Source organism: Tistlia consotensis USBA 355 (genome assembly GCF_900177295.1).
In the GTDB taxonomy this organism is placed as follows: Bacteria; Pseudomonadota; Alphaproteobacteria; order Kiloniellales; family DSM-21159; genus Tistlia; species Tistlia consotensis.
The window spans coordinates 740365-792952 of record NZ_FWZX01000001.1 but is presented as its reverse complement, the minus strand read 5'-3'; the positions used below and the strand labels follow the sequence as shown (position 1 = coordinate 792952).

Annotated in this window: 44 protein-coding genes and 2 riboswitches (1 of these 46 cut by a window edge); of the genes, 29 read left to right on the top strand and 15 right to left on the bottom strand. The window is 72.4% G+C overall.

Going from position 1 to position 52588, the window contains the following annotated elements; translation table 11 throughout:
* From B9O00_RS03610 to B9O00_RS03600, 3 genes are all read right to left on the bottom strand, one after another.
* Positions 1-274 (bottom strand): transposase (locus tag B9O00_RS03610; RefSeq protein ID WP_143596134.1); only part of this gene is annotated, 274 nt, incomplete at its 3' end.
* A 63-nt stretch (positions 275-337) separates the two neighbouring features.
* Positions 338-1129, bottom strand: coding sequence for an anti-sigma factor (locus B9O00_RS03605; protein WP_159460081.1), 792 nt, complete (start codon positions 1127-1129; stop codon positions 338-340).
* A complete protein-coding gene (locus tag B9O00_RS03600) occupies positions 1126-1740 on the bottom strand; it encodes a sigma-70 family RNA polymerase sigma factor (protein WP_085121036.1) in 615 nt (204 codons plus the stop codon). The genes B9O00_RS03605 and B9O00_RS03600 overlap by 4 nt, the downstream gene beginning before the upstream one ends.
* A gap of 150 nt (positions 1741-1890) precedes the next feature.
* On the opposite strand from B9O00_RS03600, the gene B9O00_RS03595 reads away from it, so the two are divergent.
* On the top strand, positions 1891-4173 hold the full coding sequence (locus B9O00_RS03595; RefSeq protein ID WP_085121035.1) for an NADP-dependent malic enzyme: 2283 nt from the start codon (positions 1891-1893) through the stop codon (positions 4171-4173).
* Positions 4174-4180: 7 nt separating this feature from the next.
* Here the strand turns inward: B9O00_RS03595 and B9O00_RS03590 are convergent, their stop codons facing one another.
* Positions 4181-7552: a P-loop NTPase fold protein gene (locus B9O00_RS03590; protein ID WP_159460080.1), complete on the bottom strand. Its 3372-nt coding sequence runs from the start codon at positions 7550-7552 to the stop codon at positions 4181-4183.
* 219 nt (positions 7553-7771) lie between these two features.
* Here B9O00_RS03590 and B9O00_RS03585 point away from each other — a divergent pair, with 219 nt between their 5' ends.
* The 3 genes from B9O00_RS03585 (at position 7772) to phoB (ending at position 11098) form a co-directional block, all read left to right on the top strand.
* Positions 7772-9226 (top strand): ATP-binding protein, encoded by a 1455-nt coding sequence (locus B9O00_RS03585; RefSeq protein ID WP_085121033.1) that lies wholly within the window; start codon positions 7772-7774, stop codon positions 9224-9226.
* A 412-nt stretch (positions 9227-9638) separates the two neighbouring features.
* Positions 9639-10403: a phosphate signaling complex protein PhoU gene (phoU, locus tag B9O00_RS03580; RefSeq protein ID WP_085121032.1), complete on the top strand. Its 765-nt coding sequence runs from the start codon at positions 9639-9641 to the stop codon at positions 10401-10403.
* On the top strand, positions 10400-11098 hold the full coding sequence (gene phoB / locus B9O00_RS03575; protein ID WP_085121031.1) for a phosphate regulon transcriptional regulator PhoB: 699 nt from the start codon (positions 10400-10402) through the stop codon (positions 11096-11098). The genes phoU and phoB overlap by 4 nt, the downstream gene beginning before the upstream one ends.
* Before the next feature lie 99 nt (positions 11099-11197).
* Here phoB and B9O00_RS03570 read toward each other — a convergent pair whose 3' ends face one another.
* Positions 11198-12202, bottom strand: coding sequence for an ornithine cyclodeaminase family protein (locus B9O00_RS03570; RefSeq protein WP_085121030.1), 1005 nt, complete (start codon positions 12200-12202; stop codon positions 11198-11200).
* Positions 12203-12333: 131 nt separating this feature from the next.
* Here B9O00_RS03570 and B9O00_RS03565 point away from each other — a divergent pair, with 131 nt between their 5' ends.
* The gene (locus B9O00_RS03565) at positions 12334-13836 is read left to right on the top strand and encodes an aromatic amino acid ammonia-lyase (RefSeq protein ID WP_085121029.1); all 1503 of its coding nucleotides are present in this window, start codon (positions 12334-12336) and stop codon (positions 13834-13836) included.
* Positions 13837-13863: 27 nt separating this feature from the next.
* On the opposite strand, the gene B9O00_RS03560 is transcribed toward B9O00_RS03565, so the two are convergent.
* Together B9O00_RS03560 and B9O00_RS03555 are read right to left on the bottom strand one after the other, a co-directional pair.
* Positions 13864-16578 (bottom strand): bifunctional acetate--CoA ligase family protein/GNAT family N-acetyltransferase, encoded by a 2715-nt coding sequence (locus B9O00_RS03560; protein ID WP_085121028.1) that lies wholly within the window; start codon positions 16576-16578, stop codon positions 13864-13866.
* An 82-nt stretch (positions 16579-16660) separates the two neighbouring features.
* Positions 16661-17173 carry an O-acetyl-ADP-ribose deacetylase gene (locus B9O00_RS03555; protein ID WP_085121027.1) on the bottom strand — a complete coding sequence of 171 codons (513 nt, stop codon included), beginning with the start codon at positions 17171-17173 and terminating at the stop codon, positions 16661-16663.
* Between the two features lie 48 nt (positions 17174-17221).
* Here B9O00_RS03555 and B9O00_RS03550 point away from each other — a divergent pair, with 48 nt between their 5' ends.
* On the top strand, positions 17222-18283 hold the full coding sequence (locus B9O00_RS03550; protein ID WP_085121026.1) for a glycosyltransferase family 9 protein: 1062 nt from the start codon (positions 17222-17224) through the stop codon (positions 18281-18283).
* On the opposite strand, the gene B9O00_RS03545 is transcribed toward B9O00_RS03550, so the two are convergent.
* Complete coding sequence (locus tag B9O00_RS03545) at positions 18241-19566, bottom strand: AmpG family muropeptide MFS transporter (RefSeq protein WP_085121025.1); 1326 nt, start codon at positions 19564-19566, stop codon at positions 18241-18243. The genes B9O00_RS03550 and B9O00_RS03545 overlap by 43 nt on opposite strands.
* A 297-nt stretch (positions 19567-19863) precedes the next feature.
* Here B9O00_RS03545 and B9O00_RS03540 point away from each other — a divergent pair, with 297 nt between their 5' ends.
* Complete coding sequence (locus tag B9O00_RS03540; RefSeq protein WP_085121024.1) at positions 19864-20259, top strand: RidA family protein; 396 nt, start codon at positions 19864-19866, stop codon at positions 20257-20259.
* Between the two features lie 184 nt (positions 20260-20443).
* On the opposite strand, the gene tldD is transcribed toward B9O00_RS03540, so the two are convergent.
* Positions 20444-21877 (bottom strand): metalloprotease TldD, encoded by a 1434-nt coding sequence (gene tldD, locus B9O00_RS03535; RefSeq protein WP_085121023.1) that lies wholly within the window; start codon positions 21875-21877, stop codon positions 20444-20446.
* 250 nt (positions 21878-22127) lie between these two features.
* Between tldD and B9O00_RS03530 the strand changes: the two genes are divergently transcribed.
* The 10 genes from B9O00_RS03530 (at position 22128) to B9O00_RS03485 (ending at position 30517) form a co-directional block, all read left to right on the top strand.
* On the top strand, positions 22128-22412 hold the full coding sequence (locus B9O00_RS03530; protein WP_085121022.1) for a hypothetical protein: 285 nt from the start codon (positions 22128-22130) through the stop codon (positions 22410-22412).
* Between the two features lie 112 nt (positions 22413-22524).
* Complete coding sequence (locus B9O00_RS03525) at positions 22525-23859, top strand: DUF3422 family protein (RefSeq protein WP_085121021.1); 1335 nt, start codon at positions 22525-22527, stop codon at positions 23857-23859.
* A gap of 161 nt (positions 23860-24020) precedes the next feature.
* Entirely contained in the window at positions 24021-24860 is an 840-nt protein-coding gene (coxB, locus tag B9O00_RS03520; RefSeq protein ID WP_089229557.1) for a cytochrome c oxidase subunit II, read from the top strand.
* 25 nt (positions 24861-24885) lie between these two features.
* A complete protein-coding gene (gene ctaD, locus B9O00_RS03515) occupies positions 24886-26502 on the top strand; it encodes a cytochrome c oxidase subunit I (RefSeq protein ID WP_085121019.1) in 1617 nt (538 codons plus the stop codon).
* Positions 26503-26637: 135 nt separating this feature from the next.
* Positions 26638-27588 (top strand): heme o synthase, encoded by a 951-nt coding sequence (locus B9O00_RS03510; RefSeq protein WP_235017036.1) that lies wholly within the window; start codon positions 26638-26640, stop codon positions 27586-27588.
* A gap of 5 nt (positions 27589-27593) precedes the next feature.
* Positions 27594-27785 carry a cytochrome c oxidase system small membrane protein gene (locus tag B9O00_RS03505; protein WP_085121017.1) on the top strand — a complete coding sequence of 64 codons (192 nt, stop codon included), beginning with the start codon at positions 27594-27596 and terminating at the stop codon, positions 27783-27785.
* 7 nt (positions 27786-27792) lie between these two features.
* Positions 27793-28461 (top strand): cytochrome c oxidase assembly protein, encoded by a 669-nt coding sequence (locus B9O00_RS03500; protein WP_085121016.1) that lies wholly within the window; start codon positions 27793-27795, stop codon positions 28459-28461.
* 59 nt (positions 28462-28520) lie between these two features.
* The gene (locus B9O00_RS03495; RefSeq protein ID WP_085121015.1) at positions 28521-29354 is read left to right on the top strand and encodes a cytochrome c oxidase subunit 3; all 834 of its coding nucleotides are present in this window, start codon (positions 28521-28523) and stop codon (positions 29352-29354) included.
* 22 nt (positions 29355-29376) lie between these two features.
* Entirely contained in the window at positions 29377-29760 is a 384-nt protein-coding gene (locus B9O00_RS03490; protein WP_085121014.1) for a DUF983 domain-containing protein, read from the top strand.
* A gap of 13 nt (positions 29761-29773) precedes the next feature.
* Positions 29774-30517 (top strand): SURF1 family protein, encoded by a 744-nt coding sequence (locus tag B9O00_RS03485; RefSeq protein ID WP_085121013.1) that lies wholly within the window; start codon positions 29774-29776, stop codon positions 30515-30517.
* On the opposite strand, the gene B9O00_RS03480 is transcribed toward B9O00_RS03485, so the two are convergent.
* Positions 30514-31020, bottom strand: coding sequence for a hypothetical protein (locus B9O00_RS03480; protein WP_085121012.1), 507 nt, complete (start codon positions 31018-31020; stop codon positions 30514-30516). The genes B9O00_RS03485 and B9O00_RS03480 overlap by 4 nt on opposite strands.
* Before the next feature lie 97 nt (positions 31021-31117).
* Between B9O00_RS03480 and B9O00_RS03475 the strand changes: the two genes are divergently transcribed.
* The 4 genes from B9O00_RS03475 to B9O00_RS03460 all read left to right on the top strand — a co-directional run bounded on the left by B9O00_RS03475 (position 31118) and on the right by B9O00_RS03460 (position 36057).
* Positions 31118-32617 (top strand): carboxypeptidase M32, encoded by a 1500-nt coding sequence (locus B9O00_RS03475; protein WP_085121011.1) that lies wholly within the window; start codon positions 31118-31120, stop codon positions 32615-32617.
* A gap of 88 nt (positions 32618-32705) precedes the next feature.
* Entirely contained in the window at positions 32706-34127 is a 1422-nt protein-coding gene (gene thrC, locus B9O00_RS03470) for a threonine synthase (protein WP_085121010.1), read from the top strand.
* Complete coding sequence (locus B9O00_RS03465; RefSeq protein ID WP_085121009.1) at positions 34124-35416, top strand: M16 family metallopeptidase; 1293 nt, start codon at positions 34124-34126, stop codon at positions 35414-35416. Before thrC ends, B9O00_RS03465 begins: the two co-directional genes overlap by 4 nt.
* Positions 35413-36057 carry a GNAT family N-acetyltransferase gene (locus tag B9O00_RS03460; protein WP_085121008.1) on the top strand — a complete coding sequence of 215 codons (645 nt, stop codon included), beginning with the start codon at positions 35413-35415 and terminating at the stop codon, positions 36055-36057. The genes B9O00_RS03465 and B9O00_RS03460 overlap by 4 nt, the downstream gene beginning before the upstream one ends.
* Before the next feature lie 36 nt (positions 36058-36093).
* On the opposite strand, the gene B9O00_RS03455 is transcribed toward B9O00_RS03460, so the two are convergent.
* Positions 36094-36672 (bottom strand): YqgE/AlgH family protein, encoded by a 579-nt coding sequence (locus tag B9O00_RS03455; RefSeq protein ID WP_218822772.1) that lies wholly within the window; start codon positions 36670-36672, stop codon positions 36094-36096.
* Positions 36673-36819: 147 nt separating this feature from the next.
* On the opposite strand from B9O00_RS03455, the gene B9O00_RS03450 reads away from it, so the two are divergent.
* The 3 genes from B9O00_RS03450 to B9O00_RS03440 all read left to right on the top strand — a co-directional run bounded on the left by B9O00_RS03450 (position 36820) and on the right by B9O00_RS03440 (position 41475).
* A complete protein-coding gene (locus B9O00_RS03450; protein ID WP_085121006.1) occupies positions 36820-38973 on the top strand; it encodes a protein-disulfide reductase DsbD family protein in 2154 nt (717 codons plus the stop codon).
* Between the two features lie 151 nt (positions 38974-39124).
* The gene (locus B9O00_RS03445; RefSeq protein WP_085121005.1) at positions 39125-39607 is read left to right on the top strand and encodes a peroxiredoxin; all 483 of its coding nucleotides are present in this window, start codon (positions 39125-39127) and stop codon (positions 39605-39607) included.
* Between the two features lie 239 nt (positions 39608-39846).
* Positions 39847-41475, top strand: coding sequence for an aq_1923 C-terminal domain (locus tag B9O00_RS03440; RefSeq protein WP_085121004.1), 1629 nt, complete (start codon positions 39847-39849; stop codon positions 41473-41475).
* Between the two features lie 21 nt (positions 41476-41496).
* Here B9O00_RS03440 and rnhA read toward each other — a convergent pair whose 3' ends face one another.
* The 3 genes from rnhA to ispH all read right to left on the bottom strand — a co-directional run bounded on the left by rnhA (position 41497) and on the right by ispH (position 44015).
* The gene (gene rnhA, locus B9O00_RS03435; RefSeq protein ID WP_085121003.1) at positions 41497-41928 is read right to left on the bottom strand and encodes a ribonuclease HI; all 432 of its coding nucleotides are present in this window, start codon (positions 41926-41928) and stop codon (positions 41497-41499) included.
* A gap of 10 nt (positions 41929-41938) precedes the next feature.
* Positions 41939-42901 carry a homoserine kinase gene (locus B9O00_RS03430; protein WP_085121002.1) on the bottom strand — a complete coding sequence of 321 codons (963 nt, stop codon included), beginning with the start codon at positions 42899-42901 and terminating at the stop codon, positions 41939-41941.
* A 154-nt stretch (positions 42902-43055) separates the two neighbouring features.
* Positions 43056-44015: a 4-hydroxy-3-methylbut-2-enyl diphosphate reductase gene (gene ispH / locus B9O00_RS03425; protein WP_085121001.1), complete on the bottom strand. Its 960-nt coding sequence runs from the start codon at positions 44013-44015 to the stop codon at positions 43056-43058.
* A 162-nt stretch (positions 44016-44177) separates the two neighbouring features.
* On the opposite strand from ispH, the gene B9O00_RS03420 reads away from it, so the two are divergent.
* A complete protein-coding gene (locus B9O00_RS03420; RefSeq protein ID WP_143596133.1) occupies positions 44178-44810 on the top strand; it encodes a hypothetical protein in 633 nt (210 codons plus the stop codon).
* Positions 44811-44848: 38 nt separating this feature from the next.
* Here the strand turns inward: B9O00_RS03420 and recQ are convergent, their stop codons facing one another.
* Positions 44849-46744 (bottom strand): DNA helicase RecQ, encoded by a 1896-nt coding sequence (gene recQ / locus B9O00_RS03415; protein ID WP_085120999.1) that lies wholly within the window; start codon positions 46742-46744, stop codon positions 44849-44851.
* Positions 46745-46905: 161 nt separating this feature from the next.
* Positions 46906-47006, top strand: a riboswitch (glycine riboswitch).
* Positions 47007-47170: riboswitch (glycine riboswitch) on the top strand.
* A gap of 57 nt (positions 47171-47227) precedes the next feature.
* On the opposite strand from recQ, the gene gcvT reads away from it, so the two are divergent.
* From gcvT to B9O00_RS03395, 4 genes are all read left to right on the top strand, one after another.
* On the top strand, positions 47228-48343 hold the full coding sequence (gene gcvT, locus B9O00_RS03410; protein WP_085120998.1) for a glycine cleavage system aminomethyltransferase GcvT: 1116 nt from the start codon (positions 47228-47230) through the stop codon (positions 48341-48343).
* A gap of 38 nt (positions 48344-48381) precedes the next feature.
* Positions 48382-48759 carry a glycine cleavage system protein GcvH gene (gene gcvH / locus B9O00_RS03405; protein ID WP_085120997.1) on the top strand — a complete coding sequence of 126 codons (378 nt, stop codon included), beginning with the start codon at positions 48382-48384 and terminating at the stop codon, positions 48757-48759.
* A gap of 65 nt (positions 48760-48824) precedes the next feature.
* The gene (gene gcvP / locus B9O00_RS03400) at positions 48825-51740 is read left to right on the top strand and encodes an aminomethyl-transferring glycine dehydrogenase (RefSeq protein ID WP_085120996.1); all 2916 of its coding nucleotides are present in this window, start codon (positions 48825-48827) and stop codon (positions 51738-51740) included.
* Positions 51741-52254: 514 nt separating this feature from the next.
* Positions 52255-52588, top strand: the 5' portion of a protein-coding gene (locus tag B9O00_RS03395) for a DUF1062 domain-containing protein (RefSeq protein ID WP_085120995.1). The gene runs 299 nt beyond the window's last position; 334 of the gene's 633 nt are visible here — the first part of the coding sequence; the start codon lies at positions 52255-52257; the stop codon falls past the right edge of the window.

The window sequence follows — 52588 nt, the reverse complement described above, 5'->3', positions numbered from 1 at the left end:
CCAGGCGCTCCTCGCAGGCCCGCGCGATCTGCCGCGAGGAGTAGACGCCGCGGCTGTAGGCGTAGAGCAGCAGCGCTACCATCATCGCAGGATGATAGGGCGGATAGCCCCGCAGCTCCCGCTCGTACGGCCCCAGCACCGCCGACAGGTCCAGCTCGCCGCGCACGATCTCCCGCACCAGGGGCGCCGGATGGTCCGCGGCAACGAAGTCGTGCACCGACGCCGGCAACAGCCACCGCTGGTCCACCTCCCAAGCCCGATAGGTCTTGCCCATGAACCGTAGTGAATCACGACCACTGCCGAGCGTCGAGACAAAGGCGCTTACTCGGACAGGCTCCTAGTCCGGCAGCGGGATCAGGCGGCCGCGGAACACGACGGGACCGGTCGGCTGGCCGCTCGGCGAGCCGCCGGCCGGCTCCAGGCTGACCGCCAGCAGCGCGCCGGGCCCGGCCTTGCCGAGCTGGGGGATCGAGAGCGGCAGGCGGCCGCTCTTCTCGCCGTGCGGCAGCAGGCCGAGCGAGCGCGGCTTGCCCTGGTCGACCAGCCACAGCTCGTAGTCGCCGCCCACCGCCGGCGGCGTCGGGGCGACCGGGCGGGCGACGATCTCGCCTCTTGCGAGGTCGACCTCGACCAGGAAGCCGGGCTGGTCGGGATCCTGGCGCAGCAGCGAGACGAAGCGCTGCGGCGCCGCGGCCGGCCGTTCGGCGCCCGGAGGCGGCGGCGGCTCCGGCAGCAGCAGGCCCAGGCCGGAGGGACCGAGCAGGAGCAGCAGGGCGAGGCCGGCGGCCAGGGCGCCGAAGCCGGCGGTCGCCCAGCGCTGGCGCCTCAGGGCCCGGCGCAGCGAGACCAGCGTGCCGGCGCCGGCCGCGGGGCCGTCGCCCTCGGCCGGTCCGGAGCCGCCCGCCGGCGGCAGGGCCGCGGCGATGCGCCGCCAGAGCTCGGGCGGCGGCTCGACCGGGGGCGTCGCCGCGTCGAGCGCGGCCAGCCGCTGCTGCCAGGCCGCGATCAGCCGGGCCAGGGCGGCGTCCTCGACGGCCAGGCGCTCGACGGCGGCGCGCTCCGCGGCCGGCAGCGTGCCCAGCACGTAGTCGGCGGCGAGCTGCTCGCGCTTGCTCCAGGCCTCGCTCACGGCGTCGCTTCCCTCGACTCCAGGCAGCTCTTCAGCTGGATCAGGCCGCGCCGGATCCAGCTCTTGACGGTCCCCAGCGCGGCGGCCTCGCGCTCGGCCAGCTCGCTGTGGGTGTAGCCCTCGCAGTAGGCGCGCAGGATGCAGCGCCGGGCCCGCGCGTCGAGCTGCCCGAGGCAGGTGACGAGGCGCGTGCCGGAGCCCTCGCCGGCCGCGGCGACGCGCGCCAGCGCCTGCGGATCGTCGGGCTCCAGGCCGGCCTCGGTCAGCTCGTCGAGCGAGCGCTCGCCGCGGTCGCGGCGCAGCCGGTCGAGCGCGCGGTTGCGCACGATGGCGATCATCCAGGTCATCGGCGTGCCGCGCTCGGCCCGATAGTCGCCGGCGCGCCGCCAGATCGTGAGATAGGCGTCCTGTACCACGTCCCTGGCCCAGTCATCGCGGCGCAAGATACGCAGCGCGACGCCGAACAGTTTCGCACTGCTCGCCTGGTAGAGGGTGGCGAAGGCGGCCCGGTCGCCGGCGGCGCAGGCCGCGAGCAGCGGCGCCAGGACCCGGGTCGAGGAGTCCGGCGCGCCGCCGGCCGGGCTTTCGGCTTGTCGTGGCTCGGCCGTCACCTCGGCCCGTCCCTCCCCCGGGGGCACCGCGAATCGCGGGCGGCAGGCCTGCGATCGCGGCGCTTTGACCCCAAACTAGGGCGGCCCTAGGATGAGGAAAGGCCGCCGTCAGAGCGGCCCTTCCTTTCCAGAGGGGAGCGTCCCGAGACGATGGCAACCGATCCCATGAAGGCCCGTACCCTGGCGGCCGATGCCCTGGAGTTCCATCAGCGGGGCCGCCCCGGCAAGCTGGAGATCGCGCCGACCAAGCCGCTGACCACCCAGCGCGACCTGTCGCTGGCCTATTCGCCTGGCGTCGCCGAGCCCTGCCTGAGGATCGCCGAGGAGCCGGCGCTGGCCTACGACTACACGGCCAAGGGCAACCTCGTCGCGGTGGTCTCCAACGGCACCGCCGTGCTCGGCCTCGGCAACCTCGGCGCGCTCGCCTCGAAGCCGGTCATGGAAGGCAAGGCGGTGCTGTTCAAGCGCTTCGCCGACGTCGACGGCATCGACCTCTGCATCGACACCGAGGACGTCGACGCCTTCGTCAACTGCGTGCGCTACCTCGGCCCCTCCTTCGGCGGCATCAACCTCGAGGACATCAAGGCGCCGGAGTGCTTCATCATCGAGCAGCAGCTGAAGGAGCTGCTCGACATCCCGGTGTTCCACGACGACCAGCACGGCACCGCGATCATCTCGGCGGCCGGCGTCATCAACGCCTGCCACCTCACCGGGCGCGACCTGGGCGAGGTCCGGATGGTGATCAACGGCGCCGGCTCGGCCGGCATCGCCTGCGCCGAGCTGCTCAAGGCCATGGGCCTCAAGCACGACAACGTGCTGATCTGCGATACCAAGGGCGTCATCTACCAGGGCCGCAGCGAGGGCATGAACCAGTGGAAGTCGGCCCACGCGGTCAAGACCGAGCGGCGGACCCTGACCGAGGCGCTGGAGGGCGCGGACCTGTTCTTCGGCCTCTCCGCCAAGGGGGCGGTGACCCAGGAGATGGTCAAGGCGATGGCGCCGAAGCCGATCATCTTCGCCATGGCCAACCCCGATCCGGAGATCACCCCGGAGGAGGTCAGGGAGGTCCGCTCCGACGCCATCGTCGCGACCGGCCGCTCGGACTACCCGAACCAGGTCAACAACGTCCTGGGCTTCCCCTACATCTTCCGCGGCGCGCTCGACGTGCGCGCCAGCACCATCAACATGGAGATGAAGATCGCCGCGGCCCAGGCGCTGGCGGCGCTCGCCCGCGAGGACGTGCCGGACGAGGTCGACCGCGCCTACGCCGGGCGGCGCCTGCGCTACGGGCCGGAGTACATCATCCCCGCGCCCTTCGATCCGCGCCTGATCGTCGCCATCCCCAAGGCGGTCGCCCAGACGGCCATGGAGACCGGCGTCGCGCGCAAGCCGATCGAGGACATGGAGGGCTACGAGCAGCAGCTCTCCGGGCGCCTCGACCCGACCGCGGCCAGCCTGCAGCGGATCTTCGACAAGGTGCGCCAGCATCCGCAGCGCGTCGTCTTCGCCGAGGGCGAGGAGGAGAAGACGATCCGCGCCGCCCAGGCCTTCTTCAACGCCGGCTACGGCCGGCCGGTGCTGATCGGCCGCGAGAACCGGGTGCGCGACGCCATGAAGTCGATCGGCTGCACCGGCGACTTCTGCGAGATCGTCAACGCCTCGATCGGCAATCACCGGGAGCGCTACACCGAGTTCCTCTACAACCGGGCCAAGCGCAAGGGCATGCTGTTCCGCGACTGCCAGCGCGCGGTCAACCAGAACCGCAACGTCTTCGCCGCCTGCATGCTGGCCTGTGGCGAGGCCGATGCCCTGGTCACCGGCCTGACCCGCGCCTTCAACGTCGCCTTCGAGGACCTGACCCGCTGCCTCGACCCGAAGCCGGGCCACGTGCCCTTCTGCCTCAACATCCTGGTGCACCGCGGCCGCTCGGTCTTCATCGCCGACACCCAGGTCAACGAGCTGCCGAGCGCCGAGGAGCTGGCCGACATCGCCATGCAGAGCGCCGAGGCGGCCCGCGTGCTCGGCCACGAGCCGCGCGTCGCCCTGCTGTCCTTCTCGAACTTCGGCAACCCGCCGCGCGAGCGGGCGATGCGGGTGCGCGACGCCATCGAGGTGCTCGACCGGCGCCAGCCGGACTTCGAGTACGACGGCGAGATGCAGGCCAACGTCGCGCTCGACTACGAGCTGATGCGCGAGCTCTATCCCTTCTCGCGCCTCTCCGGCCCGGCCAACGTGCTGGTCATGCCGGCGCTGCACGCCGCCAACATCTCGGCCAAGCTGGTCCAGCAGCTCGGCTCGGCCAACGTCATCGGGCCGATCCTGCTCGGCCTCAACAAGCCGGCCCAGATCGTCCCCCTCGGCTCGACGGTCAACGACCTGGTCATTGCCGGCGCCCTGGCGGCGCACGCCGCGGTCTCCGCCAAGGTCGGGTGACCGGCGGTCATGTCTGTGCTTCGGCGCCCGTCCCGGCGCGCCGGAACAGGTCCAGGTAGGCCGGGTCGCGGGCGACCGCGGCGCTGAAGGAGAAGCGCCGGACGGTCGGCAGCCAGTGCTGCAGCGCGGCCGCGGTCAGCTCGCTGCCCAGGTGCGTGCGGGTCACGCGCGCGATCTCTCGATAGAGAGCCTGCGAGACGCCGGCCTCCTTCAGCGCACCCGGCCGCTTGTCCATGGCCCCTTCTTCCGGCTGCGGGAAGAGATCGCCGACCGGCGTGGCGGGGTTTGCCGACTGCACCAGGTCGAGGATCGCTTCGGCGCCGTGCGGGTGGCCGACGACCAGGGCCAGCAGCAGCAGGCCGCCGCAGCTCTCCTCGCGGCGCAGCGGCGCCAGGGCCCGGCCGATCGACTCGCGGCTCTTGAGGATCCGCCAGATGTTGACGAAGGCCTTGGCGGTGCGCGGCGAGCGGCCGACCACGGCCGAGAGGTCGCGCATGCAGTCGCGCTCGAAGGGCTCGATGAAGATCGTCTCGGCCTCGGCCTCGACCTCGTCCTCCAGCCCGACCGCGCGGCCGCCGAGCGCGGCGCCGGACGCCGGTCCCGGCGTGACCGTTCCCTCCGTGCCGGGCGCGGCGTCGTCGGTCCGGTCCTCGCCCGCCACCGGCGGCAAGTCGCCGGCGACCAGCTCGTCGACCAGCCGGCCGAAGGCGTTCTTGTCGATCGGCCTGAGCCAGAAGGGGATCTGGAAGATCTTCTCCAGGAAGTCCGCCGGGTCGGCGGTGTCGGCGGTCTCGACGCCGAGCGACTGCAGCAGCTTCAGGCGCTCGGTGCCGGATCCGGCCAGCAGGCCGGCGCGGGCCATCGCCAGGGCGCGCGACAGCCAGCGCTCGTCGACTCCGACGACGACCACGAAGAGGTCGAAGGCGAGCAGCAGGTGGATCGCCTGCAGCACCTCGAAGACCCGCTCCGGCGGGCAGCGGTCCAGGTCGTCGATGTAGAGCACGATCCGGTCGATGCGGCCGGGGTCGGCCAGCGGCAGCGCCGGCTCGTCCGCCTCGCCGCGCGCCCGGCGCAGCCGCCGCGACAGCTCCTCGAAGTCGTTGCGGATCAGCGCCAGCAGGCCGAGCTGGCCGCGGTAGTCGCCGCTGCCGGCGCGCTCCTCGATGAAGTGGGCGACCGAGCTGGTGGTGCGGAACTCGCGCAGCGCCGCCTCGGCGCGCTCGACCCGCCCGGCCGCCTGGCGGCTCTGCACCTCGGCATTGGCCAGCTCGACCTCCAGGTCGGCGAGCTCTCGGCGCAGGGCCGCCGCCTGCCGCTCTTCCGGCCGTGCGGCGACGACCCGTTCCAGCCTGAGCTGGCTGCGTTCGAGCAGGCTCAGGGCCCGGTCGGCCATGCCCTGGACCCGCTGCCACCAGGCCAGGCCGGTCGCGAGCAGCGCGAGGCCGCCGGCCAGGACCGGCTGCCAGTCGACGCTCCGCAGCAGCCAGGCGAGGCCGAGCCCGGCGCCGAGCACGGCGAGGGCCAGGACTGCCAGCAGCAGGCGCGAGCGACCGTCAAGCTGCCCGGTGGCGCGCAGCAGCGCCGCCGCCCGGCCGGCGAGGGTCCGCGAGCGCTCGACTTCCTCCCGCAACTGCCGCTCGATCGCGGCCAGCGCCGCGCCGTCGCCCTGCTCGGCCCGGCGTCGCAGCTCGGGCTCGATCCGCTCGCCGACGGCCTCCCAGGGCACGGCGCGCAGCAGGTCGAGCAGCGACAGCCGGACCCGCGTCTCGTCGACCTCGCGGCGCTTGATCTGCAGCTTCCACTGCGCCGCTGCCAGCTGGTCGCGGGCGGCGCGCTCCTCGTCGTGGGCCTCGCGCTCGATCTCGGCGGCGACGTTCAGCTGGCGCAGCAGGGTCTCGTGGCGCAGCGTCCGCTCGGCCTCGGCCTTCTCCTCGATGCGCGCCAGGCTGTTGAAGAGGTGGGCGACCAGGCTGGCCCAGAGGTTCGATTCGACGTAGTGCCAGGCGTTGAACTCGATCTGCACGACCTTCGGCCAGAAGGGCGAGTCGGGATTCTCCTCCAGTCCCGCCGGATCGCTCGCCGCCGGCCGCGTCGCCGAGGCCGCCAGCGCCTCGATCTGGCCGCGCAGGCGGTTCATGAAGAAGGACTTGCCCGAGCCCCAGTTGCCGAACAGGCCGATCGAGAGCGGCGGCTTCACGGCGCGCGCCGCGATGACGCTGGCGAAGGCCTTGACGTCCGGCTCGATCTCCAGCGCGTCCTCGCCCTCCGGCCGGTCGGCCGAGAAGTTGGCCAGCGCCTGCCCGGCGCCGGGCAGGCGGGTGAAGCGCCGCCAGCGCGCCGCGGCGCCTGCGCCGAAGACCCGCTCGACCTGGGCCAGGAAGGCTTCGCGCAGCGCGGCCAGCGACAGCCGTTCCGCGGCCAGCAGCGCCCGCACCCCGCGCAGGTCGCCGAACAGGAGCGCGGCGACCAGGGCATAGTCGAAGGCCGGCCGCTGCTCGGGCGGCGGCAGCGACTGACCATCGGTCAAAACTTCGGTGGCGGACTGGATCTGCGCCGCCCTCTCGACCACGGCCGCCGCCTCGGCGGAGAAGCTCTCGCCCAGGCGCTCGATCGCCCGGCCCGCCGTCTCGCCGTCGACGCCGGCGTCGTAGAGGTCTTCCCGCGCGGGCAGGCTCTCCAGGATCGACAGCGCCGGGCCCGCCGTCGCCTCCGGACCGCCGGACGACAGCTGCGGCGCCAGGGCGCGACGCAGCCAGACGACCGCCGGCTCCTCGTCCGCCGCCGCCGCTGTCGTCGTCTGCCCCTCGGCGAAGAGCGCCGCCAGCAGGTCGACGCACTGCACCAGCGCCCCGAGCATCAGCGGGCGGGTCCGGGCGCGGCCCAGCAGATCCAGCAGCGGCGTCGACGAGCTCGCGGAGACGAAGGCGCCGCGCTCCAGCGTGCCCGGCGGCTCGGGCGCCTGCAGGTCCCGTGCCGCCGCGATCCGGGTCAGGGCGGCGGCCTGGGACGGCGTCAGCGCGAAGTTGGTGCCCTGCGGGGCGCGCAGGATCTGCAGCCCGGCCAGATCGGGCTCGCCGCGGATCGCCTCCAGGGGCAGCGGCTCCCCGAAGCGCGCCTCGCACTGCAGCTGGACCCAGAAACGGCCGTCGTCCGGATCGCGCAGGGCCGGGCTGACCAGCCGGCCCCAGCCGTGGATCGCGCGCTCGCCGGACTGCCACAGCCAGACCACGTCGCCAGGGCGCATGCGGGTCGCGTAGCGGCTGGCCAGCCAGCCCTCGGTCCCGCCCGGCTTCAGCTCGCTGGCGAGGTCGTACTTCTCGTGGTTGGCCTGGAAGATCCAGTGGCTCGGCGCGTCCGGGTCGAAGTCTGGCGCGTCCATGGCTGCCCACCCCCGTCCATGGTCCGTTTCCTCCATGGCCTGCCGGCGGCCCGAGCAACAGTAGCATCGCCTTGTGATTGCAGCACAGCCTTCACACAAGCGTGCTATAGGCTGCGGTCTTCTCGCGCGACGCGGCGGACATCTATACCATTGCCGGTCGGCTCCGGCGCTCCGCAGCGACCCCCGGCGGCCGGGAAGAGGAAGGCGAAAGCGACCGCGATGGCGGCGAAATCGACCCTGGGCCGGCGCCTGCCGGTCGCCCTGTTCGTGATGACCCTGCCAAGCCTCGCGGCGCTGGGCGGCCTCTGGCTGCTCGGCCGGCTGGACGGCGCCTGGGCGCTCGGGGCGCTCGCCGTGGTCGTCGCCGGCCTGCTGCTGCTGCTCTATCCGCACTTCCACCACATCGAGGCGCTGCGCCGCTACGTCGCCAGCCTGCCGCGCGCCAGCGAGGCCGGCGGCAGCCTGCCGAAGCCGCCGGCGTCGGGCTCGCAGCTGCTCGCCCCGGAGCTCGACCAGGCGATCATCGAGACGGCGCGCGAGCGCGAGCGCCGGCGCCGCGAGCTCGAGGCCGCGATGGCCGGCAACGAGTCGATCCTCTCGACCCTGCCCGACCCGCTGATCATGCTCGACCGCAACCGCCGGATCGTGCGCGCCAACCCGGCGGCCGAGACGCTGTTCGGCGACGGCACGGCGGGGCGCAACCTGACCGGCGTGCTGCGCAACCCGCAGCTGCTGGCCGCCGCCGACGCCGCGGTCTCGGGCGAGGGCGGCCGGGTCGTCGAGTTCACCTTGACCGGCGAGGTCGAGCAGTACTTCTCGGCGCGCGTCGTGCCGCTGACCACGCCGGCGCTCGACGGCACGGTCGCGATCGTCTCGCTGCACAACCTGACCAGCGTGCGCCGGGCCGAGCGGATGCGCGCCGACTTCGTCGCCAACGCCAGCCACGAGCTGCGCACGCCGCTCAGCAGCCTGCTCGGCTTCATCGAGACGCTGCTCGGCCCGGCGCGCGACGACGGCGAGGCGCGCGAGCGCTTCCTGGCGATCATGCACGAGCAGGCGCTGCGCATGGCCCGGCTGGTCGAGGACCTGCTCAGCCTGTCGCGCATCGAGATGCGCGAGCACACGCCGCCCGACCAGGCGGTCGATCCCCAGGCGCTGCTCGACAGCGTGGTCGGCGCGCTGGAGCTGCGCGCCCGCGCCAAGGACATGCGCCTCGAGGTGCGGATCCTCGACCACCTGCCGGTCGTCGGCGACAAGGACGAGCTGGCCCAGGTCTTCCAGAACCTGATCGACAACGCCATCAAGTACGGCCGCGCCGGCACCGCCGTCCGGGTCGTCGCACGCCGCGCCGAGCCGGCCGGCGACGCCGCGGCCCGGCGGGTCGGCCGGCCGGTGCTGGCGATCGCCGTCAGCGACGAGGGCGAGGGCATCGCCCGCGAGCACCTGCCGCGGCTGACCGAGCGCTTCTACCGGGTCGACACCGCGCGCTCGCGCGAGCTCGGCGGCACCGGCCTGGGCCTCGCCATCGTCAAGCACATCGTCAACCGCCACCGCGGCCACCTGACCATCGACAGCAAGGTCGGCAAGGGCACGACCTTCACGGTCTTCCTGCCGCTCGCCGAGTCCGCCGCGCAGCGTCCGCCGCAGCCCGCCGCGGTGCGCCGCGCCGGCTGACCGGGCCGTCCCGCCGCGGCGGCTTTCGCCGGCCGTCCCCCCGGCCGGTCGAAAAACCGTCATCTCTGTCATCGAAGCGTCACGGAACGGTAGTATTTCGGCAGCGGCGCCCGGCTAGGGTCCGCTCGGCCGCCGTCCCGCGGCGGCCGAGTCGCCGCCACCCGCCCGAGCGGACGGGCCAGGTCTTCCGGCCGTTCCGGCCGATCCCCGAGCCGCCCCCGCATCGGCCAGTCGAAGTCGCGATGGACGAGACCCTGATCGAACTGCCGGCCACCCCGTCCGCGACTCGTCGCGCCGGCCGCATCACCGGCCGAGGGCCGTCTCGCGGCTTGGCGACCCGGCCGGCAGAGGCGAGACTAGACCGCCCGGCACCTTTCGACGGCTTCCACCAGAAGGACGGACCAGCAGAGCCATGACAGATCCACGGGGCGAGCACATCGTGCGGGCCTTCGACGCCGAGCTGCAGGAGCTCGAGCACACCATCGTGCGCATGGGCGGCATGGCGGAGGCGGCGCTGGAGACCGCCGTCGAGGCGCTGGCCCGGCGCAACTCGACGGTCGCCGCCGAGGTCGTCCAGGGCGACCGCGAGATCGACCTGCTGGAGCAGCAGATCTCCGAACGCTCGATCCACACCCTGGCGCTGCGCCAGCCGATGGCCAGCGACCTGCGCGAGGTCGTGGCGGCGCTCCGCATCTCCGGCGAGCTGGAGCGGATCGGCGACTACGCCGCCAACATCGCCAAGCGCGCCATGGCGCTCAACCAGCTGCCGCCGATGCGCCCGGCGCACTCGATCCCGCGCATGGCCCGGCTGGTCCAGAGCAACATCAAGCGGGTGCTCGACGCCTATGTCGCGCGCGACGCCGAGCTGGCGGCCCACGTCTGGGAGAGCGACGAGGAGATCGACGAGACCTACACCAGCCTGTTCCGCGAGACCCTGACCTACATGATGGAGGATCCGCGCAACATCACGCCCTGCACCCACCTGCTGTTCATCGCCAAGAACATCGAGCGGATCGGCGACCACGCGACCAACGTCGCCGAGCTGGTCTACTACCTGGTCAAGGGGCAGCGGCTGGAAGGCGGCCGGCCGAAGGGCGACACCTCCAGCTACACCGTCGTCGAGCCGCCCGAAGGCGGTCGCGGCCGGGCCGCGACGGAGGAGAGCCCGAAGCCATGACTCCCTTGATCCTGCTGGTCGAGGACGAGGCCGCCCTGGTCACCCTGCTGCGCTACAACCTGGAGCGCGAGGGCTTCAAGCTGATCGAGGCGCGCGACGGCGAGGAGGCCCTGGTCCTGGCCAAGGAGGAGAAGCCGGACCTGATCCTGCTCGACTGGATGCTGCCGCTGATGAGCGGCCTCGAGGTCTGCCGGCAGCTGCGCCGGGCGCCCGAGAACCGGGACGTGCCGATCATCATCCTGACCGCCCGCGGCGAGGAGACCGACAAGATCCGCGGCCTCGACTCGGGCGCCGACGACTACATTACCAAGCCCTTCTCGCCCGCCGAGCTGATCGCCCGGATCCGCGCCGTGATGCGCCGCGCCCAGCCGGCCCTGTCCAGCGAGACCCTGGAGTTCGGCGACCTGATCATGGACCTGGCCGCGCACCGCGTGCGGCGCGGCGGCCGCCACGTCCACCTGGGCCCGACCGAGTTCCGCCTGCTGCGCTACCTGCTGCAGCACCCGGGCCGGGTGTTCAGCCGCGAGCAGCTGCTCGATGCGGTCTGGGGCCGCGACGTCTACGTCGAGCCGCGCACCGTCGACGTCCACATCCGGCGCCTGCGCAAGGCGCTCAACGACGGCGACGAGGCCGACCTGATCCGCACCGTCCGCTCCGCCGGCTACGCCCTGGATAACGGACAGCTGGTGGAATAGGCGCCGGGAGCAGGCTTCCCCCTCACCCTCCCGCTGCGCGGGTCCCTCCCTCTCCCCTGAGGGGAGAGGGGCGGGGTGAGGGGGCCACACGCCCCGGCCTCACGCGTACCTGAGCCGCTGCCCGATCCCCATCCGTTCCGCCTTCTGCAGCAGGGCGACGCCGAGCGCGACGTCGCTGGTGCTGAGGCCGCGGTGCCACAGCAGCAGCGTCTCCGCGTCCCGCTCGCGGCCGGGCTTCAGGCCGGCGACGATCTGGCCGAGCTCGGCGTGCAGCGTCGCCTCGCTGAGCTTGCCGGCATTGACGTGGGCCCGCAGCGAGCCGAAGGGGCCGCCCTTGCACTGGCCCCAGTCGTCGACCACCAGCTTGTCCATGATGTCGGTGAGGCTGAGCTCGACCGCGCTCATCGTGCCGTAGGGCACGACGAAGGCCGAGGGCTTGATCCACTCGGTCCTGAGCAGCGGCGTCGGCTCCGAGAGGCGCGAGGCCTCGACCACGATGTCGGCGCCCTCGACGGTCGAGCGCCAGTCCTCGGTCACCGTCACCGGCTTGCCGAGGTCGGCCGAGAGCTTCGCGGCGAAGGCCTCGCGGCTTTCCGGCCGGCGCGAATGCACGCGGATCTCCTCGAAGTCGAAGAGGTGGTCGAGCAGCCGGACGTTCCAGTAGGCCGTGCCGCGCGCGCCGATGTGGCCCAGGACCTTCGAATCCTTGCGCGCCAGGTACTTGGCGCCGACCGCCGTGACCGCGCCGGTGCGCATCTCGGTGATGCCGGTGGCGTCGACCAGGGCCGTCGGCGTGCCGGTCTCGGGGTCGAAGAGGTTGAGCACGCCGAACTCCGAGGGCAGGCCCTTCTTGTAGTTGTCGACGTAGTCGCCGACGATCTTCACCCCGGCCGCCTTGAGCGGCCGGATGTAGCCGCGCAGCACGTTGAAGTGGCCCTCGACCCGGCCCGGCTCGGGGATCAGGTGGACGCGCGGCTCGATCACCGTCTCGCCGCGGCCCTGGGCCGCCAGGCTGTCCTCGATCGCCGCCAGGATCTCCGCGTCGGTGAGCGCCAGGCGCTCGATGTCGGGGCCGTTCAGGTAGGTGATGTGGATCTCGGGCATGGCGGTCGGGGCTCCTGCGGGGACGGGGCGGGCGGGCCCGGCACCCTGGCAGAGCCCGGCATGATCGGGAACCCGCAGTTTCGCCAAAGCTGCTCTTCCGTCCGGGCCGCGGAGCGGGCAGTCTGCGGGCCATGGAAGCATTGGAACTCGACGGCGAGGGCCTGACCTGCCGGGCGCTCGCCGAGGCTGCCGCGGCGGTCCGGCCGGAGGTGCGCCTGGGCGACTCGGCACGGGCGCGTCTGGTCGCGGCGCGCGCGGTCGTCACCCGGGCCCTCGAGTCCGGCGAGGCGGTCTACGGGCTGACCACCGGGCTCGGCGCACGCGCCACCGAGCGCCTGTCGGAGGCCGAGCTCTCCGCCTTCTCGCTGCAGACCCTGCGCGGCCGGGCCCTGTCGCTCGGCCGGCCGCTGCCGGCCGCGGTCGTGCGCGCCGCCATGATCGTGCGGCTCAACGGCCTCGGCCGCGGCGCCGCCGGTTGCGACCCGGCGGTCGCCGACTTCCTGGTCGCCTGCCTCGCGCGCGGCCTGACGCCGCTGGTCCGCGAAAGCGGCTCGATCGGCGCCTCCGACCTGCTGCTCGGCGCGACGATGGGGCTGGCGCTGGCCGGCGAGGGCGAGCTGGTCGACGCCGAGGGGCGGGTCGGGCCGAGCACGGCGCTGCTGCGCGCCGCCGGCCTCGCCCCGCTGCCGCTCGGCCCGCGCGACGGCCTGGCGCTGGCCAACCACTCCAGCTTCTCGGGCGCCCTCGCCGCGCTCCTCGCCGCGCGGGCCGCGACGGCGCTCGCGGCCGTGCAGCGCAGCGCGGCCCTGTCGATGGAGGGCTTCCGCGCCAATCTCTCGCCGCTCGACCCGGCGGCCCTGGCGCTGCGCCCGCAGCCGGGCCAGGACGAGGCGGCGGCCGAGCTGCGCGAGCTGCTCGCGGGCAGCGGCCTCGAGGCACCGGGCGCGGCCCGGCGCCTGCAGGACCCGCTGTCCTTCCGCACCCTGCCGCAGACCCACGGCGCCGCCCATGCCGCCCTGGCGGCCGCGCGCGCGGCGGCGGAGGCCGAGATCAACGGCGCCAGCGACAACCCGGCGGTGCTGCTCGAGGACGACCGCGTGGTCTCCAACGGCGCCTTCCAGACGCCCTGGCTGACCCTGGCGGTCGAGACCCTGAACCGCGCCCTGGCGCAGGTCGCGGTGCTGCTGGTCGGGCGCTGCGCCAAGCTGCTGGCCGAGCGCTTCACCGGCCTGCCGCTGTTCCTGGCGCGTCCCGGCGCCGACAGCAACGGCTTCGCCCCGGTCATGAAGCTGGCCGAGGCGCTGCTCGGCGAGGTCCAGCAGGCGGCCCAGCCGGTCGCGGTCTGGCCGAGCGTCAACGCGGAGGGCGTCGAGGACTCGCTGACCAATGCGCCGCTCGCCGCGCGCTGCGGCCTCGGCCTGCTCGACGCCTTCGAGCGGCTGGTCGCGATCGAGGCCCTGGTCGCCGCCCAGGCGGTCGAGCTGCGCGGGCTCGCCGGGGCGCTGACGCCGCCGATGGCGGCGGTGCTGGCCGCCGTGCGCCGCCGCTCGCCGCCGCTCGCCGAGGACCGGCCGCTGGCGGCCGAGATCGAGGCCCTGGCCGGCGACCTGAGGGCCGGCGCCTTCGGGGAATAGCAGGCTGCGGGCTCCGCGCCCGGCCCGCTACTCGAAGGTCTTGACGACCTTGACGACCTGGCTGTCCTGCGGGTCGAGGCGGCGCTCGAAGCCGAGCTCGCCGCAGATCTGAAGCATCCGGCGGTTCTCGGTCAGGACGTCGCCGTGGACCTCCTTGATGCCGCGGCGCTGGGCGTAGTCGAGGATCCGGCGCATCAGCAGGAAGCCCAGGCCGCGCCCCTTGATCGCCGAGCGCACGGCGACGGCATACTCGGCGGTGCGGCCGTCGGGGTCGGCGGCGATCCGGGCCAGGCCGAAGATCTGGCCCGGCTCGTCGGGGAAGAGGCCGACCAGGGCCATCTCGCGGTCGTAGTCGATCTGGGTCATGCGCGCCGCCGACTCGTGGCCGATCTCGGCCTTCGGCGCGAAGAAGCGCAGGCGCATGTCCTCCGGCGTCAGGTGGCGATAGAGCTCCTGGACCGCCGGCTCGTCCTCCGGCTTGACCGGGCGGATCTTGACCGTCGTGCCGTCGAGCAGCGTGCCCTCCTGCTCCAGCGCCTTGGGGTAGGGCCGGATCGCCAGGCGCGCGGCCGGCGAGACCGTCGGGTCCACGGCCTCCTTCGGCTTGACCTTGACCCGCGCGTCGAGGGCGATGACGCCCTTGCTGTCGGCGAGCAGGGGGTTGATGTCGACCTCCGCCACCTCGGCCAGCTCGGCGGCCAGCTCCGAGAGGCGCACCAGCGCGAGGGCGATGGCCTCCAGGTCGGCCGGCGGCGTGTCGCGGTAGCCGCTGAGCAGGCGGTAGATCCGGGTCTCGGCCATCAGCGAGCGGGCGAGGCGCAGGTTCAGCGGCGGCAGGCCGATCGCCTTGTCCTTGACCACCTCGACCGCCGTGCCGCCCTGGCCGAACAGGACCGCCGGGCCGAACTGGTGGTCCTCGACCAGGCCGAGGATCAGCTCGATGGCGCCGGGCCGGCGGCACATCTCCTGCACCGAGAAGCCGTCGATGCGGGCGTCCGGCTTGGCCTCGCGGGCGCGGCGCAGGATCGCCTCGCCGTGGGTGCGCAGGTCGGCCTCGCTCTCCAGGTCGAGGGCGACGCCGCCGATGTCCGACTTGTGGGTGATGTCCGGCGACAGGATCTTGAGCGCGACCGGATAGCCGAGCTCGCCGGCGACCTGGACGGCCTCGTCGACCGTCGCCGCGGTGCGCGTGCGCACCGTCGGGATGCCGTAGCACTCCAGTATCCGCTTGGCCTCGGGCTCGGTCAGCCAGGTCCGCTGCTCGTCCTGGGCGCGGCGCAGGATCTCGCGCGCACCCTGGGTGTCGGGCTGGTGGCCCTCGGGGATCGAGGGCACGGTCTCGAGCAGCTCCTCCTGGCCGCGGCGGTAGCGCACCAGGTGCATGACCGCGCGGATCGCCCGCTCCGGCGTGTCGTAGGTCGGCAGGCGGTTGGCGGCGAACAGCCGGCGCGAGGCCTGCGCCGCCGGGTCGCCGAGCCAGTTGGTGAAGACCGGCCGGCGGATCTCGCGGGCGCGGGCGGCCTGCACCGTCTCGATCACCGCGCCGGCCGCCTCGCCGGGATCGGCGACCGCCGTCGGGCAGTTCATCACCAGCACGGCGTCGACGCCGGGATCGGCGAGCAGCGCCTCGAGGGCTGCCGAATAGCGGCTGCCCGGCGCGTCGCCGATGATGTCGACCGGGTTGCCGCGGCTCCAGGTCGCCGGCAGGGCGGCGTCGAGCGTCGCGATGGTCTCGGGCGCCAGCTCGGCCAGGCGGCCGCCCTGGTCGATCAAGGCGTCGGTCGCCAGCACGCCGGGGCCGCCGCCGTTGGTCAGGATCGCCAGGCGGTCGGCCGCGCCGCGTCGCGCCGGGCTGGCGGTCGCCAGGGTCTCGGCGGCGTCGAACAGCTCCTCCAGGGTCTGCACGCGCAGGGCGCCGGCGCGCCGGAAGGCGGCCTCGTAGACCGCGTCGGAGCCGGCCAGCGCGCCGGTGTGCGACGAGGCCGCCTTGGCGCCCTCGGCGTGGCGGCCGCCCTTGATGACGATGACCGGCTTGGCGCGCGAGGCGGCTCGGCAGGCCGACATGAACTTGCGCGCGTTGGTCACGCCCTCGACGTAGAGCAGGATCGCCCGGGTGCCCGGATCGACCGCCAGGTAGTCGAGCAGGTCGCCGAAGTCGACGTCGGTCATGTCGCCGAGCGAGACGACCTGGGAGAAGCCGATGCCGCGTGGCGCCGCCCAGTCGAGCATCGCCGTGACCATGGCGCCGGACTGGGTCAGGAAGGCGAGGTCGCCGGGCGCGGCGGCGATGTGGCTGAAGCTGGCGTCGATGCCGAGCCGCGGCAGCAGCACGCCGACGCAGTTCGGCCCGACGATGCGCAGGGTGTGCGGCCGGGCGGCGTCGAGCAGGCGCTGGCGCCGCGCGGCGCCGGCCTCGTTGCCGCCCTCGCCGAAGCCGGCGGTGATCACCACCGCGGCTCGCGTGCCGCGTGCGCCGAGCTCGGCGACCAGCTCCGGCACGCTGTCCGGCGGCGTGCAGATCACCGCCAGGTCGGGCGCGATCGGCAGGTCGGCGACCGAGGGGTAGGCGAGGGTGCCCTCGATCGCCGGATGCTTCGGGTGGACCGGCATGATCGGCCCGTCGAAGCCGCCGTTGAACAGGTTGCGGGCGACCACGCGGCCGACCGAGTCGGGCCGCTTGCTGGCGCCGATCAGCGCGAGGGAGGTCGGCTTGAACAGCCGGTCGAGGTTGCGCACGCTCATGGTCGTCTAGTCGCCTGCCAGAGTTTTGTTGCAGTGCAACATAGTGTCTCCGGACCGGCTCTTCAGCCTCTTTCTGATGACATCAGGAAGACAGTCTGTCGCGGTAGATCGTCTCGGCCTCGGGACCGAAGACGCAGAACACGACCCGCTCCAGGCCCGGATGGGCGGCGGTCCAGTCGCGGACCGTGGCGATGGCGATGTCGGCGGCGCGCTCCGGCGGGAAGCCGTAGACGCCGGTCGAGATCGCCGGGAAGGCGATGCTGGCGAGGCCGTGCTGCAGCGCCAGCGCCAGGCTGCTGCGGTAGGCCGAGGCCAGCAGCGCGTCCTCGCCGCTGCCGCCGCCGTGCCAGACCGGGCCGACCGTGTGGATGACGTAGCGCGCCGGCAGGCGGAAGCCGGGGGTGATCCGCGCCTCGCCGGTCGGGCAGCCGCCGTGCGCTGCCATCGCCCGGGCCAGCTCCGGCCCGGCCGCGCGGTTGATCGCGCCGTCGACCCCGCCGCCGGGGATCAGCCGGCCGTTGGCGGCGTTGACGATGGCGTCGACGGCGAGCCGGGTGATGTCCCCGGCGTGCAGCTCCAGGCGCGTCGCGGTCATGGCGCCAGTCTAGACCGCGTGGCCCGGCGCTGCCATAAGCGGCGCGCCATGCCGTCTCCCCGCCCCGATCCCGAGCCCGCCCCCGATCCCGGCCCCGATCCGGAGAGCGTCCTGATCTACGTCGGCCTCGACCTGCTCGGCGACGGCCTGATGAAGCTGCCGTTCCTGCGCGCCGTGCGCCGGGCCTGGCCGGCGGCGCGGGTCACCTGGCTGGCCGGCAAGGGGCGGACCGTCTTCGCCCACGAGCTGGCGCCGGCGGTCGCGGGCCTGCTCGACGAGGTGCTGGAGGACCAGGGCATCGGCCTGCGGGCCGGCGAGCTGCTGCGCCGGCCGCTGCCGGGCCGCCGCTTCGACCTGATCCTCGACACCCAGCGGCGCGGCCTGACCACCCTGATCCTGCGCCGCATCCGCCACCGCCGCTTCGTCTCGGCGACCGGCGGCTGGTTGCTCTCGGACCGGCGCGGGCCGCGGCGCCGGCCGCCGCGCATGGTCGACCAGCTGCTCGAGCTCGCCTCGGTGGCGCGCTGGGGTGCGGCCGGCGGTCCGCTCGATCCTTCCGGCAGCGTAGCGGTGCCGCGGGCCCTGGCCGAGGCCGCCGCGGCGGCGCTGCCCGGGGGACCGCGGCGCCTGCTGCTCTGCCCCGGGGCCGGCGGCAAGCTGAAGTGCTGGCCGCTGGAGAGCTACCTGGCGCTCGCCGCCGAGGCGGCCGCCGGCGGCTGGGCGCCGGCCTTCCTGCTCGGTCCCCAGGAGCAGGGCTGGCGCGAGCGGATCGCGGCGATCCTGCCGGACGCCGACTTCCCGCTGGAGCGCATGCCGGAGGCCTCGCCGCTGGCCTCCCTGGCGCTGGCCGCGCGCTGCCGGGTCGCGGTCGCCAACGACGCCGGGCCGGGCCACCTCTGCGCCGCCGCCGGCGTGCCGCTGGTCTCGCTGTTCGGCCCGACCGCGCCGGCCAAGTTCGCGCCCTGGACCGGCCAGGGCAGGGGGCGGGGCCGGATCCTGCGGGCCCAGGATTTCGGGGGCGCGGGGTCGGAGGGGCAGATGGCCGCGATCCCGCTCGCGGCGGTGCGTCAGGCGGTCGAGGAGCTCTCGGCGGCCGGCTTCGGCGGATAGACCCGGATCAGCAGCAGCAGGAGCAGCAGGCCGGGGATCGCCAGGGCCAGGGTCGAGACGTAGAAGCCGGCCCAGCCGAGCTCGGCGGCGAGCCAGCCGCTGGAGGTCGCGAAGAGGGTCCGGCCGAAGGCCATCAGCGAGGTCAGCAGCGCGTACTGCGTGCCGGTGAAGGCGACGTTGCAGAGGCTCGAGAGGTAGGCGACAAAGGCGGCCGAGCCGAGGCCGCCCGTGAAGTTGTCGGCCCCGACCACGACCGCCAGAGTCGCCACGCCGTCCAGATGCATCGCGGCCTGGGCCGCGAACAGCAGGTTGGTGGCGGCCTGGAGAACGCCGCCGACGAAGAGGGCCGGCAGGATCCCCAGGCGCGCCACCAGGGCGCCACCGGCGAAGACTCCGGCCAGCGTGGCAAGGACGCCGAAGACTTTGGTGACACCCGCAATCTCGACGCCGCTGTAGCCGAGGTCGTGAAAGAAGGGGTTCTGCATCGCGCCGGCGACGGCGTCGCCGTACTTGTAGAGCAGCACGAACAGCAGGATCACCAGCCAGCCGCGCCGGCCCATGAAGTCGAGGAAGGGGTCGAGGACGGCGTAGCGCAGCCGCGCCAGCACCAGGGCCTCGCCCTGCTTGCGGGCGAATTCCGCCGGCCGCGGCGGCCGGGCCGGCTCCGGGCCGATCGCGCTGCCGAGCAGGCCGAGCAGCATCATCCCGGCCATGATCAGGTAGACCAGGTCCCAGGACAGGAAGTCGGACAGGCCGATCGCGCCGGCGCCGGCGACGATCATGCCGATCCGGTAGCCGGCCTGGGTGGTCGCCGCGCCGGCGCCCTGCTCCGCCTCGTCCAGCACCTCGATGCGGTAGGCGTCGACGACGATGTCCTGGGTCGCCGAGAGGGTCGCCATCAGCAGGGCCGCCAGGAAGGTCGTGAGCGGCGCCGCGACCGGGTTGGTCTGGCCGACCAGGGCGATCGCGCCGGCCAGCGCCAGCTGGATCGCGATCAGCCAGCCGCGGCGGTGGCCGAAGCGGCGCGTGAAGAAGGGCAGCGGCAGGTGGTCGAGCGCCGGCGCCCAGAGGAACTTGAAGGCGTAGGGCGTGCCGATCGAGAGGGTCAGGCCGATCGTCGTCAGGTCGACCCCGGCCTTGGCCATCCAGTAGCTGAGCGTCGAGAAGCCGAGCAGCAGCGGCAGGCCGCTGGCGTAGCCCATCAGCAGCACGGCCAGCATGCGCCGGGTGCCGTAGACGGCCATCGCCTGCCGCCAGTCGCGCCGCGCCCTGGGCGCGCTCATCGCCGGATCCGGAAGCTCGTCATCGCGGGCACGCTTATACGCTGCCGCCGGGAGTCGCAGGCAAGCGAAGAAACGGGGGCGGGGCCCGGAACCGGGCCCGCCGGCAGGCGGCGGCGGAGGCCACAAACGGTAGAGCCGCGGTTGGGGGCCGCGGCTCTGCCTGGGGTTTGGAGGGAAGCAGTAGCGTTTGGGGGACGGCTACCGTAATCAGGAGCATAGGCGCGAGTTATTAAGCGATGGTTAACGCGCAACGGAAAATTGCGGTCGCGCCGGAAATTTCTCGACCGGAGGGGGAGCATGGCCGAGACGATCCACCGACACGGCGATCCGCAGGGGGCGCCGCGCCCGGCCTCTCGCTACAGCCAGCTGGTCAGCGTCGAGCCGCACCGGCGCTGGGTCTGGTTCTCCGGGCAGGTCGGCGTGGCGCCGGACGGCACCCTGGCCGAGGACGCGGCCGGCCAGATCCGCCAGGCCTGGGCCAACCTGCTGGCGCTGCTGCACGCCGAGGGCCTCGGCCCCGAGAACCTGGTGCGGACCAACGCCTACCTGACCCGCCAGGACCTGCTGCCGGCCTACCGCGCGGCGCGCGACGCGGCACTGGCCGGCGCCGCGCCGGCCTCGACCCTGCTGGTCGTCGCCGGCCTGGCCGATCCCGCCTGGGTCGTCGAGATCGAGGCCGTGGCCGCGAGCTGAGCGGGCATCCGCGCTCGCTTCCTGCGCTTTCGCGGCTCCCGATTCGCTTCACCCTGAGCCTGTCTGAACAGCCTGTCGAAGGGCGAAGCGAAGACGGCACGGACGGAGCCGAATGGCTTCACCCTTCGACAGGCTCAGGATGAAGCCATTTGGCAATGGTCGTGGACAGCCGGCCTGATCGGCTTCACGCCGCCGTGCCGCCGACGGTGATCGAGGAGATCAGCAGCGAGGGCTGGCCGACGCCGACCGGCACGCCCTGGCCCTCCTTGCCGCAGGTGCCGATGCCGGGGTCGAGGGCCATGTCGTTGCCGATCGCCGCGACCCTGGTCATGACGTCGGGGCCGTTGCCGATCAGCGTCGCGCCCTTGACCGCCGGCCCGACCTTGCCGTCCTCGATCAGGTAGGCCTCGGTGCAGGAGAAGGTGAACTTGCCGCTGGTGATGTCGACCTGGCCGCCGCCGAAGTTGACGGCGTAGAGGCCCTTCTTGACGCCGGCCAGCAGCTCGGCCGGCTCGCGGTCGCCGCCCAGCATGATGGTGTTGGTCATGCGCGGCATCGGGATGTGGGCGAAGGACTGGCGCCGGCCGTTGCCGGTCGGCTTCATGCCCATCAGGCGGGCGTTCTGGCGGTCCTGCATGTAGCCGACCAGCCTGCCGTCCTCGATCAGCACCGTGCGCTCCGAGGGCGTGCCCTCGTCGTCGACGGTCAGGGAGCCGCGCCGGTCGGGGATGGTGCCGTCGTCGACCACCGTGACACCGGGCGCGGCGACCCGCTCGCCGAGCAGGCCGGCGAAGGCCGAGGTCTTCTTGCGGTTGAAGTCGCCCTCCAGGCCGTGGCCGACCGCCTCGTGCAGCAGGATGCCGGGCCAGCCCGAGGCCAGCACGACCGGCATCTCGCCAGCCGGCGCGTCGATCGAGGAGAGGTTGACGACCGCCTGGCGGATCGCCTCGTCGACGCCGGCCCTCCACTCGGCCGGGTCGATCAGCTTGTCGTAGGAAAAGCGGCCGCCGAAGCCGTGGCTGCCGGTCTCCATGCGGCCGTCCTGCTCCATCACCACGGCGACGTTGAGCCGGACCAGCGGCCGCACGTCGGCCAGGCGCTCGCCGCCGGCGCGCAGGATCTGCACGGCCTGCCAGCTGCCGGAGACCCCCGCCGAGACCTGGCGGACCCGGGGGTCCCTGGCGCGGGCGTAGGCGTCGATCTCGCCGAGCAGCTTGACCTTGGTCTCGAAGGCCAGGGCGTTGAGCGGGTTGTCGTCGCTGTAGAGCCGCTGGTTGGTACCGGCCGGGCCGGCGGCCATGACGCCGCCGTGGCCGCGCTGCACTGCCTTGACCGTCTCGCCGGCACGCCGGACCGCGTCCTCGCTGAGCTCGCTGGCATGGGCGTAGCCCGCCGCCTCGCCGGCGACCGAGCGCAGGCCGAAGCCCTGGGCGGTGTCGAAGGAGGCGCTCTTCAGCCGGCCGTCGTCCCAGCCCAGCGCCTCGGACTGGCGGTACTCCAGGAACAGTTCGCCGTCGTCGGCGCCGCCCAGGGCATCGTCGACCAGGGCCTGCAGGCGGTCGCGGTCGAGGCCGGCCCGCTCGTAGAACAGCGCGTCGGTGGTGGCGAGATGGGACATGGCGGGGACCTCGGCTGGCTCGGGGGTGTCGGGGGCGAAAGGGCGATCGGCCATCATATGGCGGCAAGCGGCCGTCGTTGCACCCCCTCGCGGCAGGGGGGCAGGGGCGGGGCCGGGGCGGCGACGCATGCGCTTCCCGCATAGGTCGAGCTTCGCCCCCGGCTTGAAACGCATGGCTGGTTCGCCGACCTCCCTGGCGTCGACGGTCAATCGGGACCGTCCCCTCGGGTCGAAAAGGACTCATCCCCCCATGGTCATCCGTCTCGCCGCGTTCGCCCTGGCGTTCGCCGCCGCCACCCCTGCGCTCGCCATCGGCAACAGCGCCCGGGACCTCGCCATGCCGAGCCACGGCATCAGCTGCGAGCGGGGCATCAAGGACATGGAGAGCGAAGCGAAGGCCGCCGCGATCGGCGAGAAGCAGATGCAGCAGGCGCTGCAGGGCCTCGAGACGGCGCGCCAGGCCTGCCAGACCGGCGACCGCGCCGCCGCCGAGCAGGCGCTCCAGGGCGTCCGCCAGCTGTTCGCCGGCGAATAGCCGGCGCCGGGTCGCGGACGCGAGGCGCGGCGGCCGGCCGGCTGCCGCGCCTTTTTCTTGCGCCGCCCCGCCCGCATGCGACAAATGACCTGTCGTCGGGCAGGGGGCCACCATGACTCTCGGGATGAAGGAGCATCCGCTGCGCCGGGCCGTTTCGGCCGAGGTCCACGCGCGGCCCTTCATGCACCTGCAGCCGAGCGAGCGGGCGACCCATCTGGCGATGCTCTCGGGCGAGGAGGGGCGGACCGCGGACCGCGCCCACGTCGCGCGGCTCTGCCAGCACTACGGCGCGCCGCCGCCGGCCGACGGCGCCGACTTCCACCTCGTCGACCTCGGCCCCTTCCGGCTGCGCTGGGAGCGGCACACCGAGTTCTCCAGCTACTCCTTCCTGGCGCGCGAGGCGGCGCCGCTGCGCGACGACGGCCGGATCGGCCGCTTCGAGCATCCGGTCATCGAGCGGGTGCCGCGCGACTGGCTGGCCCAGCTGCCCGGCAGCCTGCTGGTCGGCGTGCATCTCGAGCTCGAGGCCGCCGACCTGCCCGAGGTCGCGCTCGAGGAGCTGCCGCAGCTGCTCGGCATCGAGAACTTCGCCGGCACCGCCGTCTCGGGCGGCGCGGCCACCGCCTATTTCAACTTCTCGATCAACGAGGACGGCTTCGGCCGGATCCTGGTGCGCGACCACAGCCTGCGGCCGCGCCAGGCCGGCCGGCTGGTCCAGCGGCTGTTCGAGATCGAGACCTACCGCACGATGGCGCTGCTCGCCTTTCCGACGGCGCGCCGCCACGTCGGCGACCTGTCGCGGCTCGGCGACGAGCTGACCGCCGTGACCCAGGCGCTGTCCGAGGCCGCCGGCGCCGTCGACGAGCAGGCCCTGCTCGACCGCCTGACGGCGGTCTCGGCCGAGATCGAGAAGCTGTCGGCCGAGACCTCCTACCGCTTCGGCGCGGCGCGCGCCTACAACGCCCTGGTCCTGAAGCGCGTCGCCGAGCTGCGCGAGGGCCGGATCGAGGGCCTGCAGACGATCGGCGAGTTCATGGACCGCCGGCTGACCCCGGCGATGCGCACCTGCGAGGCCGTCGCCGAGCGGCTCGACAGCCTGGCCAACCGGGTCGCCCGGACCAGCCAGCTGCTGCGCACCCGGGTCGACATCCACCTGGAGGCGCAGAACCGCGACCTGCTGCGCTCGATGGACCGCCGGGCCCGGCTGCAGCTGATGCTGCAGGAGACCGTCGAGGGGCTGTCCGTGGCGGCGATCACCTACTATGGTGTCGGTCTGGTACATTACTTGGCCGAGGGCCTGGAGGCCGGCGGGCTGCACCTGCCGACCAGCCTGGTCACCGGCATCGCGGTGCCGGTCGTCGCCGGTCTCTGCTGGATCGGGTTGCGCCGCGTGCGTCGCCAGCTCGCCGAGCGGGCCGGCTCGCCCGCGGATCGGCACGGGGAGTAGGAAAAGAGCGAGGCGAACGGCGAAAAAGCCTTGTTTTCGGACGCAATATGCCGCACGCGTCTCGGCTTGAGGGGCGTCGGCAAGTTGGCTAGTTTGCGCCCGATCGACAAAGGGACGGCGGCAAGAGGCGGCCGGCCCGGGACAAAAGGGGAAGGATGTCGATGCGCTGGTTGGTTCTGGCCGCCCTGGTGTGCGGTCTTTCTGCCGTCGGCGGCCATGCGTTCGCAGAGCAGCCGCAGGACTGGGCTCTCGGGCTGCAGCCGGCGGCCACGCACATCCGCGAGATGATCGGCTCGTTCCATCACGAACTGCTGATCATCATCACGGTGATCACCCTGTTCGTGACGGTGCTGCTGCTCTACGTGATCGTGCGCTTCCGCAAGGCGGCGAATCCGACGCCCTCCAAGCGCACCCACAACACGCTCATCGAGATCGTCTGGACCGTCGTGCCGGTCCTGATCCTGATGTTCATCGCCATCGACTCCTTCAAGCTCCTCTACGCCGAGGACGTCGTGCCCGACGCCGACCTGACGATCCGGGTCACCGGCCACCAGTGGAACTGGAGCTACGGCTACGACTCGCCGAAGGGCAAGTTCGAGTTCACCTCGCTGCCCCTGAGCGACGACGAGGACAAGGCCAAGGGGCTGCCGCGCCTGCTCGGCACCGACACCCAGCTGGTGCTGCCGGTGAACACGACCGTGCGCTTCATCGTGACCTCGACCGACGTCATCCACGACTTCACCGTGCCGGCCTTCGGCTTCAAGATCGACGCCGTGCCGGGCCGCGCCAACGAGACCTGGACCAAGGTCGAGAAGGAAGGCACCTACTACGGGCAGTGTTCGGAGCTGTGCGGCAGCGGCCACTACTTCATGCCGATCATGGTCAAGGTGGTGTCCAAGGAAGAGTTCAAGAAGTGGCTCGACAAGGCCCACGACGAGTATGCCGCGCTGCCGACGCCGAGCGGGGCCACCCAGCTCGCCGATGCCGGCCTGACGCGCTGAGACGAAACGAGAGGACCTGAAGCGAATGGCAACCGAGCACGCGGCCGCGCACGACACCCACGGGCATCACGACCACAAGCCCGGCTTCTTCGTCCGCTGGTTCTGTTCGACGAACCACAAGGACATCGGCACCCTCTACCTGATCTTCTCCTGCGTCGCCGGCCTGATCGGCGGCGCCTTCTCGGTCGTCATGCGCGCCGAGCTCGAGCACCCCGGCATCCAGATCATGAACCAGCTGTCCAGCGATCCCGGGCAGATGTGGAACGTGCTGATCACGGCGCACGGCCTGATCATGGTGTTCTTCGTGGTCATGCCGGCGCTGATCGGCGGCTTCGGCAACTGGTTCATCCCGCTCATGATCGGCTCGCCCGACATGGCCTTCCCGCGGATGAACAACATCTCGTTCTGGCTGATCGTGCCGGCCTTCCTGCTGCTGCTCGGCTCGGCCTTCGTCGGCCCCGGCGCCGGCACCGGCTGGACGATCTACCCGCCGCTGTCCTCGGCGCTCGGCCATCCCGGGCCATCGGTCGACATGGCGATCTTCGCCCTGCATTTGGCCGGCGCCAGCTCGATCCTGGGCGCGATCAACTTCATCACGACGATCTTCAACATGCGCGCGCCCGGCATGACGCTGCACAAGATGCCGCTGTTCATCTGGGCGATGCTGGTCACGGCCTTCCTGCTGCTGCTGGCCGTGCCGGTGCTCGGCGGCGCGATCACCATGCTGCTGACCGACCGCAACTTCGGCACCTCGTTCTTCAATCCCGAGCTCGGCGGCGACCCGATCCTGTTCCAGCACCTGTTCTGGTTCTTCGGCCACCCCGAGGTCTACATCATGATCCTGCCGGCCTTCGGGATCATCAGCCACGTCGTCTCGACCTTCTCGAAGAAGCCGGTGTTCGGCTACCTCGGCATGGCCTACGCCATGGTCGCGATCGGCGCGATCGGCTTCATCGTCTGGGCGCACCACATGTACGTCGTCGGCCTGGACGTCGACACCAAGGCCTACTTCACCGCCGCGACGATGATCATCGCGGTACCGACCGGCGTGAAGATCTTCAGCTGGATCGCCACGATGTGGGGCGGCTCGATCGAGTTCAAGACGCCGATGCTCTGGGCGGTCGGTTTCATCTTCCTGTTCACGATCGGCGGCGTGACCGGCGTCGTGCTGGCCAACGCCGGCATGGACACCGCCCTGCACGACACCTACTACGTGGTCGCGCACTTCCACTACGTGCTCAGCCTCGGCGCCGTCTTCGGCATCTTCGCCGGCATCTACTACTGGATCGGCAAGATGAGCGGGCGGACCTACCCCGAGTGGGCCGGCAAGCTGCACTTCTGGACGACCTTCATCGGCGTCAACCTGATCTTCTTCCCGCAGCACTTCCTCGGCCTGCAGGGCATGCCGCGGCGCTACGTCGACTATCCCGACGCCTTCGCCGGCTGGAACTACGTGTCCTCGATCGGCGCCTACATCTCCTTCGCCTCGACGATCTTCTTCGTCGGCGTGATGATCTACACGCTGACCGCCGGGCGCCGGGTGAGCGCCAACTACTGGGGCGAGGGCGCGACGACCCTGGAGTGGACCGTGGCGTCGCCGCCGCCGTTCCACACCTTCGAGGAACTGCCGCAGATCAAGTAATCCGGCAGTTCGAGGACAGGCGGCCCGGGTCGGGCCGGCCGCGGCCCGCTCGGCCCCGGCCGGCCTCCGGCGCCGTCTGCGGTTCAGCGTCAAGCGGATGGGATCACGGTGAGCGACAGCACGGCTGACATCGGACTGGGCCGGCCGGCCACGGCCCCCGGCGCCGCGCGGGCGGCGGGCGGCGAGGCGACGGTCGGCGACTACCTCGCGCTGCTCAAGCCGCGGGTCATGAGCCTCGTCGTGTTCACCGGTCTGGCCGGCCTGGTGGTGGCGCCGGGCCAGCTGCACCCGCTGCTCGCCGGCGTCGCGATCCTGTGCATCGCGATCGGCGCCGGCGCGGCCGGTGCCATCAACATGTGGTACGACCGCGACATCGACGCTGTGATGAGCCGGACCTGCAGCCGGCCGATCCCCAGGGGCCGGGTCGAGCCGGCCGAGGCGCTCGGCTTCGGCGTCGTGCTCTCGCTCTTCTCGGTCATGCTGATGGGCCTGGCGGTCAACTGGACCGCGGCGGCGCTGCTGGCGCTGGCCAACGGCTTCTACGTCTTCGTCTACACCATCTGGCTGAAGCGCCGGACGCCGCAGAACATCGTGATCGGCGGCGCCGCCGGCGCCTTTCCGCCGATGATCGGCTGGGCCGCCGTGACCGGCGGGCTCGACGTCGCGCCGCTGGTGCTGTTCGCCATCATCTTCCTCTGGACGCCGCCGCACTTCTGGGCGCTCGCGCTCTACCGGGCCGGCGACTACGCGCGCGCCGGCGTGCCGATGCTGCCGGTCGTCGCCGGCCCCGAGGCGACGCGACGCCAGATGCTGCTCTACACGCTGGTGCTGCTGCCGCTGGCGCCGCTGCCGAGCCTGCTCGGCATCGCCGGGCCGCTCTATGCCGGCCTCGCGATCCTGCTCGGCCTGCTGTTCATCGCCTGCGCGCTCGACGTGCTGCGCGACCGCGATCCGCGCGCGCCGAAGCGGATGTTCGGCTTCTCGATCCTCTATCTCTTCCTGCTGTTCGCGGCGCTGATCGTCGACCGCGGGCCGGGGCACCTCTCCAGCCTGCTGCCGGGCTTCGCCGGCGGCGTCCTGGGGTGAGCGCGATGGCCGCGAGCCAGGGCGGCAAGCCCAACGGCGGCCCGGCCGCCTCGCCGCGGCGCGATCCCGCCGACGAGGAGGCGCAGCGCCGGGCCTTCTACCGCGCCAAGCGCGGCAAGAACCTCGCGGTGCTGGCGGCGCTGGTCGGCTTCGCGCTGCTGGTCTACCTGGTCTCGATCGTGCGGATGAGCGGCTGAGGCGGCCATGGACCGGCACAGCGACTCCCCCCGGCCGGCGCCCCGGCGCGATGCCGCCCGCGGCAACCGGCGCGTCGCGGTCGTGCTGGCCGTGGTGGTCTGCGCGATGGTCGGCTTCGCCTTCGCGATGGTGCCGCTCTACCGGCTGTTCTGCCAAGTCACCGGCACCGGCGGCACGACCCGCACGGCGACGGTCGTGCCCGACCGGACCCTGGACCGCGTCGTCAAGATCCGCTTCGAGGGCTTCGTCAACCCGGGCCTGCCCTGGCGCTTCGAGCCGGAGCAGCGCGAGATGACCCTGAAGGTCGGCGAGCAGGGGCTCGCCTTCTTCAAGGCGACCAACCTGTCGGACCGGCCGACCGCCGGCGTCGCGACCTTCAACGTGACGCCCGGCAAGATCGGCCAGTTCTTCAACAAGGTGCACTGCTTCTGCTTCGACGCGCAGACGCTGCAGCCGAGGCAGTCGGTCGACATGGGGGTGTCGTTCTTCATCGACCCCTCGATCGCCGACGACCCGAACGTCGCCGAGGTCAAGACCATCACCCTGGCCTACACCTTCTTCCCCGACCCCGACGCGCTGGGCAAGGGCAAGGCGGGAGGCGCCGGCGAGCAGGACACCAGTGCGATCCAGAAGGTCGCGCCGGCCGAGCGGCAGACTGCCGCCCTTCCGAAGTGAGCGCGATTGAGCTATAGCCTGCCGCGAGACGCGGGGCAGTTCGAAGGGGAAAGAGGACCATGAGCGAGGCGCACGGCCAGCACCACCCTTACCATCTCGTCGACCCGAGCCCCTGGCCGCTGATCGGCGCATTTTCCGGCGGCGTGCTGGCGACCGGCATGGTGCTGTTCATGCACGAGATCACGCCCTGGCTGCTGCCGGTCGGCATCCTGCTGGTGCTGACCACGATGTTCGGCTGGTGGAGCCAGGTGGTCCACGAGGCCAGGGTCGGGCTGCACACGCCGATCGTGCGCATCGGCCTGCGCTACGGCATGCTGCTGTTCATCGCCTCGGAGGTGATGTTCTTCGTGGCCTTCTTCTGGGCCTACTTCGACGCCAGCCTGTTCCCGGACGAGGTCAAGCAGTTCCTGCGCACCCAGATCACCGGCGGCGTCTGGCCGCCGACCTCGATCCACACCTTCGATCCCTTCGCGCTGCCGTTCCTCAACACGCTGATCCTGCTGCTCTCGGGCTGCACCGTGACCTGGGCGCACCACGCCCTGCGCGAGGGCGACCGGCGCGGCATGATCCAGGGCCTGGGCCTGACGATCATCCTCGGCCTGATGTTCACCAGCTTCCAGGCCTTCGAGTACAGCCACGCCGCCTTCAGCTTCCGCGAGAACATCTATTCCTCGACCTTCTTCATGGCGACCGGCTTCCACGGCTTCCATGTGATCGTCGGCACGATCTTCCTGACGGTCTGCTTCTTCCGGGCGCTGCGCGGCGACTTCACGCCGGAAAGGCACGTCGGCTTCGAGGCGGCGGCCTGGTACTGGCACTTCGTCGACGTCGTCTGGCTGTTCCTCTTCACCTGCGTCTACTGGTACGGCGCGGGCGTACCGGCGGTCGAATGACCGCCGCCGCCCCGGTCCGGCCGTGAACGCCGGCTGGTCGGTCTCGCCGCTCCAGGCCGCGCTGCATTGCCGCTGCCCGCGCTGCGGCAAGGGCCGCCTCTACGGCGGCTATCTCGAGGTCGCGGACCGCTGCGAATCCTGCGGCCTCGACCTCAAGAAGGCCGACAGCGGCGACGGCCCGGCGGTCTTCCTGATCCTCGGCCTGGGCGCGCTCTTCGTGCCCCTGGCGCTCTGGGTCGACGCCGTCTGGGCGCCCTCGAAGTGGGTCCACATGGCGATCTGGGTGCCGACGGTGCTCGGCACGACGCTGCTGCTGATCCGGCCGCTCAAGGCCTACTTCATCGCCCTGCAGTACCGGCACCGCGCCTCGGACAGCGGCACCGAAGACTACGACAAGGACGAGTGAGCGGAGCGGCCCGGTGACCGCGAGCACCCGTTCCGGGCAACGACGACCAGGCGGGCGCCCCGGCGGGCCCTGGGCCTGGCCGATCGTGCTGGCCGCCCTGGCCCTGCTGGTCGGCCTCGGCGTGTGGCAGCTGCAGCGCCTCTCCTGGAAGGAGGGGCTGATCGCCCGGCTCCAGGAGCGCACGACCCAGGCCCCGGCGCCGCTGCCGCAGCCCCTGCCGGCCGATGTCGCGGCCCTGGAGTACCGGCCCTTCCGGGTCCAGGGGCACTATCTCAACGACAAGGAGCTGCACCTCGCCTCGCGGACCCGCGACAGCCAGGTCGGCCTGCATGTCGTCACGCCCTTCCGGCTCGACGACGGCCGCACCCTGCTGATCGACCGCGGCTGGCTGCCGCCGGACAAGCTCGATCCGGCGACGCGGCAGGACGGCCTGCTGCAGGGCGAGGCGACCCAGGTCGGCCTGCTGCGCCGCGGCGGCTGGCACGGCCTCAAGTGGTTCCAGCCGGTCAACGAGCCGGCCAAGAACCAGTGGCTCTGGCTCGACCTGCCGGCCATGGCCCAGGTCGCCGGCCTGGAACAGCCGATCACCGACTTCTACCTCGAGGCCCTGCCCGACCAGCATCCCGGCGCCTGGCCGGTCGGCGGCCAGACCCGCGTCACCCTCAGGAACGACCATCTGCAGTACGCGCTCACCTGGTTCTCGCTCGCGGTCGTGCTGCTGATCGTCTTCCTGGTCTGGCGACGCAAGCGCGGCTAGCTCTCCTCCTCCTCCGCGTCCCCGGCCTGCCGCTCGTGCAGCAGGTCGACGATGCGCTCGGTCAGCTTGCGGGCGCGGATGTCGAGCAGGCCGGTGTCGATGTCGGCGCGGTTGCCGTCGGTCAGCACGATCTTGACCCCGCGTGACAGGATGCCGCGCTTCAGGCTGACCTCGGAGACCTGCTCCCAGGGCACGAGCTCGTCGCCGCGCCGGAAGTCGCGGAAGCCCTCGCGCTCCAGCACGACGGCCGGGCCGGGGGTGCGCAGCTCGCGGATCACCGACCAGGCGGCGAAGCCGAAGACGCTGCCAACGACGAGCAGCGCGACCAGGCTCTCGCGCAGGGGGCCCTGCCCCTCCACGACCCGGTAGAGGATCAGCGCCGGCAGGATGAAGTGGGTCGCCAGCAGGGCGCGCGCCTTGGCACGGTTGAGCGGAATGCGCAGCAGCACCTCGCCCGTCCCGTCGCCCGGCCGCCTGCCGCTGTCCGGCAGCTTGCCTGCCATGCCGTCTCTCCTGTTCAGTGTCGGGGAACGGACCTGTAGTCCCCGGGTTGGGGGAGCGGTCCCCTTATAGGGGCCGGACGACGAGGATGGGAGCCCGATGAACGAAACGCCCTACAGCCGACTGGAAGCCCGCTTCCGCCGCCGCCAGGCCCTCGACGAGGCCGCCGGCATGCTGCAGTGGGACTGGGCGGCGATGATGCCGGCGGGCGGCGCCGCGGCGCGTGCCGAGCAGCTGGCGGTCCTGGAGGTGCTGAGCCACGAGATGCTCACCGCTCCGGAGACCGAGGAGCTGCTCGACGCGAGCGAGGCGGAGGCGCCGGCGCTCGGTCCGTGGCAGCGCGCCAACCTGGGCGAGATGCGCCGGGAGTGGCGCCACGGCACGGCGCTCGACGCCGGCCTGGTCGAGGCGCTGTCGCGCGCCTCCCAGCGCTGCGAGCTGGCCTGGCGGCAGGCCCGGGCCGAGAGCGACTACGCGGCGGTCAAGCCGCTGCTCGCCGAGCTGCTGACCCTGGTGCGCCGCAAGGCCGAGGCCAAGGCGGCGGCGCTCGGCCTGTCGCCCTACGAGGCGCTGGTCGACGCCTACGAGCCGGGCCTGCGGGTCTCAGACATCGACCCGCTGTTCGACGACCTGGCCGGCTTCCTGCCCGATTTCCTCGGCGCGGTGCTGGAGCGCCAGGCGGCACGGCCGGCGGGCGAGCTGCCGCCCGGGCCGTTCCCGGCCGAGCATCAGAAGCGCCTCGCCGAGCGGCTGATGGCCGCCATCGGCTTCGATTTCGAGCACGGCCGGCTCGACACCTCCGCCCATCCCTTCTGCGGCGGCGTCTCGGAGGACGTGCGCATCACCACGCGCTACGACGAGGCCGACTTCGCCAGCGCCATGATGGGCGTGCTGCACGAGACCGGCCACGCCCTCTACGAGCGCGGCCTGCCGGCCGCCTGGCGGCTGCAGCCCGTCGGCCGGGCGCGCGGCATGGCGATGCACGAGAGCCAGTCGCTGCTGATGGAGATGCAGGCCTGCCGCAGCCCCGAGTTCGTCGGCTTCCTGGCGCCGCTGGCCCGGGAGGCCTTCGGCGGCAGCGGCCCCCTGTGGGAGCCGGAGAACCTGCTGCGCCTCTACCACCGGGTCGAGCCGGGCTTCATCCGGGTCGAGGCCGACGAGGTCACCTATCCGGCGCATATCATCCTGCGCTACCGCCTGGAGCGCGCCCTGGTCGCGGACGAGCTGTCGCTCGACGACCTGCCGGGCGCCTGGAACGAGGGCTTCCACCGTCTGCTCGGCATGACGCCGCCGGACGACCGGCTCGGTTGCCTGCAGGACATCCACTGGTACGACGGCGCCTTCGGCTACTTCCCGACCTACACCCTGGGCGCGCTGATCGCCGCCCAGCTGTTCGACGCCGCCCGCCGCGCCCGGCCGGAGATCCCCCAGGCGATCGGCCGCGGCGACTTCACGCCGCTGCTCGGCTGGCTGCGCGAGAAGGTGCACGGCGAGGCCTCGCGCTGGAGCACCGCCGAGCTGGTCGGGCGCGCCAGCGGCAAACCCCTCGATCCCGGCGTCTTCAAGGCCCATCTGAAAGCCCGCTATCTCGACTCCTGAGGCGCCGGCCCGGTCCCGCGGGCGCTGCGCCTTGCCGCCGCAGGCCCGCCGACCCTAGAGTGCCTGCTCCCGATCGTTGGAATGACTGATGCGCTATTGCTCGACCCGGGGCGACGCCCCGGTCCTCGGTTTCGACGAGGTCCTGCTGACCGGCCTGGCGTCGGACGGCGGCCTGTACCTGCCCGAGGCCTGGCCGCACTTCTCCGCGGCCGACCTCGATGAGCTGGCCGGCCTGCCCTATCCCGAGCTGGCGGCCCGGATCATGCGGCCCTTCGTCGTCGGCTCGGTGGTCGCCGAGCGCTTCGACCTGCTGGTCGCCGAGGCCTATGCCGGCTTCGAGCACGCCGCCGTCACGCCGCTGAAGCAGCTCGACGCGCGGCTCTGGCTGCTCGAGCTGTTCCACGGGCCGACGCTCGCCTTCAAGGACGTCGCGCTGCAGCTGCTCGGCCTGCTGTTCGACGCCATCCTGTCGGCGCGCGGCCAGCGCCTGACCATCGTCGGCGCGACCTCCGGCGACACCGGCTCGGCGGCGATCGAGGCCTGCCGCGATCGCGCCCACGTCGAGATCTTCATGCTGCATCCGAAGGGCCGGACCAGCGAGGTGCAGCGCCGGCAGATGACCACGGTCCAGGCCGCCAACGTCCACAACATCGCGATCGAGGGCAGCTTCGACGACTGCCAGGACCTGGTGAAGGCGCTGTTCAACGACCGCGGCTTCCGCGCCGAGCTCCCGCTCTCGGCGGTCAACTCGATCAACTGGGCCCGGGTCATGGCCCAGATCGTCTACTACTTCGCCGCCGGCCTGGCGCTGGGCGCCATCGGGCCCGGGGGCCGCCGGCCGCTGGCCTTCGTCGTGCCGACCGGCAACTTCGGCAACGTCTTCGCCGGCTACGCCGCCAAGCGCATGGGCCTGCCGATCGAGACCCTGGTCGTCGCCTCCAACGCCAACGACATCCTGGCCCGCTTCTTCGAGACCGGCGCGCTGGCCATGGAGACTGTCGTGCCGACCCTCTCGCCCTCGATGGACATCCAGGTCTCGAGCAACTTCGAGCGCCTGCTCTTCGAGGCCGCCGACCGGGACGGGGCGCTGGTGCGCAGCCTGCTGGACCGCTTCCGCGAGGCGCGGCGGGTCGAGCTCGGCGAGCAGCTCTGGCAGGCGATCCGCAGCGATTTCCAGGGCTTCCGGCTCGACGACGCCGGCACGCTGGCCGAGATGGCCCTGCGCCGGCAGGAATCCGGCGAGCTCATCGACCCGCACAGTGCGGTCGGCACCGCGGCGGCGCGCAGCCTGGAGCTCGATCGCCGGCTGCCGGTCGTGGCCCTCGGCACGGCCCATCCGGCGAAGTTCCCCGACGCGGTCGAGAAGGCGACCGGCGAGCGGCCGCCGCTGCCGCCGCGCCTCGCCGACCTCTACGAGCGCCCGGAGCGCTTCGAGGTGCTGCCGGCCGACACCGAGGTCCTGAAGGCGCACATCCGCTCCCGGTCCGCCCTGGCGGGAGCCGCGGCATGAGCGTCACCGTCACCACCCTGCCGAACGGCCTGACCGTCGCCAGCGACCGCATGGACACGGTCGAGAGCGCCTCGATCGGCGTCTGGGTCGGCGTCGGCACGCGCCACGAACCGGCAGAGGCCAACGGCGTCGCGCACCTGCTGGAGCACATGGCCTTCAAGGGCACGAGCAACCGCTCGGCCCAGGCGATCGCCGAGGAGATCGAGGCGGTCGGCGGCCACCTCAATGCCTACACCGGGCGCGAGACCACGGCCTACTACGCCAAGGTGCTGGCCGACGACCTGCCGCTCGCGCTCGACATCCTCTCGGACATCCTGCAGCGCTCGACCTACGACGAGGAGGAGCTGAAGCGCGAGCGCGCCGTGGTGCTGCAGGAGATCGGCCAGGCCGAGGACACGCCCGACGACATCATCTTCGACTACTTCCAGGAGGTCGCCTATCCGGACCAGCCGATCGGCTGGCCGGTGCTCGGCCGCCCGGAGATCGTCGCCGTGTTGCCGCGCCAGGCCCTCTTCGACTACCAGCAGTCGCGCTACGGCGCCCGCCGCATGGTGCTGGCGGCCGCCGGACGACTGGAGCACGAGCGCCTGGTCGAGCTCGGGGCCGCGGCCTTCGGCGGGCACCGCAGCGAGAGCGTCGCCGAGCAGGCGCCGCCGCGCTACGCCGGCGGCGAGGCGCGCTTCGAGCGCGACCTGGAGCAGCTGCACCTGCTGCTCGGCTTCGAGGGCTTCGGCATCGAGGATCCCGACTACTACCCCGGCCAGGTCTTCTCGACCCTGTTCGGCGGCGGCATGTCCTCGCGGCTGTTCCAGGAGGTGCGCGAGAAGCGCGGCCTCGTCTACTCGATCTTCTCGTTCCTGCAGAGCCAGTCCGACAGCGGGCTGTTCGGCCTCTACGCCGGCACCGGCGAGGCCGAGGCCGGCGAGCTGCTGCCGATCTTCTGCGACGAGCTCGGCAAGGTGGCGGGTGCGCCGGTCGGCGAGGCGGAGCTGCAGCGGGCCAAGGCGCAGCTCAAGGCCTCGGTGCTGATGAGCCGCGAACGGACCAGCGCGCGCGCCGAGGCCCTGGGCGGCAACATCCTGGCCCACGGCCGGCCGATCCCGCCGGAAGAGGTCGTCGCGAAGATCGAGGCCGTCGGCCCCGACGACATTCTCCGTCTGGTCGGCCGCCTGCTGTCCAGCCCGCCGAGCCTGACCCTGCTCGGGCCGGCCGCCGGTGTCGAGAGCTACGATCGGCTGCTCGAGCGCCTGGGCGGCCCGGCGCCGAGGGTGGCCGCCGCCGGGGCATGAGGTCCGGGCCGCTGGTCCGCGGGCTGCCCCGCCTGTGGTCCGCGGCGCTCGGACCTCGCCTGAACGCCGCCCGCGTCTATCTGCGTCCGCCGACGATCGACGACTGGCGTGCCTGGTCGGAGCTGCGGCGCGAGAGCCGCGGCTTCCTGACGCCCTGGGAGCCGACCTGGCCGGCCGACGCCCTGACCGTGCCGGCCTTCCGCCGCCGCATCCGCCAGTACGCCCGCGAGCGGCAGGCGCGCAGCGGCTTCTCCTTCCTGATCTTCCGGCGCGCCGAGGCGGCCGGGCCGGGCGAGCCGAGAGGCGCGGACGCGCTGGTCGGCGGCGCCTCGCTGACCAACGTCAGGCGCGGCGTCTCGCAGTCGGCCAGCCTGGGCTACTGGATCGGCCGGCGCTACGCGCGCCAGGGCTACATGCACGAGGCCCTGGTCGAGCTGCTCGACTGGAGCTTCGGTCCGCTCGGCCTGCACCGGGTCGAGGCCGCCTGCCTGCCGGGGAACCGGCCGAGCCGGGGGCTGCTGGAGAAGCTCGGCTTCACCGAGGAGGGGCTGGCGCGCGGCTACCTGATGATCGACGGCCGCTGGCAGGACCACGTGCTCTACGGCCTGGTCGACGCGGACTGGAAGGCACGCCGCGACTGACCGGCGGGCGGGGCCGCGGCCGGGGCGCAGCGGGGCTCAGGCGTGGCCGGCGAAGCCGCTCAGCTTGGCGACGTCGAGGCCGATCTTGTCGACCGCCTTCTGCCACTTGCCCTCGAGGTCCGAGTCGAACAGCAGGGTCTCGTCGGGATCGACGATCAGCCAGCCGTTGGCCTGGATCTCCTGGTCGAGCTGGCCCGGTCCCCAGCCGGCGTAGCCGAGCGCCAGCAGGTGGCGGCGCGGGCCGCGGTCGTGGGCGATGTCGCGCAGGATGTCGACCGTCGCGGTCAGGGCCACGCCGTCGTCGATCTGCAGGCTCGAATCCTGGAGGTACTCGGTCGAGTGCAGCACGAAGCCGCGCCCGGTCTCGACCGGGCCGCCGAAGTGCACCCGGATCGCCCGTTCGGTCGCCGACTCGATGCCGAGCTGCTCCAGCAGGTCGGGGAAGCTCAGGCTCTCGACCAGGCGGTTCAGCACCAGCCCCATGGCCCACTCCTCGCTGTGGGCACAGAGGTAGACCACCGAGCGCTCGAACCAGGGGTCCTGCATCGACGGCATGGCGATCAGGAGCTTGCCGGTCAGGAAGTTGCCCTCGGCCTCGCTCAGACGATCGAACATGGACGCTCGCTGCTTGCTCATCGCTCGTTCCCCGCTGCGGCCAGCGGACGTATCGCCGCACGACTTCGTGACGATGTCGTGTGTCCTGGAAGCTATTATATGCCAGCCAGACCTCAGAAAAAGGTTACCGTTCCTCCAGGCCCAGGGATGTCCGTTCTGCTTCGCCGCCTGTTCTTGCTTCTCGCCGCGCTGACACTCGGCAGCGCCTGTGCCGTCTCCGGGGCCCGCGCCGCCGCCGGTCCCTGGGTCGACAACGACCAGGGCCGGCTGCGCCTGGTCGCGGCCGCGGACGCCATCGGTGAAACGGGCGAGCCGAAGCTCGGGTTGCAGATCGAGCTCAAGGACGGCTGGAAGACCTACTGGCGCTCGCCCGGCGACGCCGGCTTCCCGGTCAGCGTCGACTGGTCGGGCTCGGGCAACCTCGCCTCGACCCGCTTCGAATGGCCGGTGCCGCACCGCTTCACGCTGTTCGGCCTGGACACCTTCGGCTACGAGAAGGAGGTCGTCTTCCCGATCGCGGCCAAGGCCGCCGACCCGGGCCGGCCGCTCGCGCTGACGGCCAAGGTCGACTACCTGGTCTGCGCCGAGATCTGCGTGCCGCAGAGCGCGACGCTGACGCTCGACCTGCCGCCGGGCGCCGCCAGGCCTGCCCGCGAGGCCTTCCTGATCGACCGCTTCGAGGCGCGCGTGCCCGAGCAGGGCAGCGGCCACAGCGGCCTGACGCTGGAGCGGACCGGGGTCGGCGGCACGGCGACGAAGCCGACTTTGGTCGCCCAGGTCCGCTCGGCAGTCCCGCTCCTCGCGCCGGACCTGCTGGTCGAGACCGGGTCGGACCTGCGCTTCGGCGCGCCCGCGGTGAAGCTGGCGGCGGACAAGCGCAGCGCCACGCTGACGCTACCGGTCACCTTCGGGCCCCAGGGCGAGCGGCCGGTCGCCGGCACGCCGGCGACCCTGACCCTGGTCGACGGCAACCGCGGCCTGGAACAGGCGACGACCCTGCAGCCGCTGGCCGCGGCACCGGAGGGGCCCGCGGGCGAGCGCGCGGCGGGCTTCGGCGGCCTCGCGGCGATTCTCGGGCTGGCGCTGCTCGGCGGCCTGATCCTCAACCTGATGCCCTGCGTGCTGCCGGTGCTGTCGATCAAGCTGCTCTCGGCGATCGGCCACGGCGGCCGCGAGACCGGGGCGGTGCGGCTGTCCTTCCTGGCCTCGGCCGCGGGCATCCTGGCGTCCTTCCTGCTGCTCGCCGGCGCCGCGATCGCGGTCAAGGCGGCGGGGCTGGCGGTCGGCTGGGGCATCCAGTTCCAGCAGCCGCTGTTCCTCGCCGCGATGGCCCTGCTGGTCGTGCTGTTCGCGCTCAACCTCTTCGGCCTCTTCGAGATCCCGCTGCCCGGCTGGCTCGGCGGCGTGGCGACGATCGGTCACGGCCCGGGCGGCACCGGCGGCCACAGCCTGGCCGGCAACTTCCTGACCGGCGCCTTCGCGACCCTGCTGGCGACGCCCTGCTCGGCGCCCTTCCTGGGCACCGCGGTCGGCTTCGCGCTGTCGCGCGGCGCGCCGGAGATCCTCGCCGTCTTCACGGCCCTCGGCCTCGGCCTCGCCTTGCCCTACCTGCTGGTCGCCGCGGCGCCCGGGCTGGCGACCCGGCTGCCGCGGCCCGGTCGCTGGATGATCACCCTGCGCCGGCTGCTCGGCCTCGCGCTGGTCGGCACGGCTGCCTGGCTGCTCTCGGTGCTGGCCGTGCAGCTCGGCTGGCTGCCGACCGCCGGCGTCGCCCTGCTGCTCGGCGCCGTCGCGCTGCTGATCGCCCTGCGCCGCCGCCTGCCGCGCCCGGCCGCGGCCCTCGGCGGCGCGGCCCTGGTCGCGCTGCTGCTGGTCGTCGCCGCCTGGCCGCAGCCGACGCCCGGCGGGCGGGCGGGCGCGAGCCACGAGGCCGGCTGGCAGCCGCTCGACGTCGCGGCGATCCCGGCCCTGGTCGCCGAGGGCAAGGTCGTCTTCGTCGACGTCACGGCCGACTGGTGCATCACCTGCCAGGTCAACAAGGCCCTGGTGCTCGACGACCCGCAGGTCCAGGCGGCGCTGGGCGGCAAGGGCATCGTGCGCCTGCGCGGCGACTGGACCCGGCCCGACCCGGCGATCGCCGGCTACCTGGCCGGCTTCGGCCGCTACGGCATCCCCTTCAACGCCGTCTACGGCCCGGCGGCGCCCAACGGCAAGCCGCTGCCCGAGCTGCTGACCGTCGAGCAGGTGCTCTCGGCCCTGGCCGCGGCCGGCCCGTCCGGGCATCTGGCGGCGCGCGACTAGCGCGGCGAGGGGTTGCGGCCGGCGCCGGGCCGCGGCGCCGCGCGGCACGCTTGGCGGGCGAGCCCGGACGGCCTATCTGTGAGGGGCGAGCGCGCCGGCCGGCGTGCTCGAGCCATTTCCCAACCCTGGCAAGCACGAAGGGGGAAGCACCATGACGATCAAGGTCGGCGACAAGATTCCCAGCGCCAAGATGAAGCTGAAGACCAGCGACGGTATCCAGGAGGTGACCACCGACGAGCTGTTCGGCGGCAAGAAGGTCGTGGTCTTCGCGCTGCCCGGCGCCTTCACGCCGACCTGCTCGGCCAAGCACCTGCCCGGCTTCATCCAGAGGGCCGACGAGATCCGCGCCAAGGGCGTCGACCGGATCGCCTGCGTGTCGGTCAACGATGCCTTCGTGATGGACGCCTGGGGCCGCGACCAGGGGGCCGGCGACAAGGTCATGATGCTGGCGGACGGCAACGGCGAGTTCACCGACGCCCTCGGTCTGTCCTTCGACGCCTCGGGCTTCGGCATGGGCAAGCGCTCGCAGCGCTACGCCATGGTCGTCGACGACGGCGTGGTCAAGGCGCTGCATGTCGAGCAGCCGGGCGCCTTCGAGGTGTCGAGCGCCGAGGCCGTGCTGAACGTGCTCTGAGCCTCTGTCGCCCTCGGACGGCGCGAGGCGGCGGCCGGCCCGGCCGCCGCCTTCGCTTTCCGGGTGGATGACGGGGCCCGGCGCGGCGGGCTGCCGCACGACGCCTCCGATCCCTCTATAAGTATTTGATTCAGAAATAGTTTACCGTCCATATCGACGACAACCCTTGCTTTCCGGAGCGCCGCATTTGCTCTAGACTGCCGGCCAAAAGGAAGCGCTGGAGACGAGAGGACGCCTGGATGCGGAGAGGACTGCTGGTCGCCGGTGCGGCGCTCTTGGTGGTCGCCGCGGCGGCGGTCGCCGTCGGCGTCACGCTGCGCAACCAGGTCGAGGAGAACTGGCGCGTCGCGCTGGACCAGCTGCAGGAGCGGCTCGGGCCGGGCGCCGAGGTCAGCTACCGATCGCTCGACGTCGCCCTCTTCGCGCGCGGCGGCACGGTGCACGGCCTGGAGATATCGGCCCCGGCGCTCGAGGATCCCTTCACCCTGACGGTGGCCACGCTGTCCGCGAAGGGGCTCGTGATCGAGGGCAGCGAGGGCCTGCGCTTCCACTCCGGAGCGGCCGAGGGGGTCGTCGTCGCCACCGACTGGGGCCGCTGGCGGATCGACCGGGTCGCGCTGCGGGAAATGGTGTTCGACGACAGCCCGGCGACCGGCCCGGAGACCTGGACCGGGCGCCTGTCGTTCGATTCGGGCAGCGTCGAGCAGATCAGCTTCGACCGCTCTGGAGCGGTCAATCCGGCCCAGCCCTTCGTCGAGCACGTGCCCGGCACCTTCAAGATCAGGAAGCCGCCGCCGCCCGACCAGACGGCCAGCCTGCCGGACCAGCGCCAGGACGAGTCGCTGGCGCCGCCGCCCGGCGAGACGCCTGCCGACCAGGGCGCCGCCGGCGGGACGCCCTCCGACAAGCCCGACGCGACGCCCGGGGAAGGGGCGGCCGCCGGGCAGCCGGCGCCGGCCCCGCCGCCGTCGCTGCGCGGCTCCCTGGCCCACGCCGAGCTCGGGCAGCTGGTCCGCGGCCGCCTGGCGACGCTGCACTTCGAGCGGATGGCGGTCGACGAGACCGAGAGCCGGCGCCTGGAAGTGGCGCAGGGCGGCCTGACCGACCTCGACCTGACCCTGATCGCTTCGGGCCAGCTCGGCGACCTGATCCCGCCGCGGGCCCCGGCCGGAACCATGCGGCTCGAGGACGTGCGCCTGCACGACGACAAGGTCGACCTGCGCCTGGCCAGCCTGGCGATCGAGGACCGGACCGTCGACGAGAACCTGCGCCAGGAAATGACGCTCGACGGCCTGACCTTCTCCGGCCAGGACCCGGCCCTCGCCCGCTTCTGGGCGCCGATCGAGGCCGCCGGCTACGGCCCCGGCTTCCGCCTGCACAGCGTCGCGCTGCTGGCGCCCGACGGCGGCGAGGTCGACCTGCGCTCGCTGCTGCTGGAGCTGCCGAAGGCCGCGTCGCTCGAGGTGAAGGCGCACGTGCTGAAGCTCAACGAGGATCAGCTGCTCGAGGATCCGGAAGCGCTGGACAAGGTCGCGGGCAAGGCCAAGCTCGCTTCGGCCAGCCTGACCCTGATCGACGAGGGCGGCCTCGACGCCATCCTGACCGGCCCGGCCGGAGAGCAGGGCATGACCGCCAAGCAGCTGCGCCAGGTCGCCGCCTTCCAGGTCGCCGAGGCGCTGCGCCAGGGCCAGATGCCGCGCGACCTGGGGCTCGCGGTGCAGGAGTTCCTGGCTAATCCCGGGCGCCTGGAGGTCGAGATCAGGCCGTCCGAGCCGGTACCGCTGCTCGCCTTCGCGATGCTCGCGGTGGCGCCTGACCAGATCGCCGAGCAGCTCGGCATCGCCGCCAAGGCGACGCCGCCGGACTGAGGGGCGGCCCGACCCGGCTGCTCAGCGCGGGATCGCGGCCACGGCCAGACGGTCGGCGCGCTCGTTCTCCGGGTGGCCGGCATGGCCGCGGACCCAGTGGATCTCGATCTCGTGCGGCCGGATCGCGGCGTCCAGACGCTCCCAGAGGTCCTGGTTCTTGACCGGCTTCCTGTCGGCGGTCTTCCAGCCGCGCTTGCGCCAGGCGTGGATCCACTTGGTGATGCCGTCGCGCAGGTAGGTGCTGTCGGTCCAGAGCTCGATCCGGCTCGGCCGCTTCAGCGCCTCCAGGGCCGCGATCGCCGCCATCAGCTCCATGCGGTTGTTGGTGGTCTGCCGCTCGCCGCCGCTGAGCTCCTTCTCGCGGCCCCGGTAGCGCAGGACCGCGCCCCAGCCGCCGGGGCCCGGGTTGCCGCTGCAGGCCCCGTCGGTGAAGATCTCGACACTGTCGGTCATAGCGCTCCGTTCACGTCAGCCCGTAGGCGCCCGGGCCGCGCACCCCCTGGTGGAAGCGCAGCTTGTGCCAGTACTCCAGCGGGTCCTTCGGCGTGACCAGGGCGCCCGCCGGGCAGTTCAGCCAGTCGTAGAGCCGGGTCAGCAGGAAGCGCATGGCGGCGCCGCGCGCCAGGATCGGCAGGGCTGCCAGCTCCTCGGGTCCGACCGGGCGCTGGCCGCGGTAGCTGTTCAGCAGGTGGCGCGCCTTGGTCGCGTTGAAGGCGCCGTCGGGCTCGAAGCACCAGGCGTTCATGCAGATCGCCAGGTCGTAGGCGAAGCAGTCGTTGCAGGCGAAGTAGAAGTCGATCAGGCCGGTCAGCTTCTCGTCACGGAAGAAGACGTTGTCCGGGAACAGGTCGGCGTGGATGACGCCCTCGGGCAGGCCGGCCGGCCACTCCGCCTCCAGCCGGTCGAGCTCCCGCTCCAGGCCGGCGGCGAGGCCCTCGCAGACCTGGTCGGCGCGGCCGTCGCAGGACTCGTAGAGCGGCCGCCAGGAGCCGACCGACAGGGCGTTCGGACGCTTCAGCGCGAAGTCGCCGCCGGCCAGGTGCAGGCGTGCCAGCTGGGCGCCGAGCTCCTGGCAGTGGAAGGGATGGACGCGGCGCGGCCACAGGCCCTCCAGGAAGGTGATGACCGCCGCCGGCCGGCCGCGCAGGTCGTGCAGCACGGCGCCGTCGCGCGCCTTGACCGGCAGCGGACAGGCGATGCCGCGGCTCGCCAGATGCTCCATCAGGCCGAGGAAGAACGGCAGGTCCTCGCGGTGCACGCGCTTCTCGTAGAGCGTCAGCACGTAGTTGCCGGAGCGGGTGCCGAGCAGGAAGTTGGAGTTCTCGACGCCCTCGGCGATGCCCTTGAAGGTGAGCACCTCGCCCAGGTCGTAGGCGCCCAGGAAGGCGCGCAGCTCTTCGTCGGAAACCTCGGTGTAGACGGCCATGGCGCCGCCTCTTAGCGGAAAAGCCGCGCCCGAGAAAGCGCGGCGCGCGGGGCCGGGCGGCGCCGGTCGCCCGCGCCGTCGTCCGGCCTGTCGGGGATCGCGGGCCGGCCGCCGCCGGTCGCGCCCGATGCCGCCCGGCCGGTCCTCGCGGCGGTCACGCCGCGGCGGTGACGTCGGCGACGACGCGCGGCAGCTTGAAGGTCACGTTCTCGTCGGGCGTCGTCGCATACTCGATGGCGACGTCGAAGCGCTGGCGGAAGGCCTCGATGACCTCCTGGACCAGCACCTCCGGCGCCGAGGCGCCGGCGGTCAGGCCGATCCGGGTCTTGCCCTCCAGCTGCGCCCAGGGGATCTCCGTGGCGCGCTGCACCAGCGCCGCGAAGGGGCAGCCGAGCTTCTGGGCGACCTCGACCAGGCGCCGCGAGTTCGAGGAGTTCGGCGCGCCGACGACCAGCAGGGCCTCGCAGCTCTGGGCGATGTCCTTGACCGCCTGCTGGCGGTTGGTCGTGGCGTAGCAGATGTCCTCCTTGCGCGGCGTGCGGATCTTGGGAAAGCGCCGCTGCAGGGCGTCGACGACGCCCGCGGTCTCGTCGACCGACAGCGTCGTCTGGGTGACGTAGGCCAGGCGCTCGGGGTCGCGCACCTTGAGGTGCTCGACCTCCTCCTCGCCCTCGACCAGCAGGATCGATCCCTCGGGCAGCTGGCCCAGGGTGCCGATCACCTCGGGATGGCCGCGGTGGCCGATCATGACGATCTGCAGGCCGTCCTTGTAGTGGCGCTCGGCCTCGCGGTGGACCTTGCTGACCAGCGGGCAGGTCGCGTCGACGTAGAGCATCTTGCGCGTCTCGGCCTCGGCCGGCACCGACTTCGGCACGCCGTGCGCCGAGAAGATGACCGGGTAGCCGTCGGGCACCTCGCTGAGCTCGTCGACGAAGATCGCGCCCTGCTGCTCCAGCGACTCGACGACGTAGCGGTTGTGCACGATCTCGTGCCGGACATAGACCGGCGGGCCGAACTTCTTGAGCGCCCGCTCGACGATGTCGATCGCGCGCACCACGCCGGCGCAGAAGCCTCGCGGGTTCGCCAGGACGATCGTCATCTTCTCGCCTGTCATCTCGGTCCTCGCCCTGTGAGCCGCGCCACCCCTGGAAAACCGCTCTCCGGGGCTGCGGCGGTTGCGGTCTTGTGGCTCCGCCGGGCCTCTCCTAGAGTGCCGCGCCGGCGCCGACTGCTGCGCCGCACCCTAATATAGTCAGCCGCAAAGGGAAATTGAGAGATGGCTCAGGCAGGAGCGGAACGCGCCGGCATGGCCGTCGGCGGCCCTCGCAGGCGGCCCGGGGCTGCCCGACGGCTCGGCGCGACGATCGGGCGCGGCGCCCTGCTGGCCGCCTTGCTGCTGCTGCCGGGCGCCTGCTCGCTGTTCCAGAAGGACGGGCCGCCGCCGCCCTGCCCGACGGTCGCGCGGCCGAGCGAGACCGATCACCTGACCCGCTTCGACGGGTCCGGCCGCGACCTGACCGACGTCGTCTTCAAGGCCCGGCTGCGCGACGTCAAGTCGAGCTGCGAGTACCACGACGACGACACCCGCCTGGAAGGCGACCTGCTGATCACCTTCGAGATCGAGCGCGGGCCGGCGCTGCGCCGCCTGCAGGCGGGCCAGGACAGCAACGCCGCCGGCTTCAGCTACTTCGTCGCGGTCGCGACCAACGCCGACCAGCCGAAGATCCTGAGCCGCCAGGCCTTCGACGTGAACGCGACCTTCGAGGGCAACAACAACCGGGTCGCCCTGACCGACGAGATCGCCCCGCAGATCTCCCTGAAGCCGGGCGAGGACGGCAGCAACTACCGGATCTACGTCGGCATCGAGCTCAACCACGCCGAGCTGGACTACAACCGCCAGAACCAGTGAACCGGAACCAGTGAGCCGGCGCCGGTGAGCGGCGGGCCTCAGGAGGGCTCGTCCGCCTTCTGCAGCGCTTCCAGGAAACGCGTTCCGTAGCGCTCCAGCTTGCTGGCGCCGACACCGGGAATTTCCGAGAGCGCGTCGAGGTCCCGCGGCCGGGCCTTGGCCATGGCGATCAGCGTCGTGTCCTGGAACACGATGTAGGGCGGCACGCCCTGCTCCCGGGCCAGGGTCGTGCGGACGGCGCGCAGCTGCTCGAAGACCTGGGCCTCGCCGGCATCGAGGGCCTGTCGCAGCGCGGCGCTCTCGCCTGCCGCCGGGCGGGCGGCGCGGCCGGCCTTGCGGCGCCGGTCGTGGCGCAGCATCAGCTTCATCTCGCCCTTCAGGATGGCGCGCGCCTCGCCGGCCAGGCGCAGGGCGCCGTAGGCGTCGTGGTCGACCTCCAGGGCGCCGCGCGCAACGAGCTGCCGGAACACCGACTGCCACTCGGTCTTGTCGAGGTCGCGGCCGACGCCGAAGGTCGGCAGGCGGTCGTGGTGCCACTGGCGGATCTTGTCCGAGTCGCTGCCCTGCAGCAGGTCGATCAGGTGGCCGATGCCGAAGCGCTGGCCGGTGCGGTAGACCGCCGAGAGCGCCTTCTGCGCCGGCACCGTGCCGTCGTAGCTCTCGACCGGACTGAGGCAGGTGTCGCAGTTGCCGCAGGGGCCCTCGCGATGCTCGCCGAAGTGGCGCAGCAGGGCGTTGCGCCGGCACTCGGCGGTCTCGCAGATGCCGAGCAGGGCCGAGAGCTTGGCCCGCTCGACCCGCTTGATCTCGTCCGGGCTGCCCGAGTCGTCGATCATCCGGCGCCGCAGCGCCATGTCGGCCAGGCCGTAGAACAGGATCGCGTTGGCGGGCAGGCCGTCGCGGCCGGCACGGCCGGCCTCCTGCATGTAGGCCTCGATGCTGGACGGCAGGTCGAGGTGGGCGACGAAGCGCACGTCCGGCTTGTCGATGCCCATGCCGAAGGCGATGGTCGCGACCAGCACCAGCCCCTCCTCCTTCAGGAAGGCGTCCTGGTTCGCCTGGCGCACGGCGGTCGGCATGCCGGCGTGGTAGGGCAGGGCGCGCAGGCCCTGGCCGGCCAGCCACTCGGCGGTCTCCTCGACCTTGCGGCGGGACAGGCAGTAGACGATGCCGCTGTCGCCGTGGTGCTCGCGCTGCAGGAAGCCCAGCAGCTGGCGCTTCGGGTTGTCCTTGACCTCGATCGAGAAGCGGATGTTCGGCCGGTCGAAGCTGCTGATGAAGATGCGTGCGTCGTCGAGTCGCAGGCGATGCACCAGGTCGCGCTGGGTCTGCGGATCGGCGGTCGCGGTGAGCGCCAGGCGCGGCACGCCGGGGAAGCTCTCGGCCAGCTCGCCGAGCTTCAGGTACTCGGGCCGGAAGTCGTGGCCCCACTGGCTGACGCAGTGCGCCTCGTCGATGGCGATGAGGGCGATCGGCATGCGCTGCAGGAAGGCGACGAAGCTGGGCAGCGCCACCCGCTCGGGCGCGGCGTAGAGCAGGTCGATCTCGCCGGCCAGCATGGCGCGCCGCAGCGCCTGCACCTCGGCCTCGCCGAGGTCGGAGTTGTAGGCGGCGGCGCGCACGCCGAGCTGGCGCAGGGCCTCCACCTGGTCGCGCATCAGGGCGATCAGCGGGCTGACGACGATCGCCATGCCGGGGCGCAGCAGCCCCGGGACCTGGTAGCAGAGCGACTTGCCGCCGCCGGTCGGCGCGAAGACCACGGCGTCGCCGCCCTGCCAGACGTGGCGGATGATCTCCTCCTGCTGGCCGCGGAAGGTCTCGTGGCCGAACAGGCTCTTGAGGATGCCATGCGGCGTCGGCCGGTCGGTCCCGGCCCCCTCGGTCCCGGGCTCCGTCGCCGGGGCCGTCGTCTGGTCGCTCGTCAGGTCCGTCATCGCGGGTCCAGCGGTAGGGGATTCGTCGCCGCTTGCCCAGAGGTTGCCCGCCGGGGCCTTCCGGTGTCCCGCGGCGGCGTCGCGCGGCTTGGCGGTTCTGTAGCAGGAAGCGTCGTCGATTGACAAAAGTCCGAACTCCTTTACCCTCCGCGGCGCGTCCAGAGTCGTGCGCGGGAGACGCCGGGCAGGGGGAGACCCCGGGCCCGGGGCCGAAGGAGCAACCGCCCCGGAAACTCTCAGGCAAAAGGACCGCGACCGTAGGTTGGACGCCTCTGGAGAGCGGGCCGCGCGCAGATCCTGCACGCGGTCTCACCGAAGGGGGTAATCCGTTCGCCCGCGGGGTCCAGCACCCCGCGAACCCGTTTTTGTTACGGCTTTGGGTTCGGCGGCGGGAAATCTCTCAGGGTCGTGGACAGAGGGGGCGCGTCGCAGCTCGCGGTTCGGCGAGGTGCTGCGCCGTCCATCTCTGTTGGAAAGCGACCCTTGAACGGCACCCCAGAAGACGACCTTCGACGCACCCCCCTCTACGAGCTTCACCGGGCCCTCGGCGCCCGCCTCGTGCCCTTCGCGGGCTACGAGATGCCGGTCCAGTATCCGGCCGGCATCCTGAAGGAGCACCTGCAGTGCCGCGAGCAGGCGGCGCTGTTCGACGTCTCGCACATGGGCCAGGTGCGCCTCGAAGGGCCCGGCGCCGCCGCGGCGCTGGAGGGCCTGGCGCCACTCGACGCGCAGGGGCTGCCCGAGGGCCGGACCCGCTACTCCTTCTTCACCAACGCGGCCGGCGGCATCCTCGACGACTTCATGACCAGCAATGCCGGCGACCACCTGTTCCTGGTGGTCAACGCCGCCTGCAAGGCCGCCGACGTCGCCCGCCTCGAGGCGGCCCTGCCGGCCGGCACCCGCTGCGCGCTGCTCGAGGACCGCGCCCTGCTCGCCCTGCAGGGCCCCAGGGCGGCGGCCGTGCTGGCGCGCCTCGCGCCGGAGGTCGCCGGGCTGCGCTTCATGGATTCGCGCGAGCTCGAGCTCGCCGGCCTGCCGGCGCGGGTCTCGCGCTCCGGCTACACCGGCGAGGACGGCTTCGAGATCTCGCTGCCGGCCGACTCGGCCGCGGCCTTCGCCGAGCGCCTGCTCGGCGAGCCGGAGGTCGCGCCCGCCGGCCTGGGCGCCCGCGATTCGCTGCGCCTGGAGGCCGGGCTCTGCCTCTACGGCCACGACCTCGACGAGACGACGACGCCGATCGAGGCCGGCCTCGCCTGGGCGATCGGCAAGCGGCGCCGCGCCGAGGGCGGCTTTCCCGGCGCCGAGATCATCCGGCGCCAGCTCGCCGAGGGCCCGGCCCGCAAGCGCATCGGCCTGCTGCCGGAGGGCCGGGCGCCGCTGCGCGAGGGCCTGGAGCTGGCCGACGGCACCGGCCACAAGGTCGGGCGCATCACCAGCGGCGGCTTCGCGCCGAGCCTCGGCCGGCCGGTCGCCATGGGCTACGTCGAGGCGGCCCTGGCCGATCCCGGCGTCGCGCTGACCGCCGAGCTGCGCGGCAAGCCGACGGCGCTGACCGTCGCGGCGATGCCCTTCGTCAAGCACGGCTACAAGCGATCCTGAGGACATCCCGAACCAAGCGAACAGCGGAGGCGAGAAGCGTGGCGGATCTCTATTTCACCGACGAGCACGAGTGGCTGAAGGTCGAGGGCGGCGAGGCCACGGTCGGCATCACCCAGTACGCCCAGGAGCAGCTCGGCGACGTGGTCTTCGTCGAGCTGCCCGAGGTCGGCAGCAGCCTGGCCAAGGGCGACCAGGCGGCGGTCGTCGAATCGGTCAAGGCGGCCAGCGAGGTCTATGCCGGCGTCTCCGGCGAGGTCACCGCGGTCAACGAGGCGCTGGTCGACGAGCCGGCCAAGGTCAACGCCGAGCCGGAGAGCGGCGGCTGGTTCTTCAAGATGACGCTCAGCGACCCGGGCGAGCTGTCCGGGCTGATGGACGAGGCGGCCTACAAGGCCTTCGTCGAGGGTCTCGGCTGACGCCGGGGCGTCGCCCCGGGCCCCTCCGGGCAGCGTAAACGAAGCGCAAGAGAGAGAACGTGGTCATGACGGCAGCGCGGCAGAGCCTGACGGAACTCGAAGCGAAGACGGACTTCCGGCGGCGGCACATCGGTCCCGGCGACAACGAGATCGCCGCCATGCTGAAGGAGATCGGGCTCGGCTCGCTGGAGGAGCTGACCGACCGGGCGGTGCCCAGGTCGATCCGCTCCGACCGCCTGCCCGACCTGCCGCCGCCGCTGACCGAGGCCGAGGCGCTGGCGCGCCTGGCCGAGCTGGCCGCGCTCAACAAGCAGGCGGTCTCGCTGATCGGCCTCGGCTATCACGACTGCCATACGCCGCCGGTGATCCAGCGGAACCTGCTGGAGAACCCCGGCTGGTACACCGCCTACACGCCCTACCAGGCGGAGATCGCCCAGGGCCGCCTGGAGGCGCTGGTCACCTTCCAGCAGATGGTCGTCGACCTGACCGGCCTGGAGCTGGCCAACGCCTCGCTGCTCGACGAGGGCACGGCGGCGGCCGAGGCCATGACCCTGATGCACCGCCAGTCGAAGTCCGGGTCGATGCGCTGCTTCGTCGCCGACGACTGCCATCCGCAGACCCTCGCGGTGCTGAAGACCCGGGCCGAGCCGCTCGGCATCGAGCTGGTGATCGGCGACCCGACGGCCGATCTGGTGGCGGGTGGCCTGCCCGAGGGCGAGATCTTCGGCGCGATCCTGCAGTACCCCAACACCTACGGCCAGGTGCGCGACGACGCCGAGCTGGTCGAGGCGCTGCACGAGCGCGGCGTCCTGGTCACGGTCGCGACCGACCTGCTGGCGCTGACCCTGCTCAGCCCGCCGGGCGCCTGGGGCGCCGACATCGCCGTCGGCTCGGCCCAGCGCTTAGGCGTGCCGCTCGGCTACGGCGGCCCGCATGCCGCCTTCATGGCGACCCGCGACGCCTTCAAGCGCTCGATCCCCGGCCGCATCGTCGGCGTCTCGGTCGATTCGCACGGCAAGCCGGCCTATCGCCTGGCGCTGCAGACCCGCGAGCAGCACATCCGCCGCGACAAGGCGACCAGCAACATCTGCACGGCGCAGGTGCTGCTGGCGGTGATCGCCGGCTTCTACGCGGCCTGGCACGGTCCCGAGGGCCTGACCCGGATCGCCCGGCGCACCCACCGCCTGACCGCGATCCTGGCCGAGGGCTTGCGCCGGCTCGGCTTCAGGATCGAGACGACGGCCTTCTTCGACACCATCGTCGTCGAGGCCGACGCCGCGGTGCACCAGCGCGCGCGCAGCGCCGGCATCAACCTCAGGATCGTCGACAGCAACCGCGTCGGCATCGCGCTCGACGAGACGACGACGCGCGAGACGGTCGAGAAGCTCTGGCAGGCCTTCGCCCAACGCGCCCTCGACATGACCGTCGAGTCGCTCGACGCCGGGGTCGACGACGCGCTGCCCGCGGCGCTGCTGCGGCGCGACGCCTTCCTGACCCATCCGGTCTTCCACGCCTACCGCTCCGAGACCGAGATGCTGCGCTACCTGAAGCGCCTGCAGGAGCGCGACATCGCGCTCGACCGGGCGATGATCCCGCTCGGCAGCTGCACCATGAAGCTGAATGCCGCCGCCGAGATGATGGCGATCACCTGGCCGGGCTTCGCGAAGATCCATCCCTTCGCGCCGGCCGACCAGGCCGAGGGCTACCGGGAGCTGATCGACGACCTCGAGGCCAAGCTGTCGGCGCTGACCGGCTTCGCCGCCGTCTCGCTGCAGCCCAACGCCGGCAGCCAGGGCGAGTACGCCGGCCTGTTGACGATCCGCGCCTGGCACCACAGCCGCGGCGACGGCGGCCGCGACGTCTGCCTGATCCCGGCGTCCGCGCACGGCACCAATCCGGCCAGCGCGGTCATGGCCGGGCTCAAGGTCGTGGTCGTCGGCTGCGACGATCAGGGCAACGTCGACCTGGACGACCTGAAAGCCAAGGCCGGGGAGCACAAGGACCGGCTGGCCGCGCTGATGGTCACCTACCCCTCGACCCACGGCGTCTTCGAGGAGGGCATCCGCGAGATCTGCCGGATCGTCCACGAGGCCGGCGGCCAGGTCTACATGGACGGCGCCAACCTCAACGCGCTGCTCGGGCTCTGCCTGCCCGGCGAGTTCGGGCCCGACGTCGCCCACATGAACCTGCATAAGACCTTCTGCATCCCGCACGGCGGCGGCGGCCCGGGCGTCGGGCCGATCGGTGTCGCAGAGCACCTCGCGCCCTTCCTGCCGGGCCACCCGCTGCCCGGCCAGGTCGAGGGCGATACCCTGGGCACCAGGCGCAGCCTCGGGCCGGTCTCGGCCGCGCCCTACGGCTCGGCAGGCATCCTGCCGATCTCCTGGGCCTACATCGCGATGATGGGGGCCGAGGGCCTGAAGCGGGCGACCCAGGTCGCGATCCTCAACGCCAACTACCTGGCCAGGCGCCTCGAGAGCCACTACCCGGTGCTCTACAAGGGCCGCAACGGCCTGGTCGCCCACGAGTGCATCCTCGACACCCGCGGCCTCAAGGACAGCGCCGGCATCTCCGTCGACGACATCGCCAAGCGGCTGATGGACCACGGCTTCCACGCTCCGACCATGTCCTGGCCGGTGGCCGGCACGCTGATGGTCGAGCCGACCGAATCGGAGGCGAAGGCCGAGCTCGACCGCTTCGTCGCGGCGATGGTCGAGATCCGCCAGGAGGCCGACAAGGTCGAGAAGGGCGTCTGGCCGAAGGACGACAACCCGCTGGTCAACGCCCCGCACACCGCCGAGTCGGTGCTCGCCGACGACTGGAGCCATCCCTACAGCCGCGCCGAGGCGGCCTATCCGGCCGGCTCGCACCGCGAGGCCAAGTACTGGCCGCCGGTCGGGCGCGTCGACAACGTCTACGGCGACCGCCACCTGGTCTGCACCTGCCCCTCTCCCGAGGCCTACCAGGACGCCGCGGAGTAGGGCGCGGGCCGAGGTCGTTTCCTGGCGTTCCCTCTCCGCCCTTGGGGGCGGAGAGGGCAGGGAGAGGTGGGGGGCGACCTTTCGGTTGCCGAGGCGTCGGGCAAGGGTAGCCCCCTCACCTCACCTCACCCCAACCCTCTCCCCTCCCCGAGGGGAGCGGAGAGGGAGCCGCGCCGAGACAGCGCGCTCAGGACCTTCGCTCTCCGGTCGCTTTCTGCTAGAACCGCTGCCGTCTTCATCCGCCGCGGGCGCCTGCACCTTGCCTTCGTACTAGCCGGTCTCGTCAGTCCACCCGTTCCGCCCGGCCGCGCGCTCGCGCCGCCGGGCAAGGCGCAGTTGCGTCCGCCGGGGTGGCGCGTCGAGACCGGCCTGGCTGGATCGACGCCCGACCGCGCCTGTTCCCGGCGCGCGCATTCCCCGGATCGCCTTCCTTCTTCCCGCCACGCCGTGCCTCCGATCGAGGGGCTTCGACACGCCGTCCTGACGGACCTCCCCTGGGGAGGAGAAGCTCGGCGTGTCCGACAGGCTGTCGGTCCTCTGGACCATCGTGCCGCTGATCGCCCCGCAGCCCTGGCTGCCCTGCAGCCGCTGCGGCGAGGTCACGGCGTTCCGAAGCAGCGGCAGGTTCAGGATCAACGCGAACGGCCGGCGCGTCGACGCCTGGCTGGTCTACCGCTGCACCCGCTGCCAGAAGAGCTGGAACCGCCCGGTACTGGAGCGCCGGCCGGTCGCCAGCCTCGACCCCGGGCTGCTCCGGGCGCTGACGGCGAACGACCCGGCCGAAGCGCGCGCCGTCGCCTTCGACCTCGACGGCCTGCGGCGCCGGGCGGAGCGGGTCGAGCTGTGCT

Bases quoted from the DNA above. Each gene is read 5' to 3' on its own strand.
- B9O00_RS03595 (WP_085121035.1), top strand. From the start codon at position 1,891: ATGGCAACCGATCCCATGAAGGCCCGTACCCTGGCGGCCGATGCCCTG.
- B9O00_RS03590 (WP_159460080.1), bottom strand. From the start codon at position 7,552: ATGGACGCGCCAGACTTCGACCCGGACGCGCCGAGCCACTGGATCTTC.
- B9O00_RS03585 (WP_085121033.1), top strand. From the start codon at position 7,772: ATGGCGGCGAAATCGACCCTGGGCCGGCGCCTGCCGGTCGCCCTGTTC.
- phoU (WP_085121032.1), top strand. From the start codon at position 9,639: ATGACAGATCCACGGGGCGAGCACATCGTGCGGGCCTTCGACGCCGAG.
- phoB (WP_085121031.1), top strand. From the start codon at position 10,400: ATGACTCCCTTGATCCTGCTGGTCGAGGACGAGGCCGCCCTGGTCACC.
- B9O00_RS03570 (WP_085121030.1), bottom strand. From the start codon at position 12,202: ATGCCCGAGATCCACATCACCTACCTGAACGGCCCCGACATCGAGCGC.
- B9O00_RS03565 (WP_085121029.1), top strand. From the start codon at position 12,334: ATGGAAGCATTGGAACTCGACGGCGAGGGCCTGACCTGCCGGGCGCTC.
- B9O00_RS03560 (WP_085121028.1), bottom strand. From the start codon at position 16,578: ATGAGCGTGCGCAACCTCGACCGGCTGTTCAAGCCGACCTCCCTCGCG.
- B9O00_RS03555 (WP_085121027.1), bottom strand. From the start codon at position 17,173: ATGACCGCGACGCGCCTGGAGCTGCACGCCGGGGACATCACCCGGCTC.
- B9O00_RS03550 (WP_085121026.1), top strand. From the start codon at position 17,222: ATGCCGTCTCCCCGCCCCGATCCCGAGCCCGCCCCCGATCCCGGCCCC.
- B9O00_RS03545 (WP_085121025.1), bottom strand. From the start codon at position 19,566: ATGAGCGCGCCCAGGGCGCGGCGCGACTGGCGGCAGGCGATGGCCGTC.
- B9O00_RS03540 (WP_085121024.1), top strand. From the start codon at position 19,864: ATGGCCGAGACGATCCACCGACACGGCGATCCGCAGGGGGCGCCGCGC.
- tldD (WP_085121023.1), bottom strand. From the start codon at position 21,877: ATGTCCCATCTCGCCACCACCGACGCGCTGTTCTACGAGCGGGCCGGC.
- B9O00_RS03530 (WP_085121022.1), top strand. From the start codon at position 22,128: ATGGTCATCCGTCTCGCCGCGTTCGCCCTGGCGTTCGCCGCCGCCACC.
- B9O00_RS03525 (WP_085121021.1), top strand. From the start codon at position 22,525: ATGACTCTCGGGATGAAGGAGCATCCGCTGCGCCGGGCCGTTTCGGCC.
- coxB (WP_089229557.1), top strand. From the start codon at position 24,021: ATGCGCTGGTTGGTTCTGGCCGCCCTGGTGTGCGGTCTTTCTGCCGTC.
- ctaD (WP_085121019.1), top strand. From the start codon at position 24,886: ATGGCAACCGAGCACGCGGCCGCGCACGACACCCACGGGCATCACGAC.
- B9O00_RS03505 (WP_085121017.1), top strand. From the start codon at position 27,594: ATGGCCGCGAGCCAGGGCGGCAAGCCCAACGGCGGCCCGGCCGCCTCG.
- B9O00_RS03500 (WP_085121016.1), top strand. From the start codon at position 27,793: ATGGACCGGCACAGCGACTCCCCCCGGCCGGCGCCCCGGCGCGATGCC.
- B9O00_RS03495 (WP_085121015.1), top strand. From the start codon at position 28,521: ATGAGCGAGGCGCACGGCCAGCACCACCCTTACCATCTCGTCGACCCG.
- B9O00_RS03480 (WP_085121012.1), bottom strand. From the start codon at position 31,020: ATGGCAGGCAAGCTGCCGGACAGCGGCAGGCGGCCGGGCGACGGGACG.
- B9O00_RS03475 (WP_085121011.1), top strand. From the start codon at position 31,118: ATGAACGAAACGCCCTACAGCCGACTGGAAGCCCGCTTCCGCCGCCGC.
- thrC (WP_085121010.1), top strand. From the start codon at position 32,706: ATGCGCTATTGCTCGACCCGGGGCGACGCCCCGGTCCTCGGTTTCGAC.
- B9O00_RS03465 (WP_085121009.1), top strand. From the start codon at position 34,124: ATGAGCGTCACCGTCACCACCCTGCCGAACGGCCTGACCGTCGCCAGC.
- B9O00_RS03460 (WP_085121008.1), top strand. From the start codon at position 35,413: ATGAGGTCCGGGCCGCTGGTCCGCGGGCTGCCCCGCCTGTGGTCCGCG.
- B9O00_RS03455 (WP_218822772.1), bottom strand. From the start codon at position 36,672: ATGTTCGATCGTCTGAGCGAGGCCGAGGGCAACTTCCTGACCGGCAAG.
- B9O00_RS03450 (WP_085121006.1), top strand. From the start codon at position 36,820: ATGTCCGTTCTGCTTCGCCGCCTGTTCTTGCTTCTCGCCGCGCTGACA.
- B9O00_RS03445 (WP_085121005.1), top strand. From the start codon at position 39,125: ATGACGATCAAGGTCGGCGACAAGATTCCCAGCGCCAAGATGAAGCTG.
- B9O00_RS03440 (WP_085121004.1), top strand. From the start codon at position 39,847: ATGCGGAGAGGACTGCTGGTCGCCGGTGCGGCGCTCTTGGTGGTCGCC.
- rnhA (WP_085121003.1), bottom strand. From the start codon at position 41,928: ATGACCGACAGTGTCGAGATCTTCACCGACGGGGCCTGCAGCGGCAAC.
- B9O00_RS03430 (WP_085121002.1), bottom strand. From the start codon at position 42,901: ATGGCCGTCTACACCGAGGTTTCCGACGAAGAGCTGCGCGCCTTCCTG.
- ispH (WP_085121001.1), bottom strand. From the start codon at position 44,015: ATGACAGGCGAGAAGATGACGATCGTCCTGGCGAACCCGCGAGGCTTC.
- B9O00_RS03420 (WP_143596133.1), top strand. From the start codon at position 44,178: ATGGCTCAGGCAGGAGCGGAACGCGCCGGCATGGCCGTCGGCGGCCCT.
- recQ (WP_085120999.1), bottom strand. From the start codon at position 46,744: ATGACGGACCTGACGAGCGACCAGACGACGGCCCCGGCGACGGAGCCC.
- gcvP (WP_085120996.1), top strand. From the start codon at position 48,825: ATGACGGCAGCGCGGCAGAGCCTGACGGAACTCGAAGCGAAGACGGAC.